This window comes from Pseudomonas putida (assembly GCF_050990305.1).
GTDB lineage: Bacteria > Pseudomonadota > Gammaproteobacteria > Pseudomonadales > Pseudomonadaceae > Aquipseudomonas > Aquipseudomonas putida_AH.
This window is the reverse complement of record NZ_CP158817.1, coordinates 2,233,804-2,291,474: the sequence shown is the minus strand read 5'-3', so window position 1 is coordinate 2,291,474 and position 57,671 is coordinate 2,233,804. Positions and strand designations below refer to the sequence as shown.

The 57,671-nt window shown below is 60.8% G+C and carries 48 protein-coding genes and 1 pseudogene (2 of these 49 only partly in view); 16 read left to right on the top strand and 33 right to left on the bottom strand.

Going from position 1 to position 57,671, the window contains the following annotated elements:
- The 5 genes from ABTV22_RS10630 to ABTV22_RS10610 form a co-directional block, all read right to left on the bottom strand.
- Positions 1 to 12 carry the 5' portion of an SCO family protein gene (locus tag ABTV22_RS10630; RefSeq protein WP_433739986.1) on the bottom strand. It extends 630 nt beyond the left edge of the window, so the window shows 12 of its 642 coding nt (coding positions 1-12); its start codon is at positions 10 to 12; its stop codon lies off the left edge, out of view.
- On the bottom strand, positions 9 to 665 hold the full coding sequence (locus ABTV22_RS10625; RefSeq protein WP_433739984.1) for an SCO family protein: 657 nt from the start codon (positions 663 to 665) through the stop codon (positions 9 to 11). The genes ABTV22_RS10630 and ABTV22_RS10625 overlap by 4 nt, the downstream gene beginning before the upstream one ends.
- A 12-nt stretch (positions 666 to 677) precedes the next feature.
- Positions 678 to 2,630, bottom strand: coding sequence for a YncE family protein (locus ABTV22_RS10620; protein ID WP_433739982.1), 1,953 nt, complete (start codon positions 2,628 to 2,630; stop codon positions 678 to 680).
- 285 nt (positions 2,631 to 2,915) lie between these two features.
- Positions 2,916 to 8,738: a manganese-oxidizing multicopper oxidase MnxG gene (gene mnxG / locus ABTV22_RS10615; protein ID WP_433739981.1), complete on the bottom strand. Its 5,823-nt coding sequence runs from the start codon at positions 8,736 to 8,738 to the stop codon at positions 2,916 to 2,918.
- Positions 8,739 to 8,942: 204 nt separating this feature from the next.
- Entirely contained in the window at positions 8,943 to 9,551 is a 609-nt protein-coding gene (locus ABTV22_RS10610; protein WP_433739979.1) for a lytic transglycosylase domain-containing protein, read from the bottom strand.
- A 211-nt stretch (positions 9,552 to 9,762) separates the two neighbouring features.
- On the opposite strand from ABTV22_RS10610, the gene gspG reads away from it, so the two are divergent.
- From gspG to ABTV22_RS10595, 3 genes are all read left to right on the top strand, one after another.
- Positions 9,763 to 10,212 carry a type II secretion system major pseudopilin GspG gene (gspG, locus tag ABTV22_RS10605; protein ID WP_433739977.1) on the top strand — a complete coding sequence of 150 codons (450 nt, stop codon included), beginning with the start codon at positions 9,763 to 9,765 and terminating at the stop codon, positions 10,210 to 10,212.
- A 14-nt stretch (positions 10,213 to 10,226) separates the two neighbouring features.
- Positions 10,227 to 11,414, top strand: a complete 1,188-nt coding sequence (locus ABTV22_RS10600; protein ID WP_433741360.1) for a type II secretion system F family protein — start codon at positions 10,227 to 10,229, stop codon at positions 11,412 to 11,414.
- Positions 11,415 to 11,579: 165 nt separating this feature from the next.
- Positions 11,580 to 12,284: a hypothetical protein gene (locus tag ABTV22_RS10595; protein WP_433739975.1), complete on the top strand. Its 705-nt coding sequence runs from the start codon at positions 11,580 to 11,582 to the stop codon at positions 12,282 to 12,284.
- Between the two features lie 804 nt (positions 12,285 to 13,088).
- On the opposite strand, the gene ABTV22_RS10590 is transcribed toward ABTV22_RS10595, so the two are convergent.
- The 5 genes from ABTV22_RS10590 to ABTV22_RS10570 all read right to left on the bottom strand — a co-directional run bounded on the left by ABTV22_RS10590 (position 13,089) and on the right by ABTV22_RS10570 (position 18,618).
- On the bottom strand, positions 13,089 to 13,985 hold the full coding sequence (locus ABTV22_RS10590; protein ID WP_433739973.1) for a LysR family transcriptional regulator: 897 nt from the start codon (positions 13,983 to 13,985) through the stop codon (positions 13,089 to 13,091).
- A gap of 151 nt (positions 13,986 to 14,136) precedes the next feature.
- Entirely contained in the window at positions 14,137 to 14,760 is a 624-nt protein-coding gene (ycaC, locus tag ABTV22_RS10585; RefSeq protein WP_433739972.1) for an isochorismate family cysteine hydrolase YcaC, read from the bottom strand.
- 70 nt (positions 14,761 to 14,830) lie between these two features.
- The gene (locus tag ABTV22_RS10580) at positions 14,831 to 16,669 is read right to left on the bottom strand and encodes an amidohydrolase (protein ID WP_433739971.1); all 1,839 of its coding nucleotides are present in this window, start codon (positions 16,667 to 16,669) and stop codon (positions 14,831 to 14,833) included.
- A gap of 9 nt (positions 16,670 to 16,678) precedes the next feature.
- Complete coding sequence (locus ABTV22_RS10575; protein ID WP_433739969.1) at positions 16,679 to 17,287, bottom strand: antibiotic biosynthesis monooxygenase; 609 nt, start codon at positions 17,285 to 17,287, stop codon at positions 16,679 to 16,681.
- A 371-nt stretch (positions 17,288 to 17,658) separates the two neighbouring features.
- Complete coding sequence (locus ABTV22_RS10570; protein ID WP_433739968.1) at positions 17,659 to 18,618, bottom strand: LysR substrate-binding domain-containing protein; 960 nt, start codon at positions 18,616 to 18,618, stop codon at positions 17,659 to 17,661.
- Between the two features lie 158 nt (positions 18,619 to 18,776).
- Between ABTV22_RS10570 and ABTV22_RS10565 the strand changes: the two genes are divergently transcribed.
- Entirely contained in the window at positions 18,777 to 19,232 is a 456-nt protein-coding gene (locus tag ABTV22_RS10565) for a helix-turn-helix domain-containing protein (RefSeq protein WP_433739966.1), read from the top strand.
- A gap of 42 nt (positions 19,233 to 19,274) precedes the next feature.
- On the opposite strand, the gene ABTV22_RS10560 is transcribed toward ABTV22_RS10565, so the two are convergent.
- On the bottom strand, positions 19,275 to 20,099 hold the full coding sequence (locus tag ABTV22_RS10560) for an alpha/beta fold hydrolase (protein WP_433739964.1): 825 nt from the start codon (positions 20,097 to 20,099) through the stop codon (positions 19,275 to 19,277).
- A 33-nt stretch (positions 20,100 to 20,132) separates the two neighbouring features.
- Positions 20,133 to 20,708: a flavodoxin family protein gene (locus ABTV22_RS10555; protein ID WP_433739962.1), complete on the bottom strand. Its 576-nt coding sequence runs from the start codon at positions 20,706 to 20,708 to the stop codon at positions 20,133 to 20,135.
- A 353-nt stretch (positions 20,709 to 21,061) separates the two neighbouring features.
- Here ABTV22_RS10555 and ABTV22_RS10550 point away from each other — a divergent pair, with 353 nt between their 5' ends.
- Positions 21,062 to 23,863 carry an ATP-binding protein gene (locus ABTV22_RS10550; RefSeq protein WP_433739960.1) on the top strand — a complete coding sequence of 934 codons (2,802 nt, stop codon included), beginning with the start codon at positions 21,062 to 21,064 and terminating at the stop codon, positions 23,861 to 23,863.
- A gap of 133 nt (positions 23,864 to 23,996) precedes the next feature.
- On the opposite strand, the gene ABTV22_RS10545 is transcribed toward ABTV22_RS10550, so the two are convergent.
- Positions 23,997 to 25,418 (bottom strand): ATP-binding protein, encoded by a 1,422-nt coding sequence (locus ABTV22_RS10545; RefSeq protein WP_433739958.1) that lies wholly within the window; start codon positions 25,416 to 25,418, stop codon positions 23,997 to 23,999.
- Between the two features lie 123 nt (positions 25,419 to 25,541).
- Complete coding sequence (locus tag ABTV22_RS10540) at positions 25,542 to 26,492, bottom strand: GlxA family transcriptional regulator (protein ID WP_433739957.1); 951 nt, start codon at positions 26,490 to 26,492, stop codon at positions 25,542 to 25,544.
- Positions 26,493 to 26,799: 307 nt separating this feature from the next.
- On the opposite strand from ABTV22_RS10540, the gene ABTV22_RS10535 reads away from it, so the two are divergent.
- Positions 26,800 to 27,522, top strand: a complete 723-nt coding sequence (locus tag ABTV22_RS10535) for a pirin family protein (protein ID WP_433739955.1) — start codon at positions 26,800 to 26,802, stop codon at positions 27,520 to 27,522.
- Positions 27,523 to 27,614: 92 nt separating this feature from the next.
- Here the strand turns inward: ABTV22_RS10535 and ABTV22_RS10530 are convergent, their stop codons facing one another.
- Positions 27,615 to 28,490 (bottom strand): LysR family transcriptional regulator, encoded by an 876-nt coding sequence (locus ABTV22_RS10530; protein ID WP_433739954.1) that lies wholly within the window; start codon positions 28,488 to 28,490, stop codon positions 27,615 to 27,617.
- 183 nt (positions 28,491 to 28,673) lie between these two features.
- Here ABTV22_RS10530 and ABTV22_RS10525 point away from each other — a divergent pair, with 183 nt between their 5' ends.
- Complete coding sequence (locus ABTV22_RS10525) at positions 28,674 to 29,672, top strand: NAD(P)H-quinone oxidoreductase (protein WP_433739952.1); 999 nt, start codon at positions 28,674 to 28,676, stop codon at positions 29,670 to 29,672.
- Between the two features lie 264 nt (positions 29,673 to 29,936).
- Positions 29,937 to 30,890, top strand: a complete 954-nt coding sequence (locus ABTV22_RS10520; RefSeq protein ID WP_433739950.1) for an alpha/beta hydrolase — start codon at positions 29,937 to 29,939, stop codon at positions 30,888 to 30,890.
- 168 nt (positions 30,891 to 31,058) lie between these two features.
- On the opposite strand, the gene ABTV22_RS10515 is transcribed toward ABTV22_RS10520, so the two are convergent.
- Positions 31,059 to 31,655: a DUF6338 family protein gene (locus ABTV22_RS10515; RefSeq protein ID WP_433739948.1), complete on the bottom strand. Its 597-nt coding sequence runs from the start codon at positions 31,653 to 31,655 to the stop codon at positions 31,059 to 31,061.
- A gap of 180 nt (positions 31,656 to 31,835) precedes the next feature.
- Positions 31,836 to 32,843 (bottom strand): AraC family transcriptional regulator, encoded by a 1,008-nt coding sequence (locus ABTV22_RS10510; protein ID WP_433739946.1) that lies wholly within the window; start codon positions 32,841 to 32,843, stop codon positions 31,836 to 31,838.
- A gap of 167 nt (positions 32,844 to 33,010) precedes the next feature.
- Between ABTV22_RS10510 and ABTV22_RS10505 the strand changes: the two genes are divergently transcribed.
- From ABTV22_RS10505 to ABTV22_RS10485, 5 genes are all read left to right on the top strand, one after another.
- The gene (locus tag ABTV22_RS10505) at positions 33,011 to 33,862 is read left to right on the top strand and encodes a 3-hydroxybutyryl-CoA dehydrogenase (protein ID WP_433739944.1); all 852 of its coding nucleotides are present in this window, start codon (positions 33,011 to 33,013) and stop codon (positions 33,860 to 33,862) included.
- On the top strand, positions 33,849 to 34,508 hold the full coding sequence (locus ABTV22_RS10500) for a TetR/AcrR family transcriptional regulator (RefSeq protein ID WP_433739942.1): 660 nt from the start codon (positions 33,849 to 33,851) through the stop codon (positions 34,506 to 34,508). Before ABTV22_RS10505 ends, ABTV22_RS10500 begins: the two co-directional genes overlap by 14 nt.
- A 50-nt stretch (positions 34,509 to 34,558) precedes the next feature.
- Positions 34,559 to 34,972, top strand: a complete 414-nt coding sequence (locus ABTV22_RS10495; RefSeq protein ID WP_433739940.1) for a VOC family protein — start codon at positions 34,559 to 34,561, stop codon at positions 34,970 to 34,972.
- Positions 34,973 to 35,206: 234 nt separating this feature from the next.
- The gene (locus tag ABTV22_RS10490; protein WP_433739938.1) at positions 35,207 to 35,629 is read left to right on the top strand and encodes a hypothetical protein; all 423 of its coding nucleotides are present in this window, start codon (positions 35,207 to 35,209) and stop codon (positions 35,627 to 35,629) included.
- A 303-nt stretch (positions 35,630 to 35,932) separates the two neighbouring features.
- A complete protein-coding gene (locus tag ABTV22_RS10485) occupies positions 35,933 to 36,130 on the top strand; it encodes a hypothetical protein (protein WP_433739936.1) in 198 nt (65 codons plus the stop codon).
- Between the two features lie 3 nt (positions 36,131 to 36,133).
- On the opposite strand, the pseudogene ABTV22_RS10480 reads toward ABTV22_RS10485, so the two are convergent.
- A pseudogene (locus ABTV22_RS10480) lies at positions 36,134 to 36,532 on the bottom strand (PAS domain-containing protein); the annotation flags it as partial.
- Positions 36,533 to 36,609: 77 nt separating this feature from the next.
- On the opposite strand from ABTV22_RS10480, the gene ABTV22_RS10475 reads away from it, so the two are divergent.
- On the top strand, positions 36,610 to 37,347 hold the full coding sequence (locus ABTV22_RS10475; RefSeq protein WP_433739934.1) for a metallophosphoesterase: 738 nt from the start codon (positions 36,610 to 36,612) through the stop codon (positions 37,345 to 37,347).
- A gap of 52 nt (positions 37,348 to 37,399) precedes the next feature.
- On the opposite strand, the gene ABTV22_RS10470 is transcribed toward ABTV22_RS10475, so the two are convergent.
- The 11 genes from ABTV22_RS10470 to ABTV22_RS10420 all read right to left on the bottom strand — a co-directional run bounded on the left by ABTV22_RS10470 (position 37,400) and on the right by ABTV22_RS10420 (position 52,026).
- Complete coding sequence (locus ABTV22_RS10470) at positions 37,400 to 38,422, bottom strand: ABC transporter permease (RefSeq protein ID WP_008153855.1); 1,023 nt, start codon at positions 38,420 to 38,422, stop codon at positions 37,400 to 37,402.
- A 237-nt stretch (positions 38,423 to 38,659) separates the two neighbouring features.
- The gene (locus tag ABTV22_RS10465; protein WP_433739932.1) at positions 38,660 to 40,225 is read right to left on the bottom strand and encodes a sugar ABC transporter ATP-binding protein; all 1,566 of its coding nucleotides are present in this window, start codon (positions 40,223 to 40,225) and stop codon (positions 38,660 to 38,662) included.
- A gap of 69 nt (positions 40,226 to 40,294) precedes the next feature.
- The gene (locus ABTV22_RS10460; protein WP_433739930.1) at positions 40,295 to 41,221 is read right to left on the bottom strand and encodes a sugar ABC transporter substrate-binding protein; all 927 of its coding nucleotides are present in this window, start codon (positions 41,219 to 41,221) and stop codon (positions 40,295 to 40,297) included.
- A gap of 138 nt (positions 41,222 to 41,359) precedes the next feature.
- Positions 41,360 to 42,430, bottom strand: a complete 1,071-nt coding sequence (locus tag ABTV22_RS10455) for a Gfo/Idh/MocA family protein (RefSeq protein WP_433739928.1) — start codon at positions 42,428 to 42,430, stop codon at positions 41,360 to 41,362.
- A gap of 307 nt (positions 42,431 to 42,737) precedes the next feature.
- Positions 42,738 to 43,763 (bottom strand): Gfo/Idh/MocA family protein, encoded by a 1,026-nt coding sequence (locus ABTV22_RS10450; protein WP_433739926.1) that lies wholly within the window; start codon positions 43,761 to 43,763, stop codon positions 42,738 to 42,740.
- Between the two features lie 32 nt (positions 43,764 to 43,795).
- Complete coding sequence (gene iolD / locus ABTV22_RS10445; protein WP_433739924.1) at positions 43,796 to 45,727, bottom strand: 3D-(3,5/4)-trihydroxycyclohexane-1,2-dione acylhydrolase (decyclizing); 1,932 nt, start codon at positions 45,725 to 45,727, stop codon at positions 43,796 to 43,798.
- A gap of 133 nt (positions 45,728 to 45,860) precedes the next feature.
- Entirely contained in the window at positions 45,861 to 46,682 is an 822-nt protein-coding gene (locus tag ABTV22_RS10440; protein WP_433739922.1) for a TIM barrel protein, read from the bottom strand.
- A gap of 24 nt (positions 46,683 to 46,706) precedes the next feature.
- A complete protein-coding gene (locus ABTV22_RS10435; RefSeq protein WP_433739920.1) occupies positions 46,707 to 48,209 on the bottom strand; it encodes a CoA-acylating methylmalonate-semialdehyde dehydrogenase in 1,503 nt (500 codons plus the stop codon).
- A 44-nt stretch (positions 48,210 to 48,253) separates the two neighbouring features.
- Positions 48,254 to 49,063 carry a 5-deoxy-glucuronate isomerase gene (gene iolB / locus ABTV22_RS10430; RefSeq protein WP_433739918.1) on the bottom strand — a complete coding sequence of 270 codons (810 nt, stop codon included), beginning with the start codon at positions 49,061 to 49,063 and terminating at the stop codon, positions 48,254 to 48,256.
- On the bottom strand, positions 49,060 to 49,953 hold the full coding sequence (iolE, locus tag ABTV22_RS10425) for a myo-inosose-2 dehydratase (RefSeq protein WP_433739916.1): 894 nt from the start codon (positions 49,951 to 49,953) through the stop codon (positions 49,060 to 49,062). Before iolE ends, iolB begins: the two co-directional genes overlap by 4 nt.
- Before the next feature lie 135 nt (positions 49,954 to 50,088).
- On the bottom strand, positions 50,089 to 52,026 hold the full coding sequence (locus tag ABTV22_RS10420) for a bifunctional 5-dehydro-2-deoxygluconokinase/5-dehydro-2-deoxyphosphogluconate aldolase (RefSeq protein WP_433739914.1): 1,938 nt from the start codon (positions 52,024 to 52,026) through the stop codon (positions 50,089 to 50,091).
- 320 nt (positions 52,027 to 52,346) lie between these two features.
- Between ABTV22_RS10420 and ABTV22_RS10415 the strand changes: the two genes are divergently transcribed.
- Together ABTV22_RS10415 and ABTV22_RS10410 are read left to right on the top strand one after the other, a co-directional pair.
- Positions 52,347 to 53,267 carry a MurR/RpiR family transcriptional regulator gene (locus ABTV22_RS10415; RefSeq protein WP_433739912.1) on the top strand — a complete coding sequence of 307 codons (921 nt, stop codon included), beginning with the start codon at positions 52,347 to 52,349 and terminating at the stop codon, positions 53,265 to 53,267.
- A 122-nt stretch (positions 53,268 to 53,389) separates the two neighbouring features.
- Complete coding sequence (locus ABTV22_RS10410) at positions 53,390 to 54,505, top strand: Gfo/Idh/MocA family protein (protein ID WP_433739911.1); 1,116 nt, start codon at positions 53,390 to 53,392, stop codon at positions 54,503 to 54,505.
- Between the two features lie 58 nt (positions 54,506 to 54,563).
- Here ABTV22_RS10410 and ABTV22_RS10405 read toward each other — a convergent pair whose 3' ends face one another.
- The 4 genes in view from ABTV22_RS10405 to ABTV22_RS10390 are tightly spaced (at most 36 nt apart) and all read right to left on the bottom strand, a layout consistent with a single transcriptional unit that may run on beyond the window.
- The gene (locus ABTV22_RS10405; protein ID WP_433739909.1) at positions 54,564 to 55,415 is read right to left on the bottom strand and encodes a sugar phosphate isomerase/epimerase; all 852 of its coding nucleotides are present in this window, start codon (positions 55,413 to 55,415) and stop codon (positions 54,564 to 54,566) included.
- Between the two features lies 1 nt (position 55,416).
- Positions 55,417 to 56,658, bottom strand: a complete 1,242-nt coding sequence (locus ABTV22_RS10400) for an NAD(P)/FAD-dependent oxidoreductase (RefSeq protein ID WP_433739908.1) — start codon at positions 56,656 to 56,658, stop codon at positions 55,417 to 55,419.
- Between the two features lie 18 nt (positions 56,659 to 56,676).
- Positions 56,677 to 56,997 (bottom strand): MocE family 2Fe-2S type ferredoxin, encoded by a 321-nt coding sequence (locus ABTV22_RS10395; RefSeq protein WP_433739906.1) that lies wholly within the window; start codon positions 56,995 to 56,997, stop codon positions 56,677 to 56,679.
- Positions 56,998 to 57,033: 36 nt separating this feature from the next.
- Positions 57,034 to 57,671, bottom strand: the 3' portion of a protein-coding gene (locus ABTV22_RS10390; RefSeq protein ID WP_433739904.1) for a fatty acid desaturase family protein. 475 nt of this gene lie beyond the right edge of the window; only the last 638 of its 1,113 coding nucleotides appear in the window; the start codon falls outside the window, past its right edge; its stop codon occupies positions 57,034 to 57,036.

Below are 57,671 nucleotides of genomic sequence, written 5' to 3'. Positions count from 1 at the left end.
AAGCGCTTTCATGGCTGCTGCTCCATCGCAATGGCAGTGTGCTTGGCGTGGGCGTTGCGCTCGCCGCTGAGTTTCTCGACTTCACGGCTGAGCACGGTCGGGTCGGTGAAACCGTAGTAGCGCGTCCAGTGACGGCTGTTGCCGTCGCCCACCAGAATCAACGGCTGATGGTTTTTGAAGTCGCCACTGAAACTGCCCAGGCCCTTGAGGGTTTCATTGACCGACTGCGGGGTGCCGGTGAGCCAGCTCCAGCCCGGGCCTTTTTGGAAGGTACGGGCGTAGTCATTCAGCCGTTTGGCATCGTCGCGCTGCGGGTCAATGCTGATCGACACCAGTTGCACCTCGGTGCCGACCCGTGCGCCCAGCTGTTGCTGCACCTTGCCCATGATCGACGACACCACCGGGCAGACCGTGGTACAGCTGGTGTAGATGAAGCTCATGACCACGATCTTGTTGCTGATCAGGTCCTTCTCCAGGCTTACGGTCTTGCCGTTCTGGTCCACCAGCGGCACGTCGGCGAACTTGACCTGGGCCTTCTCCGAGCTGGCGCTTTTGGCCGCCATGGTATGGCCGGCATGTTCATCCGCTGAATGCGCCAACGCCTGACCGATACCCACGGACAACAGGCAGAGCGTCAACAGTCCACGGTGTGCAAATCGATTCATGTCCATGTCCTCTCAATGAGCTTCGCCGGGCAACACCCGAACGCTGGCAAACGTCTGATCGTCAAAGTTCGCGCCCAGGGACGCCGCACGCACGTGCAGGTACCAGGCGCCTTTCTGGTCGAGGGTGACCGGAGCTTCGTAAACACCGTCGCCGACATCGCGCGCCGCGACGAGCTGAGGCCGTGAACTCGGTGCCAGGAAGTAGCGCACCTGAACGTCCTTGACCCCGCTGCGCAGCGTCTTCTGTTTGCCCTGGACGATGCGAAAACGCACGGTGTAAGGGCTGCCCAGGGCGGCGGTGGACTTGTCGAGCATGAACTCCACTTTCGGCGCGCCAGCCTGTTTCGGGGTGACCGTGTTCGGCTCGATCACGGTGCTGAAGCAATGGACGATGTTCGGCTGGTTGAGCAGGAACGCTACGTCGAAGCGCCCGGCCGGTGGCAGCTTGACCCGTGCGCTGTACAGCCCCGGTTCGACTTCGCGCAGGCTGCGGTCGATCACCAGCGCCGCCCGCGCCACTTGCCCGCGATTGGGGTAGCCGGACATCGGCGCATTCATGCCTTCGGCGTAGAAATAGGTGGTGTTGTCCACCGGGTTGACCACGAACACCGAGTTCTCGTCCCGCGACACCCCGAGGCTTGAGGCCAGCGGCAGATCACCGGCCAGCCGTGGTGGCTGGGTACCGGCCTCGAAACCCTGACTGATCGGCTTGCGGCCTTCCCCCAGGGAGGCCAGGTTGATCATCGTCACCTTGGGCGATGCCAACCCACGAACGTAGGCATAGGCCTTGGTGAACACCACTTGATAGGGTTCGGCGGACACGTCCAGTTCGTGGATCAGTGAATCGGTGGCGGCGTCGATCACCGAGGCCTGGTTCTCCAGGGTGTTGAGCACAATGCCGAAACGACCGTCGCCGCTGAAGCCCATCGGTCCCAGGCCCTGCTTGACCTTGATCACCCGCCGTACCGACTGACTCGTGGCATCGACCACGGTGACCGTGCCGTCCTGTCCGTCCGCCACATACGCCGCGCCGGACAGTGGCGAATAGACCACCGACAGCGGGTGCGACCCAGTCTTGAGCTGTTTGAGCAGGGTCAGGCTGGCGATGTCGATGATGCTCAGGGTGCCGTCGTCGCGGTTGGTGACAAAGGCAAAACGGCTGTCCTTGCTGAAGGCGATCTCATGATGGCCGCCGCCGGTGGCCAGGTGCTTGAGGGTTTTGAGGCTGGCGGTGTCGATCACCGTCACCCCGGATTGCTCCGCGGACTTGGCATTGTTGCCCACCCACAGCAGGCGTTCGTCCGGCTGCAAAGCCACGCGCACCGGGTTGTTGCCGGCCGCCACCGACTCGAGCACCTTGAAGCGCTCGCTGTCGATCACCGCGACCTCATTGGCGGTCGGCATCGACACGAAGACGCGTTTGTTGTCCTTGGGCGTGACCCAATCCATCGGCGGTTGCTTGATGTCGATCCGGGCCATGGTGCTGGTGATGCCGCCCACCGATACCGACGGATCGACCACCGAGACGCTGGCATCGCGGTTCATCACCAGCAGGAAGTAGCTGTTGAGGTCGAGCAAAGGTCGGGCGCCGATGTTGGATTTGAGGAACACACCGACGCGGGCCTTGCAGCTCTGTTCACGGCCCTGGGCTTTGTCAGCGGCCGTGGTTTCCGGGTCGAGCCAGGCGCCGGGCGCGACACCCGCCAGCGGTTGCCCCGAGGCTTTATCAGTGACCCGGAATTGCACGTCGGCAAACTCACCTTCACGCAGCACACCATCCTCGGCCAGCGGCCGCACATCGAGCACCACCGACACACCATCACGCTCAAGGGTCTGGCCGGTCCAGGTATTGGGCAGCGCCACTTCGTCGAGCATCACCGGCGGGGTTGTCCTCGACACCCCCAACCAGATCAGCCCAACGCCGATCACCAAGGCCCAACTGGCGAATGTGATGGTCCTGTTCATTGCAAATCACTCCCTCAGATCCAACCCTCTGCCCCACCTACACCCGTAGGAGCCAGGCTTGCCGGCGAAGGCGCCATTGGCTTCGCCGTTAAACCGAGGCGTACCCTTCGCGGGCAAGCCTCGCTCCTACGTGGGCGGTGAGCCCACTGCCCCCCTCACCCTCGCCCGTAGGAGCCAGGCTTGCCGGCGAAGGCGCCATTGGCTTCGCCGCTAAACCGAGGCGCACCCTTCGCGGGCAAGCCTCGCTCCTACGGGGGTGCGGTGGTGTCCCCCCTTTTTTGGCACCTATGGCACCGGTGCCGGTTCCGGTTCGTTGGTCACCCGCAGCAAGCCCCACAACCCGGAGGTGTTGCCATAGGCGCCGTAGTCGCGGAACAGGTAGTCACCCGGTATCGCATTGATGCCCCCGGCGCTCGGCAGCATGAAGCTGAAGTGCGCTGCCGGCAGAACGCTTTCGTGGGCGCCGATGTACATCGACATCGGGTTGTAGCCGAACTTCACCGAGCCCACGCCAGGCGTGCTCATCGGGTAGCCATTGGTGTCGCTCTTCTCCGAGAGGAACGGGTTGTTCGACCAGACGTGACCGTCGAGCTGGAAGGTGGTGCCACGGCTGCCACCGGTCGGCATCAGGATGTGGGTACGCAATGGCTGACCCGGTTTGGCGTACAGCACTGGCGTTTGCGGATCGCCACCTACCAGCGCATTGCTGTAGGCCATGTGCGCGTTCGCCATATCGCCGTAGCCTGAGCCGTTGGCATGGCCAAACGGTGCATTCGGGGCCAGGCCGAAGCGGTACCACATCGGTTCAGTCTTGTAGTTGATGGCCATGCCGGAGTTGTCTTGCGGGTCGTTCGGCACGCCGAAGCCTTCCGCGGCAATCCCTTCCACCGGCCGCCCATTGGCCCAGCGAATGTTCAACGCTTTCTGCCAGACCATCGCAAAGTCGCGGTAGCTGGTTTGACCCGGTGCGGTCACGGTCGCGTTGACCTTGCGCACATCGTCAACCCAGGTAGCGCCGGCCGGCAGGATGCTCATTGCACCCGACAGGCCTTTTTGCGATTGCTTGATCACATCGGCCGGGGTGATGTTCAACCCGCCGAACTCCACCGCCGTGGCGTTGATGTTGTCGACGTTACGCCCCAGTTGGGTGATCGGTTTGCCTTCACGTTCCAGGTGCCCGGCGTAGTACTGGTAGGTACGGGTCGGGTAGGCGCCGCTGTTGCCGGCACGCGGTGGGACGGTCTGGGTCGGGTTGGCCCCGACGTTGGTGCCGTCGGACTTGGTGATGTCGTACGCCAGCAATTGTGCATGCAAGCCAACGTGACTGGACGGCCGTATCAGGTTGTTGCTGAAGGTGGTCGACCCGGTGCCGTTGTTGCGGTCGCGCTTGACCACGCCTTGCATCACTGCGGTCTGGGTCAGGTCGGGCATGACGCTTGGCAGACGGTTTTCCAGGGTGATGTTGATGCAATCACCGGCTGCTGCGCGCAGTACCAGCGGCTCCACGGGCACACCAGGTTTGAGCTTGCCGGTGGTCGGGTCGAGGTCGGCCTTGCGCACATACAGGATCGCGGTCGGGTCATGCAGCGGTCCGCTTTGCCCGCCGATGGTGATGGTTTCACCGTCTACGGGGTCGGTCACGGTGACTTGCGGAATGCTCACTGTCCGCGAGTTGAACACCAGGGTGCCGCCAGCCGGATTCAGCGGCCCGCCCACGTGATGTCCGATGCCTGCCGGGTCACCGATGGTCAGGCCCAGCGGATTGGTCAGGATGTCGTTGGCCAGTGCCGCCACCACTTCATAGTTGCGTTGCGGTGTTGGCCGGGTGCCGATGCCGTTGGGGTTGGCGCCAATGCGTGGGCAAATGCCGTCGAACGCCACGGTGTTGCGCATTCCGGTGGGTTTCGCGTTGTTGGGCAAGGCGAACAGATCGTCGCGCTGGGCGGTGTAGTTGCGCATCACGCCCCACATCCCGCTCCAGTAGCCCTCGATCGAAGCGTCCATCGAGTACAGGTAGTCACCGGTGCTCGCCGCCGAACTGGACATCATCGAGACCGGGGCAATGAAGCCCATCTGCTCGGAGATCCCGATCATCTGCGACGCGCGCCAGCCGGAGTTGGAGCTGTTGCCGAAACCTGAGCCGCTTTGCAGCCACTTCACGCCGTGCAGGGTGACGTTGTGCTCCTCCTCGTGACCGCCGGCATGCACCCGCAGCCGCACGTTGTCACCGGTGTAGGTACGCAGCATCGGGGTGAACGGGTCGCCCGCTTCCGCGCCGCCCTTGTTGATGTGCGGCGGGAACAGGGTGGTGCCGCCGGTTGGGCCGGTGGCCGAGGTGATCAGGTTGGGCGCCAGGTTCATCGCCGGGATCGCACGGTCGGTGCGGCTTTGCATGGCATAGGCCAGGTCGCCGCCCAAGCCATCGGCCTGCATACCGCGCTTGCCGTCCGGGCCGACTTTGTTCGGGTCGTACACCCGCAGGGCCAGCGGTTCGTTGCGGTAATTGACCACGAACATGCCGGGGTCATCCACCGAGATCGCTTGCGGGCAAGGCCGGCTCGGGCAGCCCGGAACCATACCGCCCTGCACTTCCAGCACACCGTCGAGCAGGTTGCTGGCGCCGTTGCGCACTGGTGGGTTGATCGCATAGCGGAAGCTGTCGGCCGTGGCCGGGAACGCTTGCGGATTCGGCACGCCATTGGGGCCAGCGCCCACATACACGCCGGCTTCATAGGCGTGCTGGAAGTCGCTGTATTCGAGGAAGAACTCACGGAAGCTGTCGTTCTTGCCGTCGCCGTCCAGGTCGCCGGTGGAGATCACCGCTTGCCACGAAGTCGGCCCGCCATCCTGGCGCGCGCCGCTGTACAACGGCTCGCCGGTCTCGGCGTGGAACCAGGTGGAACCGGCAGGCTCGGCCAGCACGGTGGCGTACAAGCCAATCTGTTGGTGAGTCGATGGGCCAAGGTGGTCATGGGTGAAGATGGTGCCCAGGCCACGGTCGACACCTTTGGTATTGACCACCGGATCGACGAACCAGCGTTGCATCGCGGTGCGCGCGCCGACCCAATCGGCGCGGCCGAACTGGCCGAAGTACGGATGGTTCTTGGCTTTCGGGCAGGCCGGGGTGCCGTCACGCGGGTCGGTGCCTTCGCACTGGTTGAACTCGCGAATGGCATGGATGCGCTCTTGCACGGCACCTGGGGAGAGCACGCCGTCTTCATAGTTCCAGCCGTTGGCCGAGCCGTCGGCCGCGGTCAGGTCCCACTTGGGCAGGTGAATGTGCTGACCGATCACATCGGTTGGCGTACGCACCTGGTAGTCATCCATTTCATAGACGGCCGGCACCAGGTTGGTTTGCTGATACTGCACGCAGTCGAAGGTGTTCATGCGCATCACCAGCGGCTCTGGTGGACGCTGTTTGGTGATCACCGGCCAAGCGTCTTCCCACAGGGCCAGGATGCGCGCTTGCGGGAAGTGGTAGCCGACCTTGTTGTACACCGCGTCGAACTGAATGTTCGCCGCCTTGTAGATTCGTGGACGGTCGGCGGTGAAGGTCGAGGAGCCGGTGAACGACAGGCCATCGATCCGCTCACCGCTATTGAACTCACCGGTGCCGGCACTGCTGGTCAGGCGTTTTTGCCGGTCATCCATGCAGGGTTCGTAGTACGGCGCACCGGCCACCGGCAAGGCGCCGTTGGTGCGGAAGTTGCGCGCCACGATCTGGTTTCCGGGCAGCAAGGCGAAGCTTGGGTGGTCTTTCTTGGCGTGGAAGGCCATCGCCGCCTGTTCGACTTCCGTGCCCTCCTCCGGCAGATACAGCGGCTTGGCGCGGGTCACTTCCTTGGAAAAATCAAGGGAAGTGGTCACGGTGCGCGCCTCACCCCCAGCGGAGAAACCGTCCAGGGAATGACGCCCCAAGCCACCGTCCCAACCACCGGACTGATTCGGGTCGAGGTTGGCCCACAGGGCTTTACCCGTGGCCTTCAGACTCTGCGCCTTGGCGGCGTCGAGCATGTCCAGCGGTGGGGTCGGTGGGCGTTGGCCAACCGAGCTTTCCATGCCGCCGATCCAGAAGGGATAGCCAGGGTTTTTCAGCGTGCCGTCAGCGTTGCGGTTGGCTTCGCTGCGATCGACCAGCGCCAGGGAGCCGATGGCCCCACTGTTGGAATGAGCGCCGCCATGATGCTCGCCGTCATCGTCGCCTTCCTCTTGGTGATCGTCGTTGGCGGCCACCAGGGTTTCACCGACTTTCGGTATGACCACGACTTTGCCGGGCATCGGCGGCATGGCTTTGCCTGGCAGCGGGACCACGGCCGGGATCGGCGTGCCGGCGACGATTTCGCCGTCGGGCAAGGCCCGTGCACCGGTCGCAGGCTTACCGCTGCGCAGCGCATAAGGTTCGTTGTGGAAGCCGTCGGCGCCCTGTTGCGAGACTTCGAGTCTGGTGCCTTCTTCGAACACGTCGTGCACCCGCCACATGGCCCACATGCCTTGGGCGAAGTGCGGATAGAAGTGGCAGTGATAGATCGCATCACCCGCTACGCGGTTGCGGTTGCCCGAACCGCCGTTGGCGATTTCATAGGTGTAGCCGGCGCCGGGACCGATGCCCTGAGCGTCCACATAGTCAGAGTTGTCGTCGTTGGGGTTGAACAGCCACTGATGCCCGTGCAGGTGGAAGATGTGCTGCTCATGGCCATTGTGGGTGTTGCGAAATTTGACGAAGTCACCGATGTAGCTGTGGTTGACGTTGGACGGCTCGGACGGATACAGCGCCATGGTTGCCTTGACCCCGACCTGGTCGGCCGTTGGCGTCTGTCCGGGGGCGATGCCTTCCAGGCCGGCGTTGGCCGGCACGTCCACCAGCATCGCCACGTCACCCACGGTGTGGGAGCTGAGGAAGAACTCTTCGTAGGCGCAGGACAGGCAATCGTGCATCGGCCCCACGCCCAGGCGGTTGGCGACCACCTCGGCACCCATGCCGCCGGAGCCGTAGTTGATCATGAACGAATCGCGGGTCGGCTCCAGTACGTGGGCCATGACCGGATCGGCCCAGTAAGCGGGAAAGGCCTGGGTTGCTGCGGTTTCATCCTGAAACTGCGAGGCGAAATCGCGAAATGGCTCCAGCCGATTGGGAATCGCCGGGTTGCGCTTGCCCACGGTTTCCAGCGGATAAGTCGAGGCCGGGAAGCTGCCATCGGCGTTGCTGCCCATCACGATCGCATCGCTCTCGCTGGACACGATTTCATTGCCGTCGACCATGTTGATGATCGGCGTGCCGGCCTTGCCTTCACGCAGCCATGGCTCGCGTTGCGGGTAGCGCGCCTGGTAATCGACGATGGGCTGGCCTGCCGGAGTGCGACCGGTGGTGGCCAAGCGCATCTCTTCTTCGGTAAGGGTGTTGCGATAGGTGCGGCCGCCCTTGGGCACCACCACCACTTGGCCGAACAGGCCGTTGGCCACGTTACCGGCCGCGCCCTCGCCACCGAAGGTCGCGCCACGGCTGCTGGCAGCGAACACCCCTTCGCGTTCGGCGTACAAGGTATAGGAACGGGTGGCGCCGGGCGCAATCAGGGTATTGGCGTTGCGTCCGGTGAACGATGAAATGTCATCAATGCTGTTGACCGCCTGCATGCCATTGACCTGGAAGCCAACGTGACGATCGGCAACCTGTTCGTCGACCTTGAAGTTCTGGTTGTTGCCAACTTCGATGCCCCCTTCTTCCTCAGCACCTTCGTGCGAGCCAGGGTTGGCCTGATAGGCCAGCAGGTTCTGCAGATTGATGGTCAGGCAGTCACCGGCGGCCACCCGCAGCACCAGCGGACGCGGACGCTTGTCGGCCCGCAGCGACACCTTGCCCGGCACCGCGGCACCGCCCAGGGCCAGCGAGACGTCACGGTCATCGACCACATCACGACGCAAGGCGAACATCATGCCGTTGACGTTCTGCGCACCGAGGCGGTTGAACATCAGGGGCTGGTCCAGCGCCACGACATTGGCCACCAGGTTGCGTTCGCAACGCGCAGCGGCTTCGGCATATTCGACGCCCAGCATCGAAGCCGCCAATAGCAGCCAGGGAAGAATCTGTTGAGCGTGGAAAATGCCGGTCATGATCACGGGCCTCGCTGTGGTTGCGCACAGGGAATAATTCTCGACAACTCCCTTGAGCAATCCGCATGCCATAAAAATTCTGTTTATTTTTCAGCTAGTTACGATTAGCACTTAATTCGCCTGGGGAAATTCCCCATTTTTTCCCCAATTTTTTGCCGGGGCCACCATTCCCCAATATTGGGGAAAACCGGCCCGGGCTTTCGCTCACAACGGGGCGTTCGCCGCCAGCCCCTGCAACAACCGGTACTGGTTCAAGACGTTGGGGACATAACGCTGGGTTTCGGCGAACGGCGGGACCACACCGCCGCGGCTGAGCACGGCTTGAGGGCCTGCGTTGTACGCGGCCACGGCGAGTTCGATGTCGTTGTCGAACATCGTCATCAGGCGCTTGAGGTATTTGGCGCCGCCCTGGATGTTGGCCTTGGGGTCGTAGACGTTCTTCACCCCCAGTTCCCGGGCGGTGTCGGGCATCAGCTGCATCAACCCGCCAGCCCCCTTGGGTGACATGGCACTGGGGTTGTAGTGCGATTCGGTCTGGATCACCGCATGCAGCAGCGCCGCGGGCAATTGGTTGTCCGTGGCCGCCTTGGATACCAGCTCGGCATAGGGCCTGGCGGCAATCATCTGGGGCTGTTTGTCGAGGCTGACGACCGCCGCTTCGGGCTCGCGAATGACCCGTTCATAGTGGCGTCCGGGGCGGTGGACATTCGACAGGACAAAGTTGCCCTTGGTGTCCACGGAAACGAATACGTCGGCCTGCGCGGCACCGGCCAGCAGCATCAATCCGAGCATTCCTGTGGTGAGCTTTTTCATTGTTCTACCTCCCGTGCCCAGCCCCGAAAAATGGGGGTAATGCCCCAATGGCCGGTCGTGGATCAGCCATACGCAAGCACTGTGCCGAAAGCGCAAAGCGCCGTAACACGCGGGGTACAGAGGCAAGCAAAAACCTTTGCATGGCAATTGCATAAGCCTCCATTACATGAATCAGCTGCGACCCTTCTGCCGATTAAGTGAGGTCATCAAGATGAAACAGCGACTGTCTTTCGCCACCCGTGGCGCTTCCCTGCGAGCTCAGCGCGGATTCACCCTGCTGGAACTGTTAGTGGTGCTGGTGGTGCTGGGGCTGTTGGCCGGCATCGTCGCGCCGAAGTATTTCGCCCAACTGGGCCGCTCCGAAGTGAAAGTGGCCAAGGCGCAGATAGAAGGCCTGGGCAAGGCCCTGGACTTGTACCGGCTGGAGGTCGGACATTATCCGTCCACCGAGCAAGGCTTGCAGGCGCTGGTGACTGCGCCCAGTGATGAAGCCCACTGGACCGGCCCGTACTTGCAGAAAAAACTGCCTCTGGACCCCTGGGGCCGTGCCTACACCTACCGCTACCCCGGTGAGCACAGCGAGTACGACCTGCTGTCCCTGGGCAAGGACGGCCAGGCCGGCGGTGAAGGCGAAAACGCCGAAGTCACCAACTGGAATTGACGGCAATGGCGACCATGCGCTTTCACCTCAAAGCCGTAGGCAAGGCCGGTGTGGTTTCAATGACCATCGAAGCGCCGGGCCATAGCGAAGCCCGGCGCATCGCCGAGGACCAGGGACTGCGGGTGGTCAGTCTGCACGCCGAGCGACATTGGCGGGCGATGGGCCTCAAGCAGCGGGAGACGTTCAACCTGGTGCTGTTCAGCCAGGAACTGACGACGCTGCTCAATGCCGGCCTGCCGCTGATCGATGCGCTGGAAAGCCTGGCGGAAAAAGAAAGCGCGCCGCAGGCCCGCAAAACCCTGAGCGAACTGGTGCGCCTGTTGTATGAAGGCAAATCGTTTTCCCAGGCCTTGGGCCAGTTGTCGGCGGTGTTCCCGCCGCTGTACGTGGCGCTGGTGCAGTCCAGCGAAAAGACCGGTGCGGTGGGCGACGCGTTGGGCCGCTATGTCAGCTATCGCCAGCGCATGGACGAAGTTCGCCAGAAGATCGTCAGCGCGTCGATTTACCCCATGCTGTTGCTGATCGTCGGCGGTGGCGTGGTGCTGTTCTTGATGGGCTACGTGGTACCGCGCTTCAGTCTGGTGTTCGAAGGGCTGGGAGAAAACCTGCCGTGGCTGTCGCAAATCCTGATGAGCAGCGGCATGTTCCTGCATGCCCATCAGGGTGAGTTTTTCGGCGCCTTTGCGGCCTTCGTCGTCAGCATCGCCCTGCTCCAGCGTCAACCGTCTTTTCGCCGAGGCGTGGACCGACTGATCGAAAAAGTCCCGGCGGTGCACCAGCGCATCTTCATGTACGAGCTGGCGCGCTTCTATCGTTCCCTGGGCATTCTGCTACAGGGCGGTATTCCCCTCGTCACTGCCATGGGCATGGTGCGCAACCTGCTGACCCCCGCCTCCCGCGCACGCCTGGACCAGGCCTGCGAACGGGTCAGCGAGGGGCAATCGCTGTCAACTGCGCTGGAGCTCAACCACCTGGTGACCCCGGTTTCCCTGCGCCTGCTGCGCGCCGGCGAACAGTCCGGCAACCTGGGACAAATGATGGAGCGCAGCGCCGACTTCTATGACGAAGAAATCAGCCGCTGGATCGAATGGTTCGTGCGACTGTTCGAACCCTTGCTCATGACCTTCATCGGCCTGTTGATCGGGGTGATCGTGATCCTGATGTACATCCCGATTTTCGAGCTGGCCTCAAGTATTCACTGACCCCCGAAAAGGGCCCTGACCGTCGGTTGCCTGGTCTTCGACCGGGCAACCGAATAAACCGGCGCGTTGAGGTGTTTTCCAACGTTCCTGCTGAATACAGGGAGAAATCAGCACGTTGCATTGTTCATCAACGTTCCAATCTGAAAAAAGAAGACGGAGAACGACATGCACATCAACAAGCTTTTACTGGCAGTAGCTATTGGCGCGGTTTTGTCGGCGTCTACCGTACTGATTCCAGGCAGCATTTCCGACGTGTCGAGTGCACATGCGAAGGACGGCGGTGGGGGTGGTGGAGGTGGTGGTGGCGGCGGTGGTGGTGGCGGCGGTGGTGGCGGTGGCGGCGGTGGCGGTGGCGGTGGCGGCAACGGCGGCGGTGGTGGCGGCAACGGCGGCGGTGGTGGCGGCAACGGCGGCGGTGGTGGCGGCAACGGCGGTGGCGGTGGCGGTGGCGGTGGCGGCAACAGCGGCGGTGGTGGCGGCAGCAGCGGCCACGGCGGCGATGGCGCCAGCAGCGGGCACAGCGGCAGCGACCATGCCGGAAGTACAGCCTCGAATTCCGGGCGCAGTGGTACTCATGCCGAACAGGGTGATGACCACGGCGTACACCGCTCAGGTGAAATCGGTGACGACCACGGCGTCCACCGCTCGGGTGAAATCGGCGATGACCACGGCGTCCACCGCTCGGGTGAAATCGGCGACGACCACGGCGTACATCGCTCAGGTGAAATCGGCGACGACCACGGCGTACATCGCTCAGGTCAAGTCGGTGACGACCGCGGCGCGCATAACTCGGGTCAAATCGGTGACGATCATGGGATGCATGCAGCTGGCCAACCCGGCGATGATCACGGTGTTCACGTCGGCGGCTAACCAGAGGACAACAAACGCGTGAACTGACTTCCACCCACCCTTGTAGGAGCCGAGCTTGCTCGCGATGATGGTGTGTCAAACGACTTCAATGTTGAATGATCCACCGCCATCGCGAGCAAGCTTCGCTCCTACAGGTGTTCGTGTGAGTCATCCAGCGCCGATCATGCAAAAATTCGATCAACGCCCGCACCGACCATGCAGCCGATCCATTGTAGGAGCCGAGCTTGCTCGCGATGACGGTGTGTCAAACGACATCAATGTTGAATGATCCACCGCCATCGCGAGCAAGCTTTGCTCCTACAGGTGTACGTGTGAGTCATCCAGCGCCGATCATGCAAAAATTCGATCAACGCCCGCACCGACCATGCAGCCGATCCATTGTAGGAGCCGAGCTTGCTCGCGATGACGGTGTGTCAAACGACATCAATGTTGAATGATCCACCGCCATCGCGAGCAAGCTTTGCTCCTACAGGTGTACGTGTGAGTCATCGAGCGCCGATCATGCAAAAATTCGATCAACGCCCGCACCGACCATGCAGCCGATCCATTGTAGGAGCCGAGCTTGCTCGCGATGACGGCGTGTCAAACGACATTAGTGTTGAATGGACCACTGTTATCGCGAGCAAGCTTCGTTCCTACAGGTGTTCGTGTGAGTCATCCAGCGCCGATCATGCAAAAATCCAATCAACGCCCGCACCGGCCATGCAACCAATCCATTGTAGGAGCCGAGCTTGCTCGCGATGACGGTGTGTCAAACGACATCAATGTTGAATGATCCACCGCCATCGCGAGCAAGCTTTGCTCCTACAGGTGTTTGTATGAGCCATCCAAGCGCTCACGCAAGAACTCGATCAATGCCTGCACCGGCCGCGATGACTGGCGGTGCTGCGGATACACCGCCGACAGTGTCAGCGCCTCGGGTCGAAACGCATCCAGTACCGCCACCAGCCGCCCCTCTTTCAATGCCGATTCGACGATAAAGGTCGGCAGGTAGGTAATCCCCATCCCGGCAATCGCCGCGTCCTTGAGCAATTCACCATTGTTGACCCGCATCCGTCCCGTGACGTTGACGACCAATGGCTTGACCTGCCCCGCGAACCGCCATTGCACCTGACGACCGTGGCCGTAAGGCAGGCAGTCATGGCTGTGCAAGTCTTCGGGTCTGACGGGCGTGCCGCGCTCGGCCAGGTAAGCGGGACTTGCGCAATACACGCGCTCGATGGTCGCGATACGGCGGGCAATCAGCGTCGAGTCTTCGAGCGTGCCGATGCGCAAGGCCAGGTCGTAGCCCTCACCGAGCAAGTCGACGGGCCGATCGCTCAAGTCCACTTCCACCGTGACGTCTCGATAGCGCTGCAAGAACAACGGCAGCAGGCAACCCAGGTGCGCCAGCGCAAACGACAGCGGCGCGCTGACGCGCAGTGTGCCGCGCGGCTCGGTAGTCTGCCCGGCGATGCCCTGCTCCACTTGCTCGACTTCACCGAGCAGGCGCAAGGCGGATTCGTAATAACTCTGGCCCAGGGGCGTGACATCCAGTCGGCGGGTCGAGCGATTGAGCAACCGCACACCCAGGCGCTCTTCGAGCTGCATCAAGCGTCGGCTGACGAATTGCTTGGACAGCCCCAATTGATCGGCGGCGGCGGTGAAGCTGCCAGAGTCCATGACCTGGCAAAAAATACGCATGTCTTCGAAGGGGTTCATTGTCACGACCTGGTAGACAGTTGAACGCTTTGTAGCCGGTTTTTCCTCGGAAAAGCAAAGATCGCAGCCTGCGGCAGCTCCTACATGGGAATGCATTTCCCTGTAGGAGCTGCCGCAGGCTGCGATCTTTTAAACGTTACCGAGCGAGCTCTTACTTGGTAAACGTCGTGTAGCTGTTGATCAGGTTGCGGTAGTTCGGCAGGCGTTCAGACAGCAGGTTGGCCAGGCCTTCCATGTCGTTGCGCCAGTCGACTTGCAGTTCGCAAGCTACCGAGAACCAGTTCAGCAATTGGGCACCGGCGGCCGACATGCGGGCCCAGGCCGCTTGTTGCACGGTGGTGTTGAAGGTGCCGGAAGCATCGGTCACCACGAACACGTCAAAACCTTCGGCAATGGCCGACAGGGTCGGGAATGCCACGCACACGTCTGTCACCACACCGGCGATGATCAGTTGCTTGCGGCCAGTGGCTTTAACGGCCTTGACGAAGTCTTCGTTGTCCCAGGCGTTGATCTGGCCCGGACGGGCAATGAACGGTGCATCCGGGAACTGCGCCTTGAGTTCCGGAACGATCGGACCGTTAGGTCCCTTGTCGAAACTGGTGGTGAGGATGGTCGGTAGTTTGAAGAACTTGGCGATGTCGCCCAGGGCCAGCACGTTGTTCTTGAATTCGTTGGGCGAGAAATCCTGCACCAGCGAAATCAGACCGGTCTGGTGGTCGACCAGCAGTACCACTGCATCGTCTTTGTTCAGGCGTTTGTACGGAACGTTGCTCATGAAAAAACTCCTTGGTGGATGGTTTTTGCTGGAAGCGCCGACTCTTCACGCCAGCGCTTTTTGGTTTGTGTCAGAAAGCAAAGCACGAACAGCCGAAAGCGCCCCAGAAACCGGCGAAATCGCTGACCGGTGCATTCGACAGACGTGCCCGTTCATGGCTGTGGGAGTGCACCGCACACGGTCCGTTGCACTGATGCACCTGGGCCTGTAACGGCGAGTTCGGCCGCCAGTGACCCGGGACTTTCACCACCGGCGACCAGTCCGGCAGCACCGGCACACTGGCAGGCCCGAGTTTTTCGAAATCACCGGCGGCGTACACGATCTTGCCGCCCACTACGGTCAGCACCGATTCGATCCACTTGATCGCCTCTTCATCGACACTGAAAAAGTCCGCGCTCAACGCGGCCAGGTCCGCCAGTTGACCGATCTTGATCTGGCCTTTCTTGCCCTGTTCGGACGAGAACCAGGCGCTGCCGTGGGTAAACAGTTCCAGCGCGGTCTGGCGCGGCAGACCCTCGGCGTGCAGCGCCATGCCACCCACCGTGCGCCCGCTGACCATCCAGTACAGCGAAGTCCACGGGTTGTAACTCGAAACCCGCGTCGCATCGGTGCCGGCGCCCACCGGTACACCCTCGGCGAGCATGCGCTGGATCGGTGGTGTGTCTTGTGCGGCCTTGGCGCCATAGCGCTCGACGAAGTACTCGCCCTGGAACGCCATGCGATCCTGGATCGCGATGCCACCACCCAGTGCCCTCACCCGCTCGATGTTTTGTGGGGTAATGGTTTCGGCATGGTCGAAGAACCAGGGCAAGCCGTTGAACGGAATGTCGCGGTTGACCTTCTCGAACACGTCGAGCATGCGGCTGATGGATTCGTTGTAGGTGGCGTGCAAGCGGAACGGCCAGCGCTGCTCGACCAGATGGCGCACCACCGGCTCAAGTTCGTCTTCCATGCTTTGCGGCAAGTCCGGGCGCGGCTCCAGGAAGTCCTCGAAATCCGCCGCCGAGAACACCAGCATCTCCCCGGCGCCGTTGTGCCGCAGGTAGTCATCGCCCTGGTGCAGGGTCACGCTGCTGGTCCAGTTCTTGAAGTCGGTGAGTTCTTCCTTGGGTTTCTGGGTGAACAAGTTGTAGGCAATGCGTACCGTTAACTGTTGGTCCTTGGCCAACTGCTCGATCACCTGATAATCGTCCGGGTAATTCTGGAAACCGCCGCCGGCGTCGATGGCGCTGGTCAGGCCCAGGCGATTGAGTTCGCGCATGAACTGGCGGGTCGAATTCACCTGGTATTCCAATGGCAGCTTCGGCCCCTTGGCCAAGGTCGCGTAGAGGATCATCGCGTTCGGGCGCGCCACCAACATGCCGGTGGGGTTGCCATTGGCATCACGAACGATCTCGCCACCCGGCGGGTTCGGCGTGTCCCGGGTGTAGCCGGCCACACGCAACGCGGCACGGTTGAGCAAGGCGCGGTCGTACAGGTGCAGGACGAACACCGGGGTGTCCGGCGCGGCCTGGTTGAGTTCTTCGAGGGTGGGCATGCGTTTTTCGGCGAACTGGAATTCGTTCCAGCCACCGACCACCCGCACCCACTGCGGGGTCGGTGTACGGTCGGCTTGTTCCTTGAGCATGCGCAACGCATCGGCCAGCGACGGCACGCCTTCCCAACGCAACTCCAGGTTGTAGTTCAGGCCGCCACGGATCAGGTGCAGGTGCGAATCGTTGAGGCCGGGAATCACGCAGCGACCCTTGAGGTCGACCACCTGCGTGCCAGACCCGCGCAACGCCATTGCTTCGGCATCGCTACCGACCGCCACGAAGCGACCTTCGCGGATGGCCACGGCACTGGCCCGCGGATTGTCCCGGTCAACGGTATGGAACTGGCCATTGAACAAAATCAGATCGGCGTTCATTGCTGTACCTCAAGGCTGTGTAGAGTGGGACTGGCCGGCTTCCAGCCACGGTGCAAACAGACGCGTGGCCAGCGGCATGAAGACGTACACCACTGACAACACGATAGTCAGGGTGATCAGAAACGTGGCGACCACGTAGCTGGACAGGAAGGCATTGAGTTGTAGCAGCGGCCCCCAGAGCAGTGGCACCAGCAAGGTGTGCGGCAGGATTACCAGCAACGTCACCACTGCCTGCTTCCAGCGTGGCGGTGGCGATGCCGCATCGGCCAGTGGAGCGAACCAGAATTCATTGACCGGATTGACCTCGGTCTGATCACCGTCCGCCAGCATCGGTGCGGCTTCGTCGATCAGTGCCTGGCGCTGCGGCGAATCGAGCCAGCGCTGCATGGCGTCGGTGGAGCAAAAACGCAGCACGCAGGTGAACAGCTGCAGACCGCCGTGTTTGCCCCGGACCACATCCACCCCCAAGTGCCCTTCGCTCTGCCCGGCCACTTTGACGATGTTGCGCAGCCAGGCTTCATACGTGGCCTCATGACCGGCCTTGATCCGGTGCTTGACGATCAAGGTCACCACTTCATCGAAACCCGGCGCTGTGCTCTGGGAATGGGCTTGAGGCATGACGAAAGGCTCCGGCGAAACGAGGTTGATAACTGGGTTTGATAGTGCCGGGGGGGAGGAAGAAAAAATTGGATGTACGTGCTCTTTTTGGGTGAGTAGCTGGATCTGAAATCCATTAGGTTCGCCCGTAGGAGCGAGGCTTGCCCGCGAAGAACGATGATGCGGTATGACAGTTACACCGCAGCGCCCGGTTCGCCGGCAAGCCTGGCTCCTACAAAGCGAAGAGCGATAACGCGGTTTGACAGTTACACCGTGGCGCCCCGGTTCGCCGGCAAGCCTGGCTCCTACAAAGCGAAGGACGATGATGCGGTATGACAGATACACCGTGGCGCCCTCGGTTCGCCAGCAAGCCTGGCTCCTACAGAGGAGTATCAGGTCGCCTCGCCTGCTTTTGACTCCCCCGCCCCTCCACCTGTGACGACGTCCAACGGCGCGGACATGAATTGGCTGATCCGCGAACGCAACCACCGCTCCGCCGGGTCATTGTCATGCACTCCGCTCCAGGCCATCGATAACTGTGCGGCTTCGATTTCAAAGGGTGGGTCTTCGGCGCGCAGGCCACAGCCCTCGACCAATGCGCAGGCCGCGTAATCCGGCACTGTGGCGATCATCTCGGTGCCGGCCAGCAACGCCCGCAAGCCACTGAACTGCGGCACGCCGAGTACCACCTTGCGACACCGTCCGACCTTGGCCAGGTCCAGGTCGATGTTGCCGCTCAGGTCACCGGAAAACGACACCATTGCATGGGGGCGCGCACAGTATTCGTCGAGGGTCAGTGACCCCGGACGCGTGTCGCCGCGCAGTACTTTGCAGGGGATATCGCGCAGTTTCTTGCGCTTGGCATTGGCCGGCAGGTCCGTGGTGTAGCTCACGCCCACGGAGATTTCACCGGAGGCCAGCAAGGCCGGCATCAACAGGTAGTTGGCTCGACGCACCACGACCACAATCCCTGGTGCCTCTTCCTGCAATTGGCGCAACAATGGCGGAAACAGACCGAACTCGGCGTCGTCCGACAGGCCGATGCGAAACACATCGCTGCTGGTCGTCGGATCGAACTCCTTGGCCCGGCTGACCGCACCGGAAATCACATCCATGGCCGGTTGCAGTTCCTTGAGGATCGCCAGCGCCCGCCCCGTCGGCTCCATACCGCGACCGTTGCGCAACAGCAGCGGATCGTCGAACAGGTCGCGCAACCGACCCAGGGCGGCACTCACCGCCGGCTGGCCCATGAACAGTTTTTCCGCCACGCGGGTCAGGTTCTTTTCGAACATCAGCGCCTCGAAAATCACCAGCAGGTTCATGTCGACGCGGCGCAGATCGTTTCGATTCATAGGCACGGGTTCCTTGTGTGTTCAGCTAGGCTCGAAGGTGAGGATTGTGTCTGACTTTATCCAAGACTTCCCGTTATGGACGAGGAATTAACAACGTTTAACTCGCACGCCAGAGCCTCCGACTTCAAGAATGAGGCCTACCCACACGGACATTCGCCATGGCTCACTTCCAGCAAAACGCTGCCCGCGCGACAGTCATGCAAGCGTCAAAGAAGCCCACCGGCGGCCTCAGCCCTCAGCGCGAACGGCTGGTGAAACAACTGATTCTGGAGCGTCTGGGCCAGACGCTGGAAGTCACCGAACTGGCCAATGCCTGCGCGTTGTCGCGCAGTCATTTTTCCCGCGCCTTCAAGTGCAGCACCGGCCTTTCACCCCAGGATTGGATTCGCCAGCAACGCATCGCCCGGGCCAAGTTGTTGATCCAGCACACAGACCTTAGCCTCACGCAAATCAGCCTGGAATGCGGCTTCTGTGATCAGGCGCATTTTTGCCACATGTTCACCCGCAGCGAAGGCATCAACCCGTTTGCCTGGCGTTGCCGGGTCGTGGGTAGATTTGAAAGCAAAAGATCGCAGCCTGCGGCAGCTCCTACAGGTGTACACCTATCCATGTAGGAGCTGCCGCAGGCTGCGATCTTTTGATCTTTCTTTACCGGGTCAACCCTTGAGGAACGCCAGCAGATCAGCGTTGAGCTGGTCCTTGTGGGTATCCGTCAAGCCATGGGGTGCGCCTGGGTAAATCTTGAGCGTAGCGCCCTTCACCAGCTTCGCCGAGGCGATACCCGCCGCTTCGATCGGCACCACCTGGTCGGCGTCGCCATGCACCACCAGGGTCGGCACATCGAACTTCTTAAGGTCTTCAGTGAAGTCAGTTTGCGAAAACGCCTTGATGCAGTCATAGGCGTTCTTGTGACCGGCCATCATGCCCTGCAGCCAGAACCAGTCGATCATCCCTTGAGAGGGCTTGGCATCGGGTTTGTTGAAGCCAAAAAACGGGCCGCTGGCGAGGTCCTTGTACAGCTGCGAACGGTCCGCCAGCGAGGCTTGGCGAATGCCGTCGAACACTTCGATGGGCAGGCCGCCGGGGTTGGCGTCGGTCCTGAGCATCAACGGCGGGACAGCGGAAATCAGCCCGGCCTTGGCCACACGGCCAGTGCCATGGCGACCGATGTAGCGCGCCACTTCGCCGCCACCGGTGGAGAAGCCAAACAACACGGCGTCTTTCAAGTCGAGCAGCTCGATCAACTGCGCCAGGTCATCGGCGTAGGTGTCCATGTCGTTGCCGGTCCAGGGTTGGCTGGAGCGGCCATGGCCACGGCGATCATGGGCGATGACCCGGTAGCCTTGGTCGGCGAGGAAAATCATCTGCGACTCCCAACTGTCGGCACTCAGCGGCCAACCGTGGCTGAAGACGATGGGCTGACCGCTGCCCCAATCCTTGTAGTAAATCTGGGTACCGTCGCGGGTGGTGAATGTGCTCATGTGGCGTGCTCCTTTACTTGGGGTTGTTGTGAATCAATCCGGTGCGCGACCCATGCGAGCGGCCAGCCGCGCCACCCGCTCGCCCAGGTGTGCAGCGGTGCAGCGATCTTCGGCCGGCGGGGCCTGCTCGGGAGACTGTTCGACATTCGACTGGGCCATGGCACCCAGCGAGCTGCCGAGGCGATTGAGTTGTCCGTCGAACACGCCCGTGGCAGAGCGAGCGGGCAACAGGTCGAGACCGACCCAGATCATCGAATGCTGGGCAGCGAAGACCGCCATTTGCAGCAGGGTGTTGAGCTTGTCGCCGCACAGGCAGCCGGAATTGGTGAACCCGGCCGCCAGCTTGTCGCGCCAAGGCTGCGCCAGGTAAAACGACGCCGTGGCTTCCATGAAGCCTTTGAACGCCGCCGAGGCGCTGCCCATGTAGGTCGGGGCACCAAAAATGATCGCGTCGGCGTGGTGCAGGTGATCCCAGTGTTCGTCCACCGCCTCGACCGGAACCAGCTGGCAGCGACTACCCGGGCACCGTTCCACACCCTGGGCCACAGCTTCGGCCATGACCCGTGTATGCCCGTAGCCACTGTGATAGACCACCACCACGTTGCTCATTTCGATGTCCTTGCGCTGGTTTGAATCCCTGTAGGAGCTGCCGAAGGCTGCGAACTTTTGATGTTTTCAAGATCAAAAGATCGCAGCCTTCGGCAGCTCCTACACGGAGTTTTGGGCTTAGATGGGAGGCACGACGAGTTAAACGTTGTTAATTTTCCATGACACGCACAGAGCGCCGATCACCCTTTTGTCAGCACGCCCCCCAATGAAGACGGGAGCCAGCTAAGGTCCGATGGACGCGGCAGTCGAATCAGGCACCGCGCAGTCATCCGGCCAGCACATTGCGTGGATGAAAAAACCTGAGGAGTATGCTCGCAAACCGCGAGTTAGACGGATGCAGCCAGGAGTGAGCGTTGACCCTTTCCCTTGAACAGGCCGTGCATTTCGGCCCCTATAGAATTTACCCCGGACAACGTCTGGTGATGGAGGCCGACCAGCCGCTGCGCCTGGGCCGTCGGGCCATGGACATCCTGTTGATCCTGCTGGAACACGCCGGGAACGTGGTCAGCAAACAGCAACTGATGGCGCAAGTCTGGCCCAACAGCGTGGTGGAAGAGATCAACCTGCGGGTGCACATGGCGGCCTTGCGCAAGGCCCTGGGTGACGGTCAGGCCGGCCAGCGCTACATCATCACCGTGGCCCAGCGCGGCTACAGTTTTGTCGCGCCCTATTCGGTTGAACGAGTCGAGAAGCCCGCAAGCGACAGCCAGCCATCGAGCGAACACAACCTGCCCCTGCGCCGCACCCGCCCGATCGGCCGTCAGACACTGGTCGATCACCTGGTGGCGCAGCTGCCGCGCCAGCGTTTCATCACCCTGATCGGCCCCGGCGGCATCGGCAAAACCACCGTGGCCCTGCGCGTGGCCGAACAGCTGATTGGTCGCTACCGTGACGGCATACGCTTGCTGGACCTGGCACCCATCAACGACCCCTTGATGATCAGCGGTCACCTGGCCGCGCTGCTGGGCCTGTCTCTGCACGACATGCAGCCGCTGAACAGCCTTGCCCTGTTCCTGCGCGAACGGCAGATGCTGCTGGTCATCGATAACTGCGAACACTTGATCGACAGCGTGGCCCTGCTCTGCGAGAGCCTGCTGCGTGGCGCACCGCAGGTCCACATCCTGGCCACCAGCCGCGAGAGCCTGCGGGCCGAAGGCGAATTCGTCCAGCGCCTGGATTCGCTGGACTGCCCTCCTCCGATCGCCGTGCTGGACCGCGCCCAGGCACTGAGCTTTTCCGCACTGCAATTGTTCGCCGAGCGCGCCATGGCCAGCCACGACAGCTTCGAACTGAGCGATGCCGAATTGCCGCTGTTGATCGAAATTTGCCGTCGCCTGGACGGCATTCCGCTGGCCCTGGAACTGGCGGCTGCGCAAGTCGCCAGCCTTGGCCTGGGCGGCTTGCTTGCGCAATTGCAAAACAGTTTTGGCCTGCTCACCCACAGCAGTCAGACGACCCTGGGCCGCCATCAAACCTTGCGCGCCACACTGGATTGGAGCTTCGAACTGCTCAGCGCCTGCGAGCAAACCTGCTTGCGGCGCCTGAGCATTTTCCGTGGCGGCTTTACCCTGGCATCGGCAGCGGCGGTGATCGTCGGCGAGCACATCGATCCCGACAAGGTGTTTGGCTCAATCACGCAATTGGTGGCCAAATCCCTGCTGAGCGTGGACGTCGGCGACGAAGAGGTTTTCTACCGTCTGCTCGACACCACTCGCCACTATGCCCTGGAAAAACTCGAGCAGGCCGGCGAATTGCCCGGCACCCGTGAACGGCACGCCGAACGTTGCCTGGCCGTGATGCAACAGGCGCAGAACGATTGGGAGAAAACGCCAACCGCTCTGTGGATCGAGCGGTATGCGCGCAGCCTGGAAGATGTCCGTGCGGCCCTTGATTGGGGCCTGAATGCGCAAGGCCCGACGACCCTGGCGATCCGTTTGACGGCGACATCCACACCGCTCTGGCAGGAACTGTCGCTGCTCAAGGAGCACGGTGGTTATGTGCGCAAGGCCCTGGCCTTGCTCAATGCCGCCTCCGAACCCTGCGCGCACCTGGCAATGACCTTGAAGCTGGCCCTTGGCAGTGCCTGTTATCACGTTCAGGGTGGCAGCGCGGAAACCATCGGTGCCTTTGTCACCGCCAGAACCCTGGCCCGCCAGTGCAATGATGTGGTCGGAGAGTTGCGCGCCGTGTCCGGACACATGGCGGTCAACCTCAGTTGCGGCCATTACCGGATGGCCCTGGAGCAGAGCCAGCAATTCGACCGGTTGGGTGTGCACGGCGATCCGCTGCTGTCTTTGAGCACCCACCGCTTGCGGGTGTTGGCCCTGCACTTTTCCGGCGATCAATCACGGGCGCGGATGGATGCCGAAGAGGTGATCCAGCGCATGGCCCATAGCGGCCACCTCAACCGTTTCACCCATGGCTTCGGCGTGCAGTACGACCAGAGCGTCGCCTCCCTGACCATTCTGGCGCGTATCCTCTGGCTACAGGGTGAACCGGAACAAGCCTGGCGCACGGCAAGGCAGGCACTGGACATCGCCCTGCAGATCAACCACGGCACCTCCATCTGCTACACCCTGGCGCTCGCTGGGTGCCTGATCGCCCACTACAACGGCGACGCCCAGACGGCTCGCGACTTGCTGCGCCTGCTGCTGGAGCAGGCACAGAAGCACTCGGTGGTGCTGTTTTACACTTGGGCACAGCACTATGCGCGGGTCATCGACAGTACCGATGCGCAGCCATCGCAACGTTCGGATGTGGGTTTGATCAAGGAGATTATGGTCACCCTGGACACTGCGTTCGTCGATGACGACTTGCTACAACGCGCCGACAGCGGTGCGGCGGGCTGGAGCACCGCGGAGATTCTGCGGGCCCGTGCCGATACGCTGTTGGCCGCCGATTGTCCGGTCAAGCATGGCACTGCCGAATCGGTGCTGATCAAGGCGCTCGACGTGGCCAAAGCCCAGGGCGCACTGGCCTGGGAACTGCGCAGCGCCACCTCCCTGGCACGGCTCTGGCAACGTCAGGGCCGGTATCGGCAAGCCCATGACCTGTTGATGCCGATCTTCCAGCGTTTCACCGAGGGGCATGCCACGCCGGACCTGATTGCCGTGCGTGGCTTACTCGATGAGCTGCAGAAGCGTTTGGTAGTCTGACAAACGATGGTGGCGAGGGGATTTATCCCCGCTCGACTGCGAAGCAGACGTAATCCGGACCATTCAATCTATTTGAAAGGACGCCGGGGCCGCTTCGCGTCCCAACGGGGATAAATCCCCTCGCCACAGGGTTTCATGCATGCCGGAATATTGCCTCGGTATTCCCGTTAAGTTCGAGTTTTTCCAAGGCATAGCGGCGGGTGGTGTTGAGGAAGCGGTAACGGGTCATACCTTGGGTCTGTTCCCGTGACAACAGCGATTTGAGCGCCAGGCTTTCCAAGACTTTGGACAGATTAGCGGGCAGCAGCGTGTCGCAACTGACCACGCCCAACGCCGCGTCCAGGGTAAACGCCGACTTGAACACCGCCAGGCGCTGCAACACGGTTTGTTCCAGCGGGCTCAACCGCTCGTAGCTCCAGTCGAGAGCGGCCTCGAGGGTTTGGTGCCTGGGAACTGCCGTGCGTCGCCCTTGGGTCAGCAGTTGAAAACAGTTATCCAATTGCGCTTGCAGGCCCACCAGCGCCAATGCATCGATCTGCGCCGCCGCCAGTTCGATCGCCAGGGGCAATCCATCGAGCCGTCGACAGATGTCGCGCACCGCCCGAAGGTCCTGTTCGCGCAGGGCAAACCCTTGCTGACAGGCCCGCGCACGGCTGACGAGCAACTGCACCGCCGAATACCCCATGATTTCATCGACACTGCGCAACGCCGACGCTGGAGGCACCACCAGCGGTGGCAACGTTATCAGTGTTTCACCGGTGGCCAGCAGCGGCTCGCGACTGGTGATCAGGATCGATAGATGCGGGTTTGATATCAGCAACGCTTCGACCAGGGTTCGGCAACGTTCCAGCCAGTGCTCGCAGTTATCTAAAATCAGCAGTGCATGCCGTTGACCCAGCGCTTGCGCGGTGGCGCCGGTGTCCAGTTCCAGGGCGCGCGCCAAGTGATCTTCAACCTGCGCCGAGTCGTCAATCGTGGCCAGATCCACCCGCCACACCCCATCGCGATAATGCTGCAACAACAACTCGGCAACCCGCAGGGCCACCATGGTCTTGCCGATACCGCCCGGCCCGACAAGGGTCATGCAGCGTCGCACCGGCAACTGTCGCACCAGGCTGCCCACTACCGCATCGCGTCCAATGACGGGCATCAATCGTGCGGGCAGGTTGTGTCGGGGTGCAGGCAGGTTTTCGAGCAAGATCGGGGGGCGCACCGATGCCTGCCGCACAGGCGCGACAAAGCTGTAACCGCGCTCGGGGATGTTGACGATGTAACAGTGCCCGCCCTGCCCGTCGCGAAAGGCCCGGCGCAGTGCGGCAATGTGCACCCGCAGGTTGATTTCCTCGACCACTGACCTGGGCCACACCTGCGCGATGATTTCGTTTTTGCTGATCACCGAGCCCGCGTGCTCGACCAGTACCTGCAGGATATCCAGGGCCCGACCGCCCAGACGCAGCGGCTGGTCGCCTTCCAGCACCAGTCGCTGATTGAGGTGGAACGCGTAGGGACCGAAGCGCAGCACCGTGTCGCTGTGTATGTCTCTGAGGCTGTTCATGCACCTTCACCCACCGTTAGCCTGCCCTGCACACATCCAGGCTATCTTGGCAGGCCTCGATGACGGTACAACCGTCACGGGGGGAGCGTCACGGCCATTACGGTGCGCATGACGGCCATGGCATCAACTGAATTGCTCGCGGTACTGGGTCGGGGTTAGGCCGAGCTTTTCACCGAACAGAAAACGCATGTGCCGCACACTGCCGAATCCACTCTTGAAGGCCACGGTTTTGAGTGGCAACTCAGTGGTTTCCAGCAGGTTCCTGGCGCAATCGATACGGGCGTTTTGCAGAAACTCCATGGGGGTCATGCCCGTTTCACGGACAAAGACCCTGGCGAAGTGGCGCGGGCTCATGGTGGCCAAGCCTGCCATGCGTTCGATGCTGAAGGCTTCTTCGAGATGTTCGAGCACGTGATTTTGCAACCGGGTAATCGCCGTTTCCTGGGGCGCCACCGCCGCCATCAACGGACTGAACTGCGCCTGGCCGCCCTGGCGCTTCATCACCACCAGCAACACCTTGGCCACGTCCTGAGCGACTTTCTTGCCATGGTCCTGGGCAACCACTGACAGCGCCAGGTCAATGCCGGCCGTGACGCCCCCGGATGTGATGAGGTGGCGGTCCTGGACGAATATCCGGTCAGTCTCGACGCTCGCCTTGGGGAAGGCCTTGATCAGGCGTTCGGTGTAGTGCCAGTGAGTGGTCACGCGATAGCCGTCGATCAACCCGGCATGCCCCAATACAAAGGCGCCGGTACAGATCGAGCCATAAGCCTTCGAGCGACTGACGTTGTACTTGAGCCAGTCAAGCAACGGCGGATGTTTTTCGTTGTAGGCACCGGGACCACCGGGCACCAGCAGCAAATCAAAACCGTCGCAGGCCTGCTCGATCGACACGTCGGCGTGCACGCTCACGCCATTGGACGCCCGTAGCGCACCGGGCTCTGTGCCGATGGTCGTCAGCACGTAATGGTCGTCTGGCTTGAGATACCGATTGGCAATGGAAAACACCTCCATGGGCCCAGCCATGTCGAGCAGGAGGAAGTTGGGGAACAGCACCATAGCCACGGTTTTCATGGGTTCAAAATCACTCAGGTTTAAAAAACACCAAACCCTGTAGGAGCCGAGCTTGCTCGCGATAGCGGACTCACAGTCACTATGTCTGTTGAATGTCAGGCCGCTATCGCGAGCAAGCTCGGCTCCTACGGGTTAGGTGTCCGGCGTAGCCATGCATTATGGCGGAGTGTGAAGTCAGCGTCGTTCTCGCATGACTGTCAACCTTAATGAGACAGTATTTCAATTTTCATCTACTTATTGCACCACTCAGTAACCATTAACCTTCTCCTCACTCGGACGAATTCACGTCCTCACAGGAGATTCCATCATGCTGACCCTTCGCAAGGCTTCTGATCGTGGCATGGCCAACCATGGCTGGTTGAAGTCGTTTCATACGTTCTCCTTCGCCAACTATCGCAACCCCAAAGAACAGGGTTTTTCCGACCTGCTGGTGATCAACGATGACCGCGTGGCTGCCGGTAAAGGTTTCGGCCAGCACCCGCACCGCGACATGGAAATTTTCTCCTATGTGCTCGAGGGCGCTCTGGAACACAAGGACACCTTGGGCACAGGCTCAGTGATCCGTCCCGGCGATGTGCAGTTGATGAGCGCTGGCAGTGGCGTGGCGCACAGTGAATTCAACCACTCGGACAAACACCCGGTGCACTTCCTGCAAATCTGGATCGTGCCGGAAGTCAGCGGTGCCAAGCCGCGTTATCAACAGGAACATTTCAGCCCGCAGAAAAAACGCGGCCGCCTGCAACTGATCATTTCCCCCGACGGCGCCAAGGGTTCGTTGAAGGTGCGCCAGGATGCACGGGTGTATGCCGGTCTGATCGACGGCCAGGAAAGCGCCACCCTGGAGCTGGCCGCCCATCGCTACGCTTACGTGCATGTGGCACGGGGCAGTGTCGAACTCAACGGCCAGCGCTTGCAGGAAGGCGACGGTGTACGGGTTCGCGAAGAGCAGGTGTTGACCTTGAGCAACGGCGTGGATGCTGAGGTGCTGGTGTTCGATCTGCGAGCGCAAGAATTGCCGCAAATGCCTTGATCAACAGATCGCAGCCTCGCTTCGCTCGACAACTCCTACAGGTGCTAGCCGATCCCTGTAGGAGTTGTCGAGCGAAGCGAGGCTGCGATCTTTTATTCACCGGTGCCAGAAAAACCCGCGACAATCTCATCGATCACCGCCCGCACCCGGGCGGTGTGCCGCAGGTCGGCGTGGGTCACCAGCCATACGTCATAGGGCATCGGTCGGGAGCGCTCCGGCCACAGCCTGACCAGCCCGTCCTTCTCCCCCACGTACACCGGAATTTCGCCGATGCCGATCCCTGCGGCGATGGATCGACGTACCAACATGCTGGAACTCAGGCTCGAAACAATCCGTCCACGCCCCAGCGGTTCACTGACCAGCGTCATGTCCTTGTTCGCCTGTAGATACGGCTGATAAACCACAAGGTCATGCCCTTCGAACGCCGATCCCGGCTGCGGTACACCGTGGGCATCGACGTACGCCTGCGAAGCAAACAAACCCACCGGCCAACGGGCGATGCGCCGGGCGATCAGGTCCGGGTTATCCGGTCGGGTATTGCGCACGGCGATGTCGGCTTCGCGTTTGGCCAGGCTGAGAAACTGTGTCGAAGCGTCGAGTTGCACCCGTACATCAGGATGCTGCTGATGCAAACGGGCAATGGCCGGAATCAGGAAGTCGATGGCCAGGGAGTCGGTCGTGGTGACCCGCACGGTGCCGGTCAACCGATCATCGAGACCTTGTATCCGCCGCTCCAGCTCCAGCGCCGAATGCTCCATTTTCTCCACCGCGCGCATCGCCGCCTCCCCCACGGCTGTCAGCGCGTAGCCTTCGGAGGTGCGCAGAAACAGTGTCGCGCTCAATGACTTTTCCAGCGCCACAATCCGCCGACCAACCGTGGCCTGATCCACCCCCAATACCCGTGCGGCACCTCGTAGCGTCGACTCTCGGCAGACTGCGAGAAACACCCGTGCGTCATCCCAATTCATGGTCTCTCCCGACTGATGCACTTATGCATCACTCTCATGCGAACTCGCTGCATTATTGCACTTTAAAAGATCGTTATAGTCCAGGCATGAGGCATCACATCCAGCACCTAAGTGCCTGACACGCCGCTTTCGCGGGCAAGTCCACTCCCACAGTTATTGAACTCACTTTTAAAGGTACCCAACATGACACTGCCCCACACCATGACTCACATCGAAATCACCCAACCCGGCGCCCCCGACGTCCTGCAACCGCGCCAGGTGCCCGTGCCCACGGCGGGCGTCGGTGAAGTGCTGATTCGCGTGCGCGCCGCCGGGGTCAACCGACCCGATGTGCTGCAACGTGCTGGCAAATACCCGATGAAACCCGGCATGAACCCGATTCCGGGGCTGGAAGTGGCCGGTGACGTGGTCGCCGTCGGTGCCGGTGTCAGCGACTTCGTTGTCGGCGACAAGGTGTGTGCGCTGACCAATGGCGGCGGCTATGCGCAGTATTGCGCGGTCCCGGCCAGTCAGACCCTGCTTATCCCCGAAGGCCTGGACTGGGTCCAGGCGGCGGCAATTCCGGAAACTTTCTTCACTGTGTGGGCCAACCTGTTCGAGATGGGGGGTGCCCGAAAAGGCCAGCGGGCCTTGATTCATGGCGGCACCAGTGGCATTGGTACCACGGCGTTGATGCTCTGCCGCGAGTTTGGCGTCGAGGCCTTTGCCACGGCGGGCAGTGAAGAAAAGTGCGCGGTGATTCGCCAACTGGGCGCCGAAGCGATCAACTATCGCGATCAGGATTTCGCCGGGGTCATCGCCGAAAAAACGGCTGGCCAGGGTGTCGATGTGGTGCTCGACATCATGGGTGGTTCGTACCTGAACGGTAACGTCACCGCCCTGGCCCTCGAGGGTCGGCTGGTGATGCTGGGCTTTCTGGGGGGCGCGATTGCCAGGGAAGTCGATCTGCTGGCGATCATGGCCAAGCGCGCAATCGTCACCGGTTCGCTGTTGCGCTCACGTACACGGGAAGAAAAAGCCGAGATCGCACAGCAATTGCGTGAACACGTGTGGCCGGTGCTGGCAGCCGGTCGTTGCCTGCCGATGATCGACAAGGTCTATTCGCTGAGTGAAGCGTCGCAGGCCCATGCGCGGATGGAAGCGGGTGATCATGTGGGCAAGATTGTTCTGAGCGTTGATTGATCTCATATTTTTTGGGGTGTACGCAAAACCCGCAAACAACCCTTAACCCTGTGGGAGCGTGGCTTGCCCGCGAAAGCAATGTGTCAGGCGCGATCAATGTTGGCTGATACACCGCTTTCGCGGGCAAGCCTCGCTTCTACAGGGGGCTGTGCCTAAGCCGAGGATTGGGGTGCGTGTTTAGAATGCGGGTTGTCGAATTTTTCCCTGCCCTGTGCACGCATCTGTTAAAACGCGGGCTTCATGTCCGTGCCGGTGAACCACCCGATGCCCACTGCCCTTCTCGCTCGTCTGCGCCGACGCTGGCTGCCGCTACTGTGCATGGCTGTGCTGGTCGTCGGCTTGCCGGTCAGTTGCGGCGCGCTCAAGTACAAGGAGCGCGAGTTGCTGTTTCGCATCGAACCGGGCACCGCGAGCTGGTATCGCGGTTTGCCCTCGGACGTTCAGGAGTTCGATATCCCGTCCGCCAACTTCAAGGCTGGGCAAAACCTGCACGCTTGGTGGTGGCCCGCAGCCCGTCGTGACGCGCCGTCGATCCTTTATCTGCACGGTGTGCGCTGGAACCTCACCGGCCAGGCGTTTCGCATCGAACAATTGCGGGCCATGGGCTATTCGGTACTGGCCATCGATTACCGCGGATTTGGCCAGAGCAAGGGCGATTTGCCGTCGGAAGCCAGCGTCTATACAGACGCCAGGGCCGCCTGGGAACGCTTCATCACGATGCAACCTGACCCCGAAAAACGCCTGATCTACGGCCACTCACTGGGTGGCGCCGTGGCCATCGACCTCGCGGCAGACCTGGCCGCCGAGGCCAAAAAGGCCCATGTGGCGGTACCCGTGCGCGGTCTGGTGATCGAATCCACGTTCACCTCCCTCGGCGATGCGGTGGCGCAAGTGGCCGGCGACAACCTGCCCGTCAACTGGCTGCCGGTGCGCTGGCTGCTGTCGCAGAAATTCGACTCCATCGACAAGATCGTCGACATCGACATGCCGCTGCTGGTGGTCCATGGCCTGGCCGATCCGTTCATGCCCTCGCGATTCAGCCAACAACTGTTCAATGCCGCCAACCCGCCCAAGCGCCTGCTGCTGATCCCTGGCGGGACGCATAACAACAGCATGAGCCTGGGCGGGAGCCAGTATCGCCAGGCGCTCGATGGGTTGATGAAGGCTAAACCGCAGATCGCCGGACCAACGGTTTCACCGGGGGCACAGGACTCCTGAAGGCGTACTTATCTGTTGCGCCGCCGCGGCTTCTCAGACTCTTTTCTTGAAGGTGGAGGGCCCAGTGGAATCACCAGCCCTGGGGGAGGAGGACCGCCATTAATCCAGTCCTCCATTAGCCGCCTCAGTTCAGGCGGCATCTCTTGCGGTGCCCTGCTTGTCATTTGATTACCCTATTGTTTTGAGGAATTCGACCCACTGTACTTTTGAAACATCGATCACTATGACCTCTGCCCCCGTGTGAAACCGCTGACCTGTATCTTCGATCCAGTGAGGGTGCTCGAGTACGAACTGCCCTCTTCCAGGCTCGGCAGGCCATTCAATCGGCCAACCAAACAGCCGTTTACCATCGACCAGATGCAGCACGACATGCCTCGGCCGCGTTGAAAAAGCGCTGTACCACTCGCAAGGATATGAAGATTGCCTCGTTATTTTCAGCCTGCGCAGGAGGGCGTGAAGCTTGTCGCTGCTGGCAATGTGACAGGAAAGAAACCCCATCAAGACCGCAATCACTGCTGACCATAGGGTTTCTGATTTCCTGTCCCACAAACCGACTGAAAAAAAGCGTTCACCGGTAACCACCAGCAACGCCCCCATCCCCACAACCAGCGACTGGATCACGAAGGTAAAAATCAGCGCCTGAACGATTTGCCCAAAGGTGTCTGGCCGTTTGAAAGCGGTCAGTGAGTAAAAAATCCATGCGGCTAAAAAACCCGGGATCAAATACTGGAGTAACGGAATCACTTCCTTGATCAAATCGTCCATGCCAGTTTTCAATCCATTGAAAGCTTCGATTCGGGACAAAGAAATACCCCACCTCGCCGCCTCATTCCATGAGTTGCTTTGCCCCCCTCGTCACAAAACATTTCAAGGTTGTAGGCTAGGAATTCACGCGCAAACCTCAGGGAAAAATCCTACAAACACTTAATCGAAGACCCACGTTATCTACGACTGAAACCTCGCCCGATACCGCCCTGGGCTCTCCCCCGTCCACTTCTTGAACGCCCGATGAAACGCGCTCGGCTCCTGAAAACCCAATTGCTCGGCGATGTCGCTGATACTCGCCCGGCTCTGGCGTAATTGTTCAAAGGCCACGGCGCGTCGGACTTCGTCTTTGATCTCCTGATAGGAACAACCTTCACGTTCCAGCTTGCGGCGGAAGGTGCTGGGGCTCAGGTGTTGTTCGAGGGCGAAGGCTTGCAAGGTCGGCCAGAGGCTGTAATCGCAGTTGCGCAGGCGCTGATACACCTGCGACGCCAGGCCGTGCTGATTACGGAAACGGATGACCAGCCACTGCGGCGCCGTGCGCAAAAACACCTTGAGCGACGCCAAGTCCTGAACCACTGGCAGGCGCAAATAGTGACTGGCGAACTCGATTTCCGTGCGGTCGGCGCCAAAGGTCAGGTTCGGCCCCCAGAGCAAGCGGTCATCGCTGAGCGATACCCGCTCGTGGCGAAAGTCCGCGCGGTCGATGGGTATGCGTCGGCCACCCAACCAGCACAGCAGACTGATCATCAATACCAGAAACGTCTCTTCGCCAAATCGACCGACGTCATCGTTTGCCGCGCGACCGTCCAGGCTGATGATCGCGCGCTTGCCGCGCACGGTCAGCGTGCCACGAAAATCGTGAAGGAACAGGGCGAAGTTGGCCAGGCATTGGCGCATGGCCTTGTGAAGATCGGGTTCCTGGATCAATGCACGACAAATCAGGGCGAAGGCGCCCGGCGGCATGCCGTGGGAGTCGAGCCTGAAGAACTCGTCGTTCAGTTCGCGGATCTGAATCAGCCATAACGCCGCAAAGGCATTGGCCGGTACCCGCGCGGTGGGTTGCTGCATCAGTTGCGGATCGATACCGGCCTGTTCCAGCACCGCACGCACTCGCTGCGGATCATTGCCCAGCCCGTGGATCATCGCCTGCACGAAATAGGCGGCCACCGAGTCCTTTTCCCGCATGTGAACGCTACGCTCCCCATCATTTGAAATGGCAAAAAACACCAGAACCGTTGAACAGTTTCGGCATGGAACAACCGCCCTGCCGGCTCTAGACTCGCGGCAATAGTACGCCTTCGGCCGCCACTACGGCCAAGGTATCGCAGGGTTTGAGCGAAAGGACGGCAACAATGAATCTGCAACACATTGGCGTGATCGGCGCCGGCACCATGGGCAACGGTATTGCGCAAGTCTGCGCCCTGGCCGGTTTCAGCGTGACCTTGATCGACATTTCCGATAGCGCATTGCAAAAAGCCGTCGCCACCGTGGGCAAAAACCTCGATCGCCAGGTTGCCAAGGAAACCCTGACACCCGAGCAAAAACTCGCGGCCCTCGACAAGATCCGCACCAGCACCGATTACAGCAGCCTGGACAACGCGCAACTGGTAATCGAAGCCGCCACCGAAAACCTCGAGCTGAAACTGCGGGTGTTGCAACAGATCGCCGCGCAGGTCAGCACCGACTGCGTGATCGCGTCCAACACTTCATCGCTGTCGATCACCCAGCTCGCCGCCAGCGTCAGCCAGCCTGAGCGTTTTATCGGCCTGCATTTCTTCAACCCGGTGCCCGTGATGGGCCTGATCGAAGTCATTCGCGGCCTGCAAACCAGCGATGCCACCCACGCCCTGGCGCTGGACATGGCGAGCGCATTGGGCAAAACCGCGATCACCGCCGGCAACCGCCCAGGGTTCGTGGTCAACCGGATTCTGGTGCCGATGATCAACGAAGCGATTCTGGTGTTCCAGGAAGGCCTGGCCAGTGCCGAAGACATCGACGCTGGCATGCGCCTGGGCTGCAATCAGCCAATCGGCCCGCTGGCCCTGGCGGATCTGATTGGCCTCGACACGCTGCTGGCGATCATGGAAGCCTTCTACGACGGCTTCAACGACAGCAAATACCGCCCGGCTCCCCTGCTCAAGGAAATGGTGGCCGCCGGTTATCTGGGACGCAAAACGGGGCGCGGCTTCCATGCCTATGCCTGAGCGCTGCTCGCGTTTCGCCGAGTACCGGGACAAGGTGCTGGAGTTGTTCGCCAGCAAGGGTTTCGGCCAGGTCGGCATGCGTGAGCTCGCCACGTGCCTGGGGCTTTCCCCAGGCTCGCTGTATCACCATTACCCGAGCAAACAGCACTTGCTGCTCGACCTGATCGAGGAGTTCTACGAAGAGCTGTTGGCCACCCTGGGGCGCATCGAACAAAAGGCCCCCGCCAAACGCGATCGACTCAACAGCCTGATCCGCGCGCACCTGAATCTGCACCGCGACATGCCCTGGCATTTTCGCCTGGTAGAACGCGACAGCAGCTGCCTGAATGAAGAGCAACAGGCACGGGTTCGACAGCTGCGCGAGCAGTACGAACGCCGGTTGCTGATGATGCTCGGTGCCCGATCCCGTTTCAGCGACCCGAGCTTTCTGGCGGCGGGCCATGCCATCGCTGCATTGCTCAACAACGCCCCCAGTTGGTTGACCGCTCATCCGCTGGACGAGCAGGAGCAAGACAATCTGCTGGAAAGCATGCTCAGCGGCGCCATCGAGCGGGTGCTCGCGCCCCGTCGTGCAACCGAGGCAATAAGCCTTGCCCGGCCTATCGAAAAAACATCTAAAAAAACCCCGGTCCCCATCGCGATTTAGCGCTTTGCTTGCCCAGTCGATGTATCCCTTCAACGACTGGGAGCCTAATCATGAAAATCAATCCCTACCTCATCTTCAACGGTGACTGCAAAGCGGCGTTCACCTTCTATGCCGAATGCCTCAAGGGTCAGATCGAAGCCATGCTGACCTTCGGTGAAACACCCGCCGGCGAGCATGTACCCAAGGACCTGCACAACCTGATCATCCACACACGTCTTGCAGTGGGCGACCAGGCCATCATGGGTTCGGACACCACGCCCGACCGCCCCACCGAAGACATGAACGGCTGTTCGATTTCGTTGAACGTCGACAGCATTGCCGAGGCGGAACGGGTGTTCGCGGCACTCTCGGAAGGCGGCAATGTGCAAATGCCGTTGGACACCACGTTCTGGGCCGCACGCTTCGGCATGCTGGTCGACCGCTTTGGCGTGTCATGGATGGTCAACTGCGAAAAGGACCAGTGAACCTAATACTGTAGGAGCAGAGCTTGCTCGCGATGGACTAAAGAACACCACGGTGATTCAGACAGCACGCGTTTTCGTTGACGTCCATCGCGAGCAAGCTCTGCTCCTACAAAAACATCACACGCCTGAAACAGCCCAACCAGAACAAATTGGGCTGTCTGGCAACTCCCCGACCGTCTGCTACCGTCAAGATGCCATCCCCCCGTCGCAGCGGATCGTCCGGAGGACCCCACCATGCCTGCGTCCTGGTCTACCCATGTCAAATTATCGCTGCTGGCGGGCGGCCTCGCTGCCACCCTGCTCACCCTCAGTGGTTGCGCCAGCGTCGATGCCCATACCACCGCCTACGTCGGCGTCGAACACCCCGCGCCAACCCTGCCCAGCGAAGTTCAAGTACTGCGGTCCGAGCCGCTTCGTCCGCACATTCGCCTGGGTGAAGTGCTGATCGATGCCAGCGTCGACCCTGCCCCACCGATTACCGAAGTCGAGCAAAAACTGCGCGAGGAATCCGCCAAACTGGGGGGCGATGCCGTGGTGGTGGTCTTTGACCATATCGGACGAGTGGGCACCTACGTCAACGGCCCGCTATGGGCGCGTGACGCCAGAGCCATCGAGGGCCGCAAGCTCAAAGGGATAGTCATCAAGTATCGGTCGTAGCTGCCCTTCCTTGTAGGAGCGAAGCTTGCTCGCGATGCAAGTCCAAACACCGCCATCATTCTGACAGTACGCGTTTTCGTTGACGTCCATCGCGAGCAAGCTCTGCTCCTACAGGTTGAGCGGTGCAGTACAACCTTTCGTCGCAAACCAAACCCCGCGGCACAATACCCAGCCATGCTTGGCGTACGGCTTGCAAAGGCCGGGCGTGGCAGCCCCAGAACGACATAATTCTGACACGGCAGCACTTCAAACTAACGCTTAAGGACTCCAGCAGCACGCTTGGTCAGTCATCGGAGATGTATCGTGTCAACTCTCAATGAAATCGCAGCGAACCACGCGAGAATGGCCAAGGCAAAGGAAGATGAGGCCACGTTGAGTGAGCGACAGCTTCAGATTGTGGGCAGCTTTGAAATGCCGTCCCCGGATAATCAGCAACAGGTTCCGCTGCACTTGATCACGGCGGCGCAAGACAGTCTTGCCGGACTGGCCGCGGCCTATTGAAGTTCAGGATTCGCCAAGTGCGACCTGTCGGTAGTGGCGTGGAGTAAAGCCGGTCAAGGTCTTGAACTGGCGAGTGAACGCACTGTGGTCGGTGTAGCCGCACTGCAGTGCACCTCGGTGAGACGCGCCGATTGAAATTGCGCACGAATGTAGTCATCTACCGCCAAGCGCTGATAAGCCGGATGCGTTTCGCTGTCCGACTGCAACCAAACCAATGATTTCTCCCTTGCGGCTGTACAGCGCTCGCTTGTGCATCAGGCACCAACCCGGCTCCCGACTGCCGTACAAGTGCAGTTCCAGTTGATCCTCCAGGACAAAACCCTGCTCCAGGACTCTCCGATCTTGCTCGGTATAACCAGGCCCCAACTGTGCCGGAAATACCTCGGCACTGGTCTTTCCGAGAGACAAAGCTCTGCCAAAATTAAAGAACATCGCCACAGGGATAAACCGCACCGTTTTCTGCCGCATTGGAGCCTCCAGTGTTCAAAACCGCCGTGGGATCGAGCGTGAAGCACTTCGCCGCCAACACCGTCGGCCGGGATATTGCGGTCGGCGATATTCACGGCCACTTCACAAGGCTTCAGGCTGCACTGGATACCGTCGGGTTCGATCCTGCGGTTGATCGTCTGTTCAGTGTCGGCGACCTGGTAGACCGTGGGCCTGAATCGCTGGATGTCGACGAATGGCTCCTGCGCAAAACCTGGTTCCATGCCGTGCGTGGCAACCACGAGCAGATGACCCTGGACTCCCATGCCGCCGGCCACACCGGCAGTCAATTCAGCCTGCACTTCATCAACGGTGGCACGTGGTTCTACGGGCTACCCGCCATCGAACAAGACTTCTACACCAGTCTCCTTCAGCAATTGCCGCTGGTGATCGAAGTCGAGACTCCACGAGGCCTGATCGGCATCGTGCATGCCGACCTCCCGCCGGGAAGCTGGGGAGACATGAAGAGAGCGCTTTGTGGGACAGCGATAGAGGTCGATCACGCTACGGCCATGCTGCTTTGGTCACGCAAGCGACTGGCCGACGAAAACCGCGAAGGGGTCGAGGGCGTGCGGGCCGTTGTCGTGGGCCATACGCCGCTCAAGCAGCCGGCCGTACTCGGCAATGTCTACCACATCGATACCGCGGGCTGGTTGAATGGCTACTTCACGCTGCTGGATCTGGCCACGCTTGAATGCCTGTCGCCAATTGACCCGGGTTTCAACGCTTGAACGGATAAGCGAAACGAGGGCCAGAACAGGCCCTCGCGGTGTGCAGTCAATGTCAGCGTTTGAGTTTGCGCTTGTTGCGGTATTGGTCGATGACCACTGCCACCACAATGATCAAGCCCTTGATGATGTCCTGGATGTAGGCATCGACCCCGACGAACGTGAAGCCGCTGGCCATCACCCCGAGGATCAGTGCGCCGATGACCGTGCCGGTGATGCGCCCCACCCCGCCCGCCAGGCTGGTGCCGCCGATGACCGCCGCGGCAATCGCATCCAGCTCATAGGACATGCCCATCCCGGCCTGCCCGGTGGCGGCACGGGCCGAAGCCACCACGCCCGCCAGCCCCGCCAGCAACCCGGCGATGCTGTAGACGATGACCAGATGGCGCTTGACGTTAATGCCAGACGTGCGTGCCGCCTGCATGTTGCCACCGATGGCGTAGGTGTATTTGCCGTACTTGGTGTAACGCAGCGCGATGTGAAAGATCACCGCCACCACCAGGAAAATAATCACCGGCATCGCGCCGTGACCGATGGCCGTGTAGGAGTCCGAGAGCATGCTCACCGGCTGGCCTTCGGTGTAGTAGCGCGCCAGGCCGCGAGCCGAGACCATCATGCCCAGGGTGGCAATGAACGGCGGAATCCCGGTGATGGCAATGATGCTGCCGTTAATCGCCCCCGCCAGCAACCCGACGCCGAGCCCGGCAATCACCGGGATCCACACCGGCAAGTCTGTCAACGACGGGAATACCGCCCGGGCGAAATCCGAGGTCTGCGCCAGGCTGGCGGCAATCATTGCCGACAGCGCCAGCACCGAGCCCGACGACAGATCGATGCCGGTGGTGATAATCACCTGTGTCACGCCAATTGCCAGCAGGCCGATGATCGACACTTGCAGGATCATCAAGACCAATCGCTGGGAATTCATCAGGAAGCTCTGGTCGCGCACGATCCAGCCGAACACTTCGAACACCAGGCCGATGCCGATCAGCACCAGGAAGATGCTCAGCTCGGTCGGAAAGCGCCGGCGACTCTTGACCGGTGCCGTTGCCGGTTTGTTTTCCAGTATCGCGTTCATAACCACCCACCCTTCAAATGAAATCCGTATGGCCAAGCCGCTTGCTTGTGGAGAGGGAGCTTGCCTGTGGCGAGGGAGCTTGCTCCCGTTAAACTGCACAGCAGTCCCATTCTTTCAGGGCCGCTTCGCAGCCCAGCGGGAGCAAGCTCCCTCGCCACAAAAAATCTCCTTTGTCACAAATAAGCTCCTTTGCCACAAATAAGCTCCTTTGCCACAGAAACTTTGCTCACCCTTGACTTAATGAACCGCGGACATGCCCGAGGCCAGTTGCATCACGCGCTCCTGGGTCGCTTCGCTGCGGTCGAGGGTGCCCATCAGGTCGCCCTCGTGCATGACCATCACCCGGTCGCTCATGCCGAGCACTTCCGGCAGCTCCGAAGAAATCATGATCACCGCCATGCCTTCGCTGGCGAGGTAGGCGATGAGCCGGTAAATCTCGGCCTTGGCGCCGACATCGATGCCGCGGGTCGGCTCGTCGAGAATCAGGATTCGCGGGTTGGTCATCAGCCAGCGTGCCAGCAAGGCTTTCTGCTGGTTGCCACCGGACAGGGTGTCGATGCATTGCTCCAGCGACGGTGTTTTCACCCGCAGTTTCTTGCACATGTCCTCGCACAACGCGCGCAGGGCTTTCTGTTGGATGAAGCCGTTGCCGACGTAATGGGGCAACACCGCCATTTCCATGTTTTCCAGCACAGACAGGCACGGGAAAAGACCACTGAGCTTGCGATCTTCGGTCAGCAGCGCGAAGCCCTTCTCGATCGCCATGTGCGGATCGCTGATGCGCACCACCTCGCCGTCGAGCCGGATCTCGCCGCTGTCACTTGGCGTGATGCCGAAAATCGCCTCGGCGACATTGGTCCGCCCCGACCCCATCAAGCCGGCGATGCCGAGGATCTCCCCGGCATGCAGATCGAAGGAGACGTCCTTGAAAATACCGTCCAGCTTGAGGTCGCGCACCGACAGCAGCAAATCGCCAATCGGCTTCTCGCGCACCGGGAACAACTGGCTCAGTTCGCGGCCCACCATCATCGAGATCAGGCTGTCACCGTCCATGCTGTCTGCCCGTTGCAGGCCGATGTAGGCGCCGTCGCGGAACACTGCCACTTCATCGGCGATGCTGAACACTTCGTTCATTTTGTGGGTGATGTAGATGATGCCTTTGCCCTGGCTTTTCAGGTCGGCAATGATCGAAAACAGGTGTGCGACTTCCTTCTCGGTGATGGCCGAGGTCGGCTCGTCCATGATCAGAATGTCAGAGTCGTAGGACACAGCCTTGGCGATCTCGACCATCTGCCGTTCGGCGATGCTCAGGTTGCCGACCAGCTCTTCAGGGTCGAGATTGATCCGCAGGCGTTCCAGCAGTTTCGCCGTGCAGCGGTGCATTTCCCGGTGGTCGATCATATGGAAGCCGTTGAGCTGCTCGCGGCCGATCCAGATGTTTTCGGCGATGCTCATGTGCGGCATCAGGTTGAGTTCCTGGTGGATCATCGCGATCCCGGACTGGAGTGCCGCCAGGGGTGTTTCGAAGACCACCGGCTTGCCCCGCAGGCGCAGCTCGCCGGCATCCGGCTGGTAAATGCCGGCGATGATTTTCATCAGGGTGGATTTGCCGGCGCCGTTTTCCCCCATCAGCGCCAGTACGGAACCGGGACGCACCCGCAGCTGTACGTCGGACAGGGCCACCACACCGGGAAAGCCCTTGCTGACGTTGATGATCTCCAGCAGGTACGGCTCATCGACAGGTGTTTCGGTTGGCTGGATACCCACGATCGGGGTGCTCGAAGCAGTCGCTGAAGCGAACATGATCACGTACTCCATCAGCAAGGTCGCGTCGCAACCTTGCGTGCTTATTGTTGTTATGGAACGGACGGACTATTTGAACTGGTCAACGTTTTGCAATGTGATCAAGCGATACGGGATCCACACGGCCTGCTCGACCGGCTCGTTCTTGGCCATTTTCACGGCAGTGTCGATCGAGCCATCGGCCTGACCCTTGGCGTCCTGGAACACCGAGACGAGCAAGGAGCCCTTCTTCACCGCATTCAAGCCGTCGGGCGTGCCATCGACACCGGCGATCAATACGCTGCCTTTATCAACGCCGGCCTGTTGCAGGGCCATGGCCGCGCCAATCGCCATCTCGTCGTTGTTGGAAACGACCGCATCGAATTTGCGGCCCTGGGTCAGCCAGTCGTTGACCAGCGTCATGCCTTTGTCCCGCAGCCAGATGCCCGTCTGCTCTTGCTCGATCTTGATGTTCGGGTACTTGGCCAGCACCTCTTTGACGCCCTTGGTGCGGTTGGTGGTGGAGTTGTTGGCCAGGTCACCGAGCAGAATCACGATGTCGCCCTTGCCGCCCATTTTTTCAGCCAGGTACTGCATCTGCATCTGACCGGCTTCCAGATCGTTGGAGGCGACAGTGACCACGCCCTTGGGCAGGTTCAGGTCATCGGGACGGCGATTGACATACACCAGTGGAATGCCGGCCTTAACCGCCGCTTCGGTGATTTTTTTGGTGGCGGCGGTATCCACCGGGTTGACCACGATGGCATCGACTTTCTGGCTGATGAAGCTTTCGACCTGGCTCAGTTGCTTGACCACATCGCTGCGGGCGTCTTCGAACTGCAGCTGGACACCATCAGGATAAGACTTGGCTTTGACGTCCATGGATTCACGCAGGTAGGTCAGCCAGGTGTCATCGAACTGGGACATGCTGACGCCGATTTTCATATCGGCGAGTGCGGCACCGCTGGCAAGCATCAGGGACAAGGTGAGTGAGGCGAAACGGATCTTGTTCTTCATGAAAGGTCTTTCTCCACATTCTTGTTGGTTTTATGGATAAGGCGTGACGATTTCAGTAAGCAGACAAGCAGTAAAAGCGTTTAAGCAATGTGCGAGGCAGTTCGCTGGAAATGACTTTATTGGAAAATTTTTTCCACATCAATCATTTTTAGAATTTTTTTCTAATTTTGTTCCATGGCTCTTAAACGGCTCCAAGGTCACCACTTGATGACGTTCAAAACTGAGCCGCGCAGCGTCTAGCACGCGGGTGGTCGCCAGCGCATCACGGGCTTCGACCGGCAGTGGGCCGCCGCTGTGCAATGCGCTTTGCAGTTGCAAATAGAACTGGTTCCAGCAACCTCGCTCGGACGGCACCCGCTCGCGCACTTCACCCTGCTCGAACCAGCCCCAGCGCCGATGTTCTTCGACGCCCCAGCGCTCGCCCTCGGATTTGGGCGTGAGCCCGGCGAGGGCCGAGGCCTCCTGTCCGTCCAGGCCATCGACGCTGTAGCAGCCCTGGGTGCCGGTCACGCGAAAACGCGGGCCGGGGGTGTTTTGCAGGCAGCTGCCGCCCAAGTGTGAAATCACGCCGTTGGCATGGGTCAGGGACATGAAGAAGCCGCTATCGAAGGTCTGGCCTTTTTCGGCGTAATGCAGTTCGGCATACACCTGGCTGACCGGTCCGAACAAGAGCAGTGCCTGATCCACCAAATGACTGCCCAGGTCGCGCAGGAAACCGCCGCCGCTGCCATTGTTCACTGACGACGGGGAGAAGCGTTCGATCCGCGATTCGAAACGGGTGACCTGACCCAGCGCACCGGATTCAATGAGCTTGCGCACGGTGAGAAAATCCGAGTCCCAGCGCCGGTTCTGGTAAACACTCAGTGGCACGCCCTGACGCTCGGCCATGGTGATCAGGGTTTGCGCCTGCTGCCAATCGGCGGCGAAGGGTTTGTCGCTGACCACCGCCACGCCGTGTTCGATGGCGTCGAGCACCAGGGCCGGGCGACCTTTGAGCGGCGTGGACACTACCAGCACATCAACCCCGGCCTCAACCAGTTGGCCAATGCTGTCGAAGGCCGGCACGCCGGGATGCTCCGCCGCCAGCAGTTGCCGACGCTCGGTGGAACAGGTCACCACGCCCACGAAGGTCGCTGCGGGCAAACTGCTGATCAGCGGAGCATGAAAAAACCGTCCGCCATGGCCGTAACCGACAAGTCCGATACGCATAGTTTTTTCCTATTTTCACAAGGCCCCGTAGGAGCGTCATGCTGTTCATTTAAGAGATAGATCGCGCAAGCAATTACCTGTGGCGAGCGAGCTTGCTCGCGATGGGGCGCGAAGCGACCCCAAAAAATGGGACTGCTACGCAGTCCAGCGGGAGCAAGCTCCCTCGCCACAGCTACAGTGATTGTTCTTAAGTGAACAGCATTACCGTAGGAGCGAGGCTTGCCCGCGAAGGCATCAGCACATTCAAAGAGCGTGTCGGCTGTAATTGAGCCTTCGCGGGCAAGCCTCGCTCCTACAAGGGACTGGTTTAACCGTAGAAGTGGGGACGGTCAGGGAGTGCGACTTTGACGATCTGGCCGTTGTTCTGCGCCTCGATACAGGCATCCGCCGCGACAGCTGCGGCGTAACCGTCCCACGCCGAAGGTCCGCCGACCTGCCCGGCCCGTACGCCGTCGATAAATGCCTGCAACTCGACGTCATAGGCGGCGATGAACCGGTCCTTCCAGTCCATCAGAATCGCGTTGGACAGTTTCGCCCCGCTGCGCAATTGAACCTGCGACGGTTCCGGCAGTTTCGCGATGCCGGTCTCCCCCACAACTTCGCACTGGATGTCGTAGCCATACTGACAGTTGACGAAGACTTCCACGTCGATGCGCGTGCCCTTGGCGGTTTCCAGCAACACGATCTGCGGGTCTTTCAAATGAGCCAGGGCCTTGCTGGTCTTACGCGGGAACACCACTTGCACCGACACGTAATCGTCGTCGAGCAACCAGCGCAACACGTCCAGCTCATGGATCAGCGTGTCGGTGATCGCCATGTCGGTCTTATAGTTCTCGCCCACGGTCGGGTTACGGTGGGCGCAATGCAGCATCAGCGGCTCGCCGATCTGACCGCTGTCGATCACCGCTTTCAACGCCCGGTAACCTTCATCGTACGGACGCATGAAACCCACCTGCACCAAGCGCTTGCCGTGGGCCACCTCGGCCTCGACGATCTTGCGGCAGCCGTCGGCGGTGACTGCCAACGGCTTCTCGCAAAACACCGGTTTACCCGCCGCAATCGCCGCCAGTACAAACTCTTCGTGGCTCGGTCCCCAGGACGTGACGAGGATCGCCTCGACGTCCGGTGCCTTGATCAGCGCGTGGCCGTCGGGATAGACCTCGGCGGTCAGTTTCAGGTCGGAGACGACCTTGGCCGCTTGCTGCAAATTGATGTCGGTGACAGCGACCACCTGGCTGTTGAGCAAGGTCTGGCTGCAACGACGAATATGGTCCTGGCCGATGGCCCCGGTGCCGATGACGCCGATCCGCAACGAATGGGAAAACGAAGACATATACACACTCCTGTGGGTTTGTTTCAGGGCAATCAATATTGACGGGCCTTGGCCAGTCGTTCGTTGAGGGTTTTGGCCACTGCATCCGTGCGGGCGCTGGTGGAGACTTGCGCCACACCAACCCGCCACCACGACAGGTAGCCGTGAATCATGGTTTTGGGTAGAACCTTGATGTCGATCAGAGTCGATAGCGTCTGCAAGCGTGCATCCGCCAACGCGGCTTGCAGCTGCTCAACGGTGTTCACCTTGTAGGTCTTGCAGCCGTAGGCCGCCGCGCTCATGGCAAAATCCACCGGCACGAAGCCGCCATCGAGCTTGCCGGTGTCAGGATTTCGGAACCGGAACTCGGTGCCGAAGCTGTCCATGCCGTTGCCCATCTGCAGGTTGTTGATGCAGCCAAAGGTCATGTTGTCCAGCAGCACCACGTTGATCTTGCGACGCTCCTGGATCGAGGTGGCCAGCTCCGAGTGCAGCATCATGTAGGAGCCATCGCCCACCAGTGCATAGACTTCGCGCTCAGGCTCGGCGAGCTTGACCCCCAGTGCGGCGTTGACCTCATAACCCATGCACGAATAACCGTACTCGACGTGGTAGGTGTTCACGCCCTTGCTGCGCCAGCTACGCTGCAAGTCACCGGGCAAACTGCCGGCGGCGGCGACGATCACGGCGTCATCGGCCAGGGTCTCGTTAAGCACGCCGAGCACTCGGCTCTGGGTCAGGCAGGAGCCGGTCAGCTCAATGAATTCGCGCAGCACGGCCGGGTCCATGTGGTCGTTGATTTCCGGCACGAAGTCTTGGGTCTGGTACTCGACCTGATAAACACGGTCCACTTCTTCGTCCAGTTGCGCCCTGGCCTGTCGGGGTTGATCGCCCCAACTGGAGCGGTAGTCGCCAAGTGCTTCGGCCAATGCCTGCAAACCACTTTTGGCATCCGCCAGCAGTTGCACGCCGTCGAGCTTCAGGGCATCGCACGGGCTGATATTGAGGTTGAGAAATTGCACTTCGGGATGCTGGAACAAGGATTTCGACGCGGTGGTGAAATCGCTGTAGCGGGTGCCGATACCGATGATCAAGTCAGCCTCCCTGGCCAACAAATTCGCCGCCAGGCAACCGGTTTCGCCGATCCCGCCGACGTTCAACGGATGACTGGAGACCACCGCACTCTTGCCGGCCTGGGTTTCGGCGAAGGGGATATCGAAGCGCTCGGCAAAGGCCTGCAAGGAGCTGTTGGCGCCCGAGTATTTGACTCCGCCACCACAGATGATCAGCGGCTTGCGCTTGCCTTTAAACAGCGCCAGCGCATCCCCCAACATCGCTTCGGTGGCCGGACGACGTTCAATACGGTGCACGCGTTTTTGCAGGAAGTAATCGGGATAGTCGTACGCTTGGGCCTGTACGTCTTGTGGCAAGGCCAGGGTGACGGCACCGGTTTCGGCGGGGTCGGTGAGCACGCGCATGGCGTGGATCGCCGCGCTCATCAATTGCTCGGGACGGTTGATGCGATCCCAGTATTTGCTCACCGCCTTGAACGCATCGTTGGTGCTGATGCTCAGGTCGTGGAACTGCTCGATCTGTTGCAGCACCGGGTCGGGTTGGCGGCAGGCGTAGACATCGCCGGGTAACAACAGCAAGGGAATACGGTTGGCGGTGGCTGTTGCGGCGGCGGTCAACATGTTCGCCGCGCCAGGGCCGACCGATGCGGTGCAGGCGTAGATCTTGCGCCGCAAATGTTGCTTGGCAAAACCGATGGCGGCATGGGCCATGCCTTGTTCGTTGCGGCCCTGATGGACGATCAGATCGCCGCTGTCCTGCTCCAGGGCTTGCCCCAGGCCCAGCACATTGCCGTGGCCGAAAATGGTAAAGATCCCGGCGACGAATTTGCTCTGAACCCCATCGACCTCGATGTACTGGTTATCGAGGAATTTCACCAGGGCCTGGGCCATGGTCAGTCTTGTTGTGGTCATGCTTGCACCTTTTCCATATGCAAATCCGATCCCCTGTAGGAGCTGTGTAGGAGCTGTCGAGTGAAACGAGGCTGCGATCTTTTAAAACAAGATCAAAAGATCGCAGCCTTCGGCAGCTCCTACAGGGGAGATGTCAGGCCAGGGATTTTTGTAGGTGATCCATGCTCGCGCCGATTGCTTGCTGGATATCCGCCAGCCCATGGACGCTGTCGGCAAACGGTTCGAACGACAGGTAGCCGCTGTAGCCGCTGCTGAGCAAGGTGTCGATTTGTGCCGCGTTGCCGAGGATGTCGCCCTCGCCCACCAGCACCCGATGGCCGTCACGAATGGTCGCCAGCGGTGCCTCGGCATCTTCGACACCGGAGATGTGCACCAGCCCGGTCAACTCGGGGAAGAACTCATGCTCGCTGGCCAGGTGATGGTGGAAGGTGTCATGCACCAGGCGGAACACATCCAGCCCGCCGATGGCCTTGATGGCATCGACCGCCGTGCGTTTGCGCCGCAGCGAGCATTCTTCGAAACCCAGCGGTTCGATGAAACCGAGAATGCCGTGCTCGCGCAGGATCGGCGCCAGTTCACTCAATGCCGTGCGCAAGCCTGATGCGCGCTCGGCCTCACTGCGCGGATCGGCGCGGTCGTTCAACGGGCACATGACCAAACCCCGGGCACCGCAATCACGGGCATAGGCGGCAAGTTTCACGGCCTGCGCACGGCGTTCGTCATTCCACACATCAAACGGATACAGCGCGTTGATCGACAGCACGGTGATGCCTTTGGCCGCGCACAATTCACGCACGTGTTCAGGCGCGGTGCCGTCCTCGATCTCGACACCTTTAAGGTCGTTGCGGATCTCGATGGCGTCGGCCTTGAGGGTCACCGCCAATTCGATGAACAGCGGCAGGGACAAGCGTGGAGCGACCATACGATTCAGGGCGAAACGCAGGGGTTTGCTCATGTTTATTGTTCTCCGTACGGGTGATTATTTGGCGGTCGGCATGCTGAATTCAGGACCCTTGGCAATGCTGTCGGGCCAGCGCTGCATCACGCTTTTGTAGCGGCTGTAGAAGCGAATGCCTTCTTCGCCGTAGGCATGGTGATCACCGAACAACGAGCGTTTCCAGCCACCGAACGAATGCCAGGCCATGGGCACCGGAATCGGTACGTTGATGCCAACCATGCCGACCTTGATGCTGCGGGCAAACGAGCGGGCTATTCCGCCATCGCTGGTAAAGCACGACACGCCGTTGCCGAACTCATGGGCGTTGATCAGCGCCACGGCGCTGGCGAAGTCCGGTACGCGCACGATGCCCAGCACCGGGCCGAAAATTTCCTGCTGATAGATGCTCATCTCGGTCGTGACTTTGTCGAACAGCGTCGCGCCCACGAAGAAACCGTTCTCGGCCCCCGGCACCTTGAAGTGGCGCCCGTCGACGATCAGTTGCGCGCCCTGGGCCACGCCCTGATCGATGAAGCCTTCGACCTTGGCCTTGTGTTCGGCGGTGACTAGCGGCCCCATGTCGGTATCACCCTGCAGGCCGTTACCCACCTTCAACTGATCGATGCGCGGCAGCAGTTTGGCAATCAACCGATCGCCGACATCGCCAACGGCCACAGCAATCGAGATCGCCATGCAGCGCTCGCCGGCCGAACCATAGGCAGCACCGATCAGGGCGTCCGCCGCTTGATCCAGGTCGGCGTCAGGCATGACGATCATGTGGTTCTTTGCCCCGCCCAGCGCCTGCACACGCTTGCCTCGGGAGGTCGCCTGCTGGTGGATGTACTCGGCAATTGGCGTCGAACCGACAAAGGAAATCGCCTCGACATCCGGGTGCTGCAGTAAGGCGTCGACCGCAGTCTTGTCGCCCTGGACCACGTTGAACACACCGTCCGGCAAGCCGGCTTCGGTGAGCAGGCGGGCCATCAGCAGGCTGGCGGACGGATCGCGCTCGGAAGGTTTGAGGATGAAGCAGTTGCCGGTAACCAGCGCCAGCGGAATCATCCACAACGGCACCATCACCGGAAAGTTGAACGGCGTGACCCCGGCGCAAACACCCAAAGGCTGACGCAGGTTCCAGTTGTCGATGCCGCCGCCGATGTTGTCGCTGAACTCGGTCTTGAGCAGGTTCGGCGCACCGCAGGCGTATTCGACGATTTCGATGCCGCGGGTGACTTCGCCCTTGGCGTCCGAAAAAACCTTGCCGTGTTCGCGACTGATGATTTCAGCCAGTTCGTCGTGATGGCGGTCGAGCAACTCCTTGAACTTGAACATCACCCGCGAACGGCGCAGGGAGGATTGCTCGGACCAGGCTGGAAAGGCTTTCAAGGCCGAAGCGACCGCCTCGTCCACGGTCTTGTCGCTGGCCAGCCCGACACGCGCCTGGACGCTGCCGGTGGCCGGATTGAAGACGTCGCTGAATCGCTCGCTACCGCTGTCTTGCACCTGACCGTCGATGTAATGGCCTACAACCTGGGCGTTGCTCATTGTTCTTGTTCTCCATTCGAATGTTGCAATTCAGACGTGGGCATTCAGAGATCCAGCAGCCAGCTGTGCCGGGGATCGTTATGGAACTGCCAGACGCGTTTCGGACCGGCCATCACGTTCAAGTAATACGACTCGTAGCCGTATGGGACGCTGACTGGGTGATAGCCCTTGGGCACGACCACCAGGTCGCTGTTTTCCACGGCCATGGCCTGGTCGATACTGCGGTCGTCGGTGTAGACCCGTTGGAACACGAAGCCCTGGGGCGGGTTGATCTGGTGGTAATAGGTTTCTTCGAGAAAGCTCTGGTGCGGCAGATCATCGGTGTCGTGCTTGTGCGGCGGGTAGCTCGAGGAGTGCCCCGAAGGCGTGCGCACTTCCACCACCAACAGTGAATGGGCCGGTTCGCTGTCCGGCAAAATGTCGCAGACGTAGCGAGTGTTGGCGCCCTTGCCACGGACGCTGCGTTTCATGGTTTCAGGTTTGATCAGGCGTGGGCCGTGGCTTTCGCTGGTCGAACCGGGTGCGGCGCAGACGGCGATTTGCACATCGCTCAACGCCACCACCTGAACCTGGCTGCCAGGCGGCAAATACGCGGCGAACGGCGATTTGTCTTCGAACACCGACTGACGATCACCGATGTTGTCCCAGTCGAACGCCCCCTGCCCCGGCGCCTCGCCCTTGATGCTGACCCGGCCGCTGAGCAGCACCAGGCACAGTTCCTTATCACCGGCAGCGACCGGCATGTTGTCACCGAGACTCAAGCGGTAAGCGGCGAAACCGACGTACTCAAGCTCACCTTTACCCAACTCGACCATGGTCCGGCCACGGGCATTGCTTTTGACCAGCAGGCTCATCGTGCAGTCCTCTCGTCGAGCAACGCACGCAAGGTGTCGTAGCCTTTTTTCGCATAGGCATAACTCGGCGCCACCGCCGGGTCCTGCTCGGCTTCGACCACCAGCCAGCCGTGATAATCGGCCACCAGCAGCACATTCAGCAGTTGCGTGAAGTCGATATCGCCATCCCCCGGCACGGTGAAGGTGCCGTTGATGATGCAGTCCGGGAAGCTCCACAGGTTGTTGCGTGCCAATTGCACGACCGGTTTACGCACGTCCTTGAAATGCACATGGCAGATACGCGAGATGTGTTTGCGCAGCACCTGCAACGGATCACCGCCCCCCATGTAGCAATGACCCGAATCGAACAGCAGGCCGACTTCACTGCCGGTCAATGCCATCAGGGTATCGATGTCCGAGGGCGATTCGACGTAGGCGCCCATGTGGTGGTGATAGGCCAGGCGTACCCCTTGGGACAGGGTGAAGCGAGCCAGCTCGGTCAGTTTGTCGGCGTAATGCTGCCACGCCTGTTCGGTGTGAAAACGCGGGCGTTCGACCAGAGGGATGCGCTGGCCTTGAATGGAGTCAGCGACTTCACCGTACACCAGCACCTTGGCGCCGTTCTTCGCCAGCAGCTCGACATGGTTGCCAATGGCGTCGATTTCCTCGGCCACGGAGCGGCGTGCCAGGCGACTGGAGTACCAGCCGGACACCAGCGCCAAGTCATACGGACGCAGCACATCGCCAACACCTTTGGCGTCCTTGGGAAACTTGCCGTTGAGCTCGAAACCTTCGTAGCCGATTGCCTTGCCTTCGGCGAGGGCGGTGCTCAGCGGCGTCTCGCCGCCGAGGGACGGCAGGTCGTCGTTGCTCCAGGAAATCGGGTTGATGCCAATTCGGATAGCGGGCATGGCTGCACCTTTTATTGTTTTCTGTATGAAATCTCTGCAGACCGACCCTGTAGGAGCAAAGCTTGCTCGCGATGCATTTGGCGTTTTTAAGGGCCCCATCGCGGGCAAGCCATGCTCCTACAGGTGATCGGCGTGTCAGGCGCGGGCCGTTCGCCAGGCATCGATCAGTTCGACGAAGGTGCCTTGCACCTGACGGATCAGCGCTTCGTCGTCAATCTCTCCGGCCAACCAGGCGCGGCTTGGCTCCTGGAAAATCGTGCGGCCGACGGCAAAGCCGCGACAGGTCTGGCTTTGGCTGGCTTGCTGGAAGCCCTCGGCCAATGCGCTCGCTGGCGCATTCAGGCCCAGCAGCACCACGCCACGGCAGTACGGATCGCGCTCTTGAATCAGTTCGTCGAGTTGCTTCCACTCATCAATGCTTTGCGCTTCGATCTTCCACCACGCCGGGTAGATGCCCAGGTTGTAGAGGCGCTTGAGTGCGCGATACAGCACGTCCGGGTGCGTCGAGGGGTGGTCCTTGGGCGGGATGATTTCCAGCAGCAGTTCGTGACCGCTGACTTGCGAGGCCTGATACAAACCCTTGATCTGCGCTTCCTGTTCCAGGCGCAGCATGGGCTCGTCGTCCGGGTGGAATTGCACCAGGCATTTGATGATTTGCTCTTGTGGCCAGGCCATCAGGTTGCTGCCGATCGATCGCCCGTGTTCGAACGCCAATGGGCGGGAGCCTTGTACCTCGACCGGTCGCGCCACCCACCAGCCACGACCGGTGGCGGCGTTCAGCGAGTCCTGGCCGAAGCGCTGGTCCGCCAGCAGCCCGACATCGGCCTCGACGCCCTGCTCGCGCAAATCGCTTTCGACCCGCTCCACGGCTTTGATGAAGAGTTGCTTGAGTTCGCCGATAGCGCCGAGGTCGCGTCCGCCCTTCTGGGCCAGTTCCACCAGTTGCCCGCGATGGTCGAAGGCAAAGATGAACAGTTGCTTCCACTGTTTGCGCGGCACACTGACCTGATGCAGACGTTGCAGCGTGACGTCCTGATCGGGCCGAGTGATCGGCACCGGACTGTTGAACAGGTAATCAAGTTCGGCGCGGGTGGGCATCGCCGGGGCGCAGGCATGGCGCGAGACCACCAGGCCGCCGCAGGCGTTGGCCAACTGACAGCAACGCTCATCGCTGGCGTCTTCCAGCCAACCGCTGAGAAAGCCTGACATGAAGGCGTCGCCCGCCCCCAGTACATTCAGCACTTCGACGCGAACGCCCGGATAAATCGCACCGTCTTCGAGACGCTCCGGGATCGCGCCGTGAATCACCGTGCACCCTTGCGGACCGAGCTTGACCACCAGCGTCGCGTCGCTCAAGCGACGAACATTGCGCAGCGCGGTGAGCAACTCCTCGGAGCCGCCGGCAATCAGAAACTCCTCTTCGGTGCCGACGATCAGATCGAATCGCGGGAGGATTTTCTGCACGTGCTGGCTGACGTTCTGGTCGGCAACAAAACGGGTTTCACCGTCCGCCTTGCCAGCCAAACCCCAGAGCACTGGGCGATAGTCGATGTCCAGCACCCGTTTGACGTTGTGCTTTTCGGCGTAGTCCAGCGCCTGGATGCTCGCCTTGTAGACACCCTCGGTAGAGAAATGCGTGCCGGTGATCAGCAAGGCTTTGCTGGAAGCGATAAAGGCTTCGCTGATGTCTTGAGCCCGTAGCGCCATGTCGGCGCAGTTTTCGCGGTAGAACACCAGTGGAAAAGTTTCGCGGTCCTTCAGGCCGAGCAATACCATCGCGGTCAGTCGCTCCGGATCGACCTTGATGCCGCTGACATCACAGCCTTCGCGGGCCAGGGATTCGACCAGGAAACGCCCCATGTGATCATCCCCTACCCGACTCAGCATGGCCGATTTGAGTCCCAACCGGGCCGTGCCGAAGGCGATGTTGGCGGATGAGCCGCCCAGGTATTTGGCGAAGCTGCTCACATCCTCCAACCGGGCCCCGACTTGCTGTGCATAGAGGTCGACGCCGAGGCGCCCCAGGCAAATCAGATCCAATTGACGTCCACTGGCAAAACGAGTCTGGCCCATGTTGGCTCCTGTTATTTTTATCAGCCTGCGTTCAGGGCGAAGACCGCGCCGAACACGCTTGGTGGATGCAGACTAAAACGACCGGGAATGAACAATCAATAATTTTTCTAATTATTTTTTACGTGGAATATTTTTTCCAATAAACTTTGGTACACGCGTTCCAGACGTCGTGCATCGTTTCAGCACGCTCGCCACGACTGCACACTCAAGATTTTGTCCGGGCCTACCCTGTAGACTGCGTACAGCCAACCTATTGTCTGGGGCGAGATGAAAAATCGTCGCTATAAGAACAAGCCAAGAACAAGCCAGAAGGATTCCTTATGTCCCGCACCGATCAGCCGGCTACGACCGAGAGCTCGTCCGAGAACGACCTTGCCAGCCCACCGATCAATGCCGAGCGTCTGCTGCAGCTGATCACCCAGGAATACGAAAGCCTGCCGCGCCAGCTCAAACGCATCGCCAGCTACATGAGCCAGCAAAGCGACCGGATCATGGTCGACCGGATCAGCGACATCGCCCGCGAGTGTGAAGTGCACCCGTCAGCCATCGTGCGGTTTTCCCAGCGTTTCGGCTTCAGCGGCTTCAGCGAAATGCAGGCGTTGTTCCGCGAGGCCTACACCCACAAAACCACACCGGTACAGAACTACCAGCAACGCATTCGCAGCATGATCGCCAACAAGTCGCAGAAGGCCAGTGGCGGCGACCTGGCGCGCGAGTGCATCAACGCCACCCTGTCGGGCATTGAACGACTGGGGCTGGAGCTCGATGACCAAGCCTTCGACAAGGCCGTGGACCTGGTGGTCAATGCCGACAACATCTACGTGGTCGGCGTGCGCCGTTCGTTCGCGGTGGCCGATTACCTGGTCTACAACCTGCAACACACCAACAAGCGCATCCATCTGGTGTCCGGGCTCGGTGGCAGCTATCGCGAGCAGATGCGCAGCGTGCGCGCCAATGACTTGGTGATCGCCATCAGCTTCACGCCGTATGGCAAGGAAACCCAGCATTGCCTGCGCATTGCCCAGCACCATCAGGCGAAAACCCTGATCATCACCGACAGCAACCTCTCGCCCCTGGCCAAGCGCGCCAACACAGTGCTGCTGGTCAACGAAGGCAGCTCGTTCGCCTTCCGTTCATTGAGCGCGACGTTGTGCCTGTGCCAGGCGCTGTTTATCGCCGTGGCCTATCGGCTGGAGCTGAAGGTCGATGAGATTCGCGAACAGGTCGACTTCGAAGACTGACCAAGAGGCAGGCGTTACCGCTCCAGACGGACAGAAAAGAATATTTATTCCACAAATTGATATGTGAGAATAATTATTCTATAAATTGGATCTCTGAAAACAAGAATCCAAAGGATCCTGTCATGCGCGAACTCGGAATCGGACTTATCGGCACGGGCTTCATGGGCCGTGCCCATGCCCTGGCCTTTCGTAACGTCAGTGCGGCCTTCGCACTGCCCTTCACGCTTCGCCTCGCCGCCCTGGCCGACGCCGATCCCATTCGAGCGCAATCCTGCGCCACGGCGTGGGGCTTTGAGCAGGCCCACAGCAACTGGCAGCAGTTGATCGATGACCCCAAAGTCAACCTGATCGCCATCACCACCCCCAATCACCTGCACTACCCCATGGCCATGGCCGCGATAGCCGCGGGCAAACCGGTGTACTGCGAAAAACCGCTGGCAGTGAATCTTGAACAAGCCAATGCGATGCACCTGGCGGCCAAGGACGCCGGCGTCGTCACCCGCGTCGGCTACAACTACCAGCACAACCCGATCATTGGCCTGGCCCGTGAGCTGATTCGCAGTGGCAGCCTCGGCCAGATCATCAGCTTCCAAGGCGAATTCAGCGAAGACTTCATGGCCGATCCGGCGTCTCCCTGGTCGTGGCGTTGTGAGCCCGAACATGCCGGTGGGGCGTTGGCGGATCTGGGCAGCCACTTGCTCGCCATGGCGCGCTATCTGCTGGGCCCTGTGGAAGCGGTGTGCGCCGATTCCCAGACCGTGCACCGCCAGCGTCCGGTCTCGGCCGGTAGCCAGGAGCAACGCAGCATTGCCGTCGACGATCAGGCCCATGCCTTGTTGCGCTTTGCCAGCGGTGCGCGTGGCACCTTCAGCAGCAGTTGGCTCAAGCATGGTTACAAAAATCATCTGAGCTTCGAGATCAGTGGTACCCAAGGCACCCTGTCGTTCGATCAGGAACGTTTGAATGAGCTGCGCCTGTGTCGCGTTGGCCAGGATGGTTTCCAACGTTTGCTGGCCGGGCCGAACCTGCCCGGTTACGCCGCGTTCAGTCCCGCACCGGGCCACCAGTTGGGCTACAACGAGTTGAAAACGCTGGAAGTGCATGAGCTGATCATGGCCCTGGCCGGGCACGGACAAGCGGGTACAGACTTCGAGCAAGCCTTTGAAGTGGAGCGCTTGGCGACGGCAATTCGATTGGCTGCGCGGGACCAGCGCTGGGTCAATATCAACGAGGTTTGATCGCCGATCAGGCTGCGCCGCACAGCGCAGCCTTTACCCTTGGACGTGATCGGTGACATCAATCTTTTGACTGAGCCGTTGGCACTTGGCAGCTGCTCCAGACCTCCCGTATCAACGCCTTCAATATCAACGCCTCCTCCCAGCGATCCGTGATGTCACGCCCATCAGCCCCCGTGATCGCATAGGGTGGCGGGCCAAGTTCGCAGGTGAACGACAGGCTGGCGGGTGTATCCGGGCGGGCCAGCCAATCCTCGATCCCGTAGCGCCACCACCCCAGGAATCGCTCCAGCCAAGGGCGGTGTTGGGTGAAGCTCAAGGGCACCTGAACCTGTTCGCCATTGGCGACCCGGCCGTGAAAACCCCAACTGTGGCGCAGGATTTTGTGAATCTGTGCGTCGTCTTCGGCGGAGGCCGATTCAGGCAATTCGCGTCCCACGACGTAGTGGGACAAGTCGGCCAGCAGCTTGAGGTCGGGCATGTGCGCGAGAATGTCGAGGGTGAATAACAGGTCATTGGTAAGGCGATAGCGGTGGGTTTCCAGCAGGATCGGAAAGTCCACCTGCTCGGCCAGGCGCTGCCAGCCTTCGATCAGTTCGATGGCTTGCGCCAGTGAACGCGGTCGAACGTCGGCCTGTAGCGTGAGATGGTGGCAGCCGTGGCGGGAGGCGACATCAAGTGCGATAGCCAGATCATCCACGGTCCGGGGGAACAATTGACCTTCGATGTGCAAGCCTTGCGCCTTGGCCGCGGCACTCAAGCGTGCAGCCTGTGGCGCATCCCAAAAATGGTCGGTGATCCCATCGAAACCGGCGGCGGCAATTTTTTCCAGTTGCGCCTCTATGGACAGCTCGCATTGACCACGGTGATCTTGCATGGCCCACAGGGACTGGAACACCAGGAATTGGCGCATATCAACTCCTCAACAATTGTTTGAGCGAGACATCGGCATCGGCCAAGACGCTGACTGCCAAGGGCTGACCGAGGGTGATCAGCCGCTCGCATAACTTGATGTCCTTGGCCACGCTATTGCCCTGGCCCCAGCCACAAGCCCCCAGCAGACGCTGTTCGGCATCGAGGTAGAACAACAGCAAGCCACCACCGGCAGTTACCCGGCTCACCGTCGGTTCGCCGTTGGCGATGACGCCTGTGATTTGCAGTCCCCAATCGTACTGATCCGACCAAAAGCCGGGAATGACATCGAAAGACTGCTCGCGCCCCAGCAAACTCAGTGCGGCGTGATGGCCCTGGGTTTCGGCGTTGCGCCAGGTTTCCTGACGCTGGAATCCGCCTTGCGGGTGCAGGCGAAACTCACAGACGTCGCCAGCGGCAAAGATGTCCGGCGCACTGGTGCGCAGCCGGGCATCAACGCGAATGCCCTGCCCTACTTCCAACCCGGCGGCCACCGCCAATTCGGTGTTGGGTTGCATGCCGATGCCCACCACGATCAGATCGCAGGGCAGCGACTGGCCGTCGACCAGTTGCACCGCCTCGGCGCGCGTGGTGCCCTGGACCATTTCGATGACCACGTTCAGTCGCACATCCACGCCGTGATGACGATGCAACTCCAGCAGGGCACTGGACAAGCGCTCCGGCAGCACGCGGCCCGCCAGGCGCGGTCCGGCTTCGAGCAAGGTCACCGTGCAACCCAGAGTGCGAGCCGTCGCGGCAACTTCGAGGCCGATAAAACCGCCGCCGATAATCACCAATCGGGTGCCTGGCCGCAGCGAGTCGCGCAGTGCGATTGCTTCGTCATGGGTCCGCAGATACAGAACGTTGTGCAGATGCCCGGGCAACGAGGGCAACCGCCGCGCCCGGCCTCCGGTCGCGAGCAACAACCGGGCGTAGTGCAACCAACGGCCGTCGGCCAACTGCAATCGATGCTGCGCCGGATCAAGTTTTTTCACCGGGTTGCCGGCCAGGTGCTCGATGTCCAGTTCAACCAGTCGAGTGCTGTCGCACACACTGAAACCGGCCAGCTCAACGGTGCCCTGTAGCAAGCCCTTGGACAGTGGTGGTCGTTCGTAGGGCGCGTGGAATTCGTCGCCGATGAGAATCAGGCGACCTGTATAACCTTCGGCCCGAAGGGTCAGAGCCGCACGGCCACCGGCATGCCCGGCGCCCACGATAACCAATGGAGCATTGGCAGCATTCATGGCACAGACTCCAGGCAGTTAAACCGAAATGGCGAGCCAGACACGCCCCGCCTCGACCCGGACCGGATAGGTCTTGAGGTTGACGCACACCGGCGCCCCCAGGGCTTTGCCGGAGCGGTAGTCGAAGCGTCCGTTGTGCTTGGGGCACTCGATGACATGCTCCATCACCAAGCCATCGGCGAGGTGAATGGACTCATGGGTGCACAGGCCCGCTGTGGCGAAGAACTCGTCGTCTGCGGAGCGGTAGACGGCATAGGTGTGGGGGCCATGGTCGAAACGAATGACATCCTCTTCATTTATTTCGCCCACGGCACAGACATCGATCCATTGCTCGGTCATGGCGTTCTCTCTTGTAGGGGGACAGACAGGAAGGTGTCAGGCCGGCGTGGCTTCAGATTCTGCCGGGGCGCTGGCGGCTGGCGTTGCCCGTTGTGGCAACGGACGATGGACGAAATGGCTGGGGTCTTTGCGCTGTTTCCAGATCGTCGAGAGGACTTCGCGCAATGCCTCGAAGAGACTGGTGTACGGCGGTGGGCAGTCGTGGCGAATTTCTTCGTGAAGCTGCGCCAGCGCATGAAACGGCACCATCGGGTACATGTGATGCTCGAGGTGATAGTTCATGTCGAGGTACAGAAAACGCAGCACCGGGTTCATGTAAATGGTCCGGCAGTTGCTGCGATGATCGAGCACATCCTCGGCCAGGCCGACGTGCTGCGTCAGGCCGAACAGGTAGGACAGCCAACCTCCGTACAGGGTCGGCAACCCGATAAACATCAGCGGCAACCAGCTTTGCAGATACAGCGCAGCCGCCAGCGTCAGCCCGTAAATCACCAGCCAGATGCGCGCGGCCAAAAAGACCTTGGGCCACTCGGATTCGGGGATGAACGTTTGCTCTTCTTCAGCCATTCGCCCGGTCGCATGCCGCCACACCGACGCCATCGTCTTGATCGCATACGGCATCCTGACCAGGCTCAGCATCATCATGATCAGGCTGGGCGGGCGCGGCTCGACGA

Coding starts and splice junctions, on each gene's coding strand:
- ABTV22_RS10625 (WP_433739984.1), bottom strand. CDS start 665: ATGAATCGATTTGCACACCGTGGACTGTTGACGCTCTGCCTGTTGTCC.
- ABTV22_RS10620 (WP_433739982.1), bottom strand. CDS start 2,630: ATGAACAGGACCATCACATTCGCCAGTTGGGCCTTGGTGATCGGCGTT.
- mnxG (WP_433739981.1), bottom strand. CDS start 8,738: ATGACCGGCATTTTCCACGCTCAACAGATTCTTCCCTGGCTGCTATTG.
- ABTV22_RS10610 (WP_433739979.1), bottom strand. CDS start 9,551: ATGAAAAAGCTCACCACAGGAATGCTCGGATTGATGCTGCTGGCCGGT.
- gspG (WP_433739977.1), top strand. CDS start 9,763: ATGAAACAGCGACTGTCTTTCGCCACCCGTGGCGCTTCCCTGCGAGCT.
- ABTV22_RS10600 (WP_433741360.1), top strand. CDS start 10,227: ATGCGCTTTCACCTCAAAGCCGTAGGCAAGGCCGGTGTGGTTTCAATG.
- ABTV22_RS10595 (WP_433739975.1), top strand. CDS start 11,580: ATGCACATCAACAAGCTTTTACTGGCAGTAGCTATTGGCGCGGTTTTG.
- ABTV22_RS10590 (WP_433739973.1), bottom strand. CDS start 13,985: ATGAACCCCTTCGAAGACATGCGTATTTTTTGCCAGGTCATGGACTCT.
- ycaC (WP_433739972.1), bottom strand. CDS start 14,760: ATGAGCAACGTTCCGTACAAACGCCTGAACAAAGACGATGCAGTGGTA.
- ABTV22_RS10580 (WP_433739971.1), bottom strand. CDS start 16,669: ATGAACGCCGATCTGATTTTGTTCAATGGCCAGTTCCATACCGTTGAC.
- ABTV22_RS10575 (WP_433739969.1), bottom strand. CDS start 17,287: ATGCCTCAAGCCCATTCCCAGAGCACAGCGCCGGGTTTCGATGAAGTG.
- ABTV22_RS10570 (WP_433739968.1), bottom strand. CDS start 18,618: ATGAATCGAAACGATCTGCGCCGCGTCGACATGAACCTGCTGGTGATT.
- ABTV22_RS10565 (WP_433739966.1), top strand. CDS start 18,777: ATGGCTCACTTCCAGCAAAACGCTGCCCGCGCGACAGTCATGCAAGCG.
- ABTV22_RS10560 (WP_433739964.1), bottom strand. CDS start 20,099: ATGAGCACATTCACCACCCGCGACGGTACCCAGATTTACTACAAGGAT.
- ABTV22_RS10555 (WP_433739962.1), bottom strand. CDS start 20,708: ATGAGCAACGTGGTGGTGGTCTATCACAGTGGCTACGGGCATACACGG.
- ABTV22_RS10545 (WP_433739958.1), bottom strand. CDS start 25,418: ATGAACAGCCTCAGAGACATACACAGCGACACGGTGCTGCGCTTCGGT.
- ABTV22_RS10540 (WP_433739957.1), bottom strand. CDS start 26,492: ATGAAAACCGTGGCTATGGTGCTGTTCCCCAACTTCCTCCTGCTCGAC.
- ABTV22_RS10535 (WP_433739955.1), top strand. CDS start 26,800: ATGCTGACCCTTCGCAAGGCTTCTGATCGTGGCATGGCCAACCATGGC.
- ABTV22_RS10530 (WP_433739954.1), bottom strand. CDS start 28,490: ATGAATTGGGATGACGCACGGGTGTTTCTCGCAGTCTGCCGAGAGTCG.
- ABTV22_RS10525 (WP_433739952.1), top strand. CDS start 28,674: ATGACACTGCCCCACACCATGACTCACATCGAAATCACCCAACCCGGC.
- ABTV22_RS10520 (WP_433739950.1), top strand. CDS start 29,937: ATGCCCACTGCCCTTCTCGCTCGTCTGCGCCGACGCTGGCTGCCGCTA.
- ABTV22_RS10515 (WP_433739948.1), bottom strand. CDS start 31,655: ATGGACGATTTGATCAAGGAAGTGATTCCGTTACTCCAGTATTTGATC.
- ABTV22_RS10510 (WP_433739946.1), bottom strand. CDS start 32,843: ATGCGGGAAAAGGACTCGGTGGCCGCCTATTTCGTGCAGGCGATGATC.
- ABTV22_RS10505 (WP_433739944.1), top strand. CDS start 33,011: ATGAATCTGCAACACATTGGCGTGATCGGCGCCGGCACCATGGGCAAC.
- ABTV22_RS10500 (WP_433739942.1), top strand. CDS start 33,849: ATGCCTATGCCTGAGCGCTGCTCGCGTTTCGCCGAGTACCGGGACAAG.
- ABTV22_RS10495 (WP_433739940.1), top strand. CDS start 34,559: ATGAAAATCAATCCCTACCTCATCTTCAACGGTGACTGCAAAGCGGCG.
- ABTV22_RS10490 (WP_433739938.1), top strand. CDS start 35,207: ATGCCTGCGTCCTGGTCTACCCATGTCAAATTATCGCTGCTGGCGGGC.
- ABTV22_RS10470 (WP_008153855.1), bottom strand. CDS start 38,422: ATGAACGCGATACTGGAAAACAAACCGGCAACGGCACCGGTCAAGAGT.
- ABTV22_RS10465 (WP_433739932.1), bottom strand. CDS start 40,225: ATGTTCGCTTCAGCGACTGCTTCGAGCACCCCGATCGTGGGTATCCAG.
- ABTV22_RS10460 (WP_433739930.1), bottom strand. CDS start 41,221: ATGAAGAACAAGATCCGTTTCGCCTCACTCACCTTGTCCCTGATGCTT.
- ABTV22_RS10455 (WP_433739928.1), bottom strand. CDS start 42,430: ATGCGTATCGGACTTGTCGGTTACGGCCATGGCGGACGGTTTTTTCAT.
- ABTV22_RS10450 (WP_433739926.1), bottom strand. CDS start 43,763: ATGTCTTCGTTTTCCCATTCGTTGCGGATCGGCGTCATCGGCACCGGG.
- iolD (WP_433739924.1), bottom strand. CDS start 45,727: ATGACCACAACAAGACTGACCATGGCCCAGGCCCTGGTGAAATTCCTC.
- ABTV22_RS10440 (WP_433739922.1), bottom strand. CDS start 46,682: ATGAGCAAACCCCTGCGTTTCGCCCTGAATCGTATGGTCGCTCCACGC.
- ABTV22_RS10435 (WP_433739920.1), bottom strand. CDS start 48,209: ATGAGCAACGCCCAGGTTGTAGGCCATTACATCGACGGTCAGGTGCAA.
- iolB (WP_433739918.1), bottom strand. CDS start 49,063: ATGAGCCTGCTGGTCAAAAGCAATGCCCGTGGCCGGACCATGGTCGAG.
- iolE (WP_433739916.1), bottom strand. CDS start 49,953: ATGCCCGCTATCCGAATTGGCATCAACCCGATTTCCTGGAGCAACGAC.
- ABTV22_RS10420 (WP_433739914.1), bottom strand. CDS start 52,026: ATGGGCCAGACTCGTTTTGCCAGTGGACGTCAATTGGATCTGATTTGC.
- ABTV22_RS10415 (WP_433739912.1), top strand. CDS start 52,347: ATGTCCCGCACCGATCAGCCGGCTACGACCGAGAGCTCGTCCGAGAAC.
- ABTV22_RS10410 (WP_433739911.1), top strand. CDS start 53,390: ATGCGCGAACTCGGAATCGGACTTATCGGCACGGGCTTCATGGGCCGT.
- ABTV22_RS10405 (WP_433739909.1), bottom strand. CDS start 55,415: ATGCGCCAATTCCTGGTGTTCCAGTCCCTGTGGGCCATGCAAGATCAC.
- ABTV22_RS10400 (WP_433739908.1), bottom strand. CDS start 56,658: ATGAATGCTGCCAATGCTCCATTGGTTATCGTGGGCGCCGGGCATGCC.
- ABTV22_RS10395 (WP_433739906.1), bottom strand. CDS start 56,997: ATGACCGAGCAATGGATCGATGTCTGTGCCGTGGGCGAAATAAATGAA.